General features: G+C 68.8%; 55 protein-coding genes and 1 pseudogene (2 of these 56 running past the window's edge). 16 read left to right on the plus strand and 40 right to left on the minus strand.

The genetic code is table 11. The features are described 5' to 3' along the window. The 3 genes in view from ACFYRU_RS35630 to ACFYRU_RS35640 are tightly spaced (at most 54 nt apart) and all read right to left on the minus strand, a layout consistent with a single transcriptional unit that may run on beyond the window. On the minus strand, positions 1-118 hold the beginning of the coding sequence (locus ACFYRU_RS35630) for an MFS transporter (protein WP_387667286.1). The gene continues 1,082 nt to the left of window position 1, outside the view; 118 of the gene's 1,200 nt are visible here — the first part of the coding sequence; it begins with the start codon at positions 116-118; its stop codon lies off the left edge, out of view. A 54-nt stretch (positions 119-172) separates the two neighbouring features. Continuing rightward, positions 173-1,228 (minus strand): DUF5937 family protein, encoded by a 1,056-nt coding sequence (locus ACFYRU_RS35635; protein ID WP_387667289.1) that lies wholly within the window; start codon positions 1,226-1,228, stop codon positions 173-175. A 6-nt stretch (positions 1,229-1,234) separates the two neighbouring features. Continuing rightward, positions 1,235-1,708 carry a GyrI-like domain-containing protein gene (locus ACFYRU_RS35640; protein ID WP_387667292.1) on the minus strand — a complete coding sequence of 158 codons (474 nt, stop codon included), beginning with the start codon at positions 1,706-1,708 and terminating at the stop codon, positions 1,235-1,237. 81 nt (positions 1,709-1,789) lie between these two features. Between ACFYRU_RS35640 and ACFYRU_RS35645 the strand changes: the two genes are divergently transcribed. Then, positions 1,790-3,064 (plus strand): glycoside hydrolase domain-containing protein, encoded by a 1,275-nt coding sequence (locus tag ACFYRU_RS35645; RefSeq protein WP_387667295.1) that lies wholly within the window; start codon positions 1,790-1,792, stop codon positions 3,062-3,064. Here the strand turns inward: ACFYRU_RS35645 and ACFYRU_RS35650 are convergent. Then, positions 3,061-3,426, minus strand: a complete 366-nt coding sequence (locus ACFYRU_RS35650) for a cupin domain-containing protein (protein ID WP_387667298.1) — start codon at positions 3,424-3,426, stop codon at positions 3,061-3,063. The genes ACFYRU_RS35645 and ACFYRU_RS35650 overlap by 4 nt on opposite strands. A gap of 61 nt (positions 3,427-3,487) precedes the next feature. Here ACFYRU_RS35650 and ACFYRU_RS35655 point away from each other — a divergent pair, with 61 nt between their 5' ends. Next, on the plus strand, positions 3,488-3,952 hold the full coding sequence (locus ACFYRU_RS35655) for a MarR family winged helix-turn-helix transcriptional regulator (protein WP_387667301.1): 465 nt from the start codon (positions 3,488-3,490) through the stop codon (positions 3,950-3,952). Here ACFYRU_RS35655 and ACFYRU_RS35660 read toward each other — a convergent pair. Next, a complete protein-coding gene (locus ACFYRU_RS35660; protein ID WP_387667304.1) occupies positions 3,918-4,520 on the minus strand; it encodes a TetR/AcrR family transcriptional regulator in 603 nt (200 codons plus the stop codon). The two genes, ACFYRU_RS35655 and ACFYRU_RS35660, sit on opposite strands and share 35 nt — an antisense overlap. 89 nt (positions 4,521-4,609) lie before the next feature. Here ACFYRU_RS35660 and ACFYRU_RS35665 point away from each other — a divergent pair, with 89 nt between their 5' ends. Beyond that, positions 4,610-5,452: an NAD(P)H-binding protein gene (locus ACFYRU_RS35665; protein WP_387667307.1), complete on the plus strand. Its 843-nt coding sequence runs from the start codon at positions 4,610-4,612 to the stop codon at positions 5,450-5,452. Here ACFYRU_RS35665 and ACFYRU_RS35670 read toward each other — a convergent pair. The 4 genes from ACFYRU_RS35670 to ACFYRU_RS35685 all read right to left on the minus strand — a co-directional run bounded on the left by ACFYRU_RS35670 (position 5,445) and on the right by ACFYRU_RS35685 (position 11,698). Then, a complete protein-coding gene (locus tag ACFYRU_RS35670) occupies positions 5,445-6,731 on the minus strand; it encodes a serine hydrolase domain-containing protein (protein WP_387667310.1) in 1,287 nt (428 codons plus the stop codon). The two genes, ACFYRU_RS35665 and ACFYRU_RS35670, sit on opposite strands and share 8 nt — an antisense overlap. Before the next feature lie 47 nt (positions 6,732-6,778). Continuing rightward, positions 6,779-7,681, minus strand: coding sequence for an aminoglycoside phosphotransferase family protein (locus ACFYRU_RS35675; protein WP_387667313.1), 903 nt, complete (start codon positions 7,679-7,681; stop codon positions 6,779-6,781). 227 nt (positions 7,682-7,908) lie between these two features. Then, positions 7,909-10,716 (minus strand): DEAD/DEAH box helicase, encoded by a 2,808-nt coding sequence (locus ACFYRU_RS35680; protein ID WP_387667315.1) that lies wholly within the window; start codon positions 10,714-10,716, stop codon positions 7,909-7,911. A gap of 91 nt (positions 10,717-10,807) precedes the next feature. Beyond that, positions 10,808-11,698, minus strand: coding sequence for an alpha/beta hydrolase (locus ACFYRU_RS35685; RefSeq protein WP_387667318.1), 891 nt, complete (start codon positions 11,696-11,698; stop codon positions 10,808-10,810). Positions 11,699-11,768: 70 nt separating this feature from the next. Between ACFYRU_RS35685 and ACFYRU_RS35690 the strand changes: the two genes are divergently transcribed. Next, complete coding sequence (locus ACFYRU_RS35690) at positions 11,769-12,239, plus strand: MarR family winged helix-turn-helix transcriptional regulator (protein ID WP_387667320.1); 471 nt, start codon at positions 11,769-11,771, stop codon at positions 12,237-12,239. Between the two features lie 141 nt (positions 12,240-12,380). On the opposite strand, the gene ACFYRU_RS35695 is transcribed toward ACFYRU_RS35690, so the two are convergent. The 5 genes from ACFYRU_RS35695 to ACFYRU_RS35715 form a co-directional block, all read right to left on the minus strand. After that, a complete protein-coding gene (locus ACFYRU_RS35695) occupies positions 12,381-13,214 on the minus strand; it encodes a chitosanase (RefSeq protein ID WP_387667323.1) in 834 nt (277 codons plus the stop codon). A gap of 110 nt (positions 13,215-13,324) precedes the next feature. After that, entirely contained in the window at positions 13,325-14,197 is an 873-nt protein-coding gene (locus tag ACFYRU_RS35700) for a diacylglycerol/lipid kinase family protein (protein ID WP_387667326.1), read from the minus strand. Positions 14,198-14,246: 49 nt separating this feature from the next. Beyond that, positions 14,247-15,002 carry a twin-arginine translocase subunit TatC gene (gene tatC, locus ACFYRU_RS35705; RefSeq protein WP_387667328.1) on the minus strand — a complete coding sequence of 252 codons (756 nt, stop codon included), beginning with the start codon at positions 15,000-15,002 and terminating at the stop codon, positions 14,247-14,249. 85 nt (positions 15,003-15,087) lie between these two features. After that, positions 15,088-15,378: a twin-arginine translocase TatA/TatE family subunit gene (locus ACFYRU_RS35710; RefSeq protein WP_387667331.1), complete on the minus strand. Its 291-nt coding sequence runs from the start codon at positions 15,376-15,378 to the stop codon at positions 15,088-15,090. 56 nt (positions 15,379-15,434) lie between these two features. After that, positions 15,435-15,626: a hypothetical protein gene (locus ACFYRU_RS35715; protein ID WP_387667333.1), complete on the minus strand. Its 192-nt coding sequence runs from the start codon at positions 15,624-15,626 to the stop codon at positions 15,435-15,437. A 130-nt stretch (positions 15,627-15,756) separates the two neighbouring features. Between ACFYRU_RS35715 and ACFYRU_RS35720 the strand changes: the two genes are divergently transcribed. Beyond that, the gene (locus tag ACFYRU_RS35720; protein ID WP_387667335.1) at positions 15,757-16,947 is read left to right on the plus strand and encodes a winged helix DNA-binding domain-containing protein; all 1,191 of its coding nucleotides are present in this window, start codon (positions 15,757-15,759) and stop codon (positions 16,945-16,947) included. On the opposite strand, the gene ACFYRU_RS35725 is transcribed toward ACFYRU_RS35720, so the two are convergent. Then, complete coding sequence (locus ACFYRU_RS35725) at positions 16,944-17,915, minus strand: helix-turn-helix transcriptional regulator (RefSeq protein WP_387667338.1); 972 nt, start codon at positions 17,913-17,915, stop codon at positions 16,944-16,946. The two genes, ACFYRU_RS35720 and ACFYRU_RS35725, sit on opposite strands and share 4 nt — an antisense overlap. Then, positions 17,912-18,865: a helix-turn-helix transcriptional regulator gene (locus tag ACFYRU_RS35730; RefSeq protein ID WP_387667341.1), complete on the minus strand. Its 954-nt coding sequence runs from the start codon at positions 18,863-18,865 to the stop codon at positions 17,912-17,914. The genes ACFYRU_RS35725 and ACFYRU_RS35730 overlap by 4 nt, the downstream gene beginning before the upstream one ends. A gap of 87 nt (positions 18,866-18,952) precedes the next feature. Between ACFYRU_RS35730 and ACFYRU_RS35735 the strand changes: the two genes are divergently transcribed. Further along, complete coding sequence (locus tag ACFYRU_RS35735) at positions 18,953-20,035, plus strand: DUF3866 family protein (RefSeq protein ID WP_387667344.1); 1,083 nt, start codon at positions 18,953-18,955, stop codon at positions 20,033-20,035. A 76-nt stretch (positions 20,036-20,111) separates the two neighbouring features. After that, a complete protein-coding gene (locus tag ACFYRU_RS35740) occupies positions 20,112-20,591 on the plus strand; it encodes a hypothetical protein (RefSeq protein ID WP_387667347.1) in 480 nt (159 codons plus the stop codon). Between the two features lie 51 nt (positions 20,592-20,642). Here the strand turns inward: ACFYRU_RS35740 and ACFYRU_RS35745 are convergent, their stop codons facing one another. Together ACFYRU_RS35745 and pafA are read right to left on the minus strand one after the other, a co-directional pair. Further along, positions 20,643-21,614 carry an FKBP-type peptidyl-prolyl cis-trans isomerase gene (locus tag ACFYRU_RS35745; protein WP_387667349.1) on the minus strand — a complete coding sequence of 324 codons (972 nt, stop codon included), beginning with the start codon at positions 21,612-21,614 and terminating at the stop codon, positions 20,643-20,645. Between the two features lie 152 nt (positions 21,615-21,766). After that, complete coding sequence (gene pafA / locus ACFYRU_RS35750) at positions 21,767-23,128, minus strand: Pup--protein ligase (protein ID WP_141852932.1); 1,362 nt, start codon at positions 23,126-23,128, stop codon at positions 21,767-21,769. A gap of 132 nt (positions 23,129-23,260) precedes the next feature. Between pafA and ACFYRU_RS35755 the strand changes: the two genes are divergently transcribed. The 3 genes from ACFYRU_RS35755 (at position 23,261) to ACFYRU_RS35765 (ending at position 26,272) form a co-directional block, all read left to right on the plus strand. Next, positions 23,261-24,175 carry a hypothetical protein gene (locus tag ACFYRU_RS35755; RefSeq protein ID WP_387667352.1) on the plus strand — a complete coding sequence of 305 codons (915 nt, stop codon included), beginning with the start codon at positions 23,261-23,263 and terminating at the stop codon, positions 24,173-24,175. Between the two features lie 84 nt (positions 24,176-24,259). Further along, positions 24,260-25,354 (plus strand): alpha/beta hydrolase family protein, encoded by a 1,095-nt coding sequence (locus ACFYRU_RS35760; protein WP_387667354.1) that lies wholly within the window; start codon positions 24,260-24,262, stop codon positions 25,352-25,354. A 42-nt stretch (positions 25,355-25,396) separates the two neighbouring features. Further along, the gene (locus ACFYRU_RS35765) at positions 25,397-26,272 is read left to right on the plus strand and encodes a hypothetical protein (protein WP_387667356.1); all 876 of its coding nucleotides are present in this window, start codon (positions 25,397-25,399) and stop codon (positions 26,270-26,272) included. A gap of 3 nt (positions 26,273-26,275) precedes the next feature. Here ACFYRU_RS35765 and ACFYRU_RS35770 read toward each other — a convergent pair whose 3' ends face one another. Next, the gene (locus ACFYRU_RS35770) at positions 26,276-27,328 is read right to left on the minus strand and encodes a Gfo/Idh/MocA family protein (RefSeq protein ID WP_387667358.1); all 1,053 of its coding nucleotides are present in this window, start codon (positions 27,326-27,328) and stop codon (positions 26,276-26,278) included. Positions 27,329-27,433: 105 nt separating this feature from the next. Here ACFYRU_RS35770 and ACFYRU_RS35775 point away from each other — a divergent pair, with 105 nt between their 5' ends. Further along, positions 27,434-27,697, plus strand: coding sequence for a hypothetical protein (locus ACFYRU_RS35775; RefSeq protein ID WP_387667361.1), 264 nt, complete (start codon positions 27,434-27,436; stop codon positions 27,695-27,697). 18 nt (positions 27,698-27,715) lie between these two features. Here ACFYRU_RS35775 and ACFYRU_RS35780 read toward each other — a convergent pair whose 3' ends face one another. The 10 genes from ACFYRU_RS35780 to ald all read right to left on the minus strand — a co-directional run bounded on the left by ACFYRU_RS35780 (position 27,716) and on the right by ald (position 37,535). After that, complete coding sequence (locus ACFYRU_RS35780) at positions 27,716-28,450, minus strand: pseudouridine synthase (RefSeq protein ID WP_387667363.1); 735 nt, start codon at positions 28,448-28,450, stop codon at positions 27,716-27,718. After that, a complete protein-coding gene (gene scpB, locus ACFYRU_RS35785; RefSeq protein ID WP_387667365.1) occupies positions 28,440-30,215 on the minus strand; it encodes an SMC-Scp complex subunit ScpB in 1,776 nt (591 codons plus the stop codon). Before scpB ends, ACFYRU_RS35780 begins: the two co-directional genes overlap by 11 nt. Positions 30,216-30,403: 188 nt before the next feature. After that, a complete protein-coding gene (locus tag ACFYRU_RS35790) occupies positions 30,404-31,375 on the minus strand; it encodes a segregation and condensation protein A (protein WP_387667368.1) in 972 nt (323 codons plus the stop codon). Between the two features lie 2 nt (positions 31,376-31,377). Next, positions 31,378-31,770, minus strand: a complete 393-nt coding sequence (locus tag ACFYRU_RS35795; RefSeq protein ID WP_387667370.1) for a hypothetical protein — start codon at positions 31,768-31,770, stop codon at positions 31,378-31,380. After that, complete coding sequence (locus ACFYRU_RS35800; RefSeq protein WP_387667373.1) at positions 31,755-32,834, minus strand: ParA family protein; 1,080 nt, start codon at positions 32,832-32,834, stop codon at positions 31,755-31,757. Before ACFYRU_RS35800 ends, ACFYRU_RS35795 begins: the two co-directional genes overlap by 16 nt. Before the next feature lie 174 nt (positions 32,835-33,008). Beyond that, a complete protein-coding gene (locus ACFYRU_RS35805; protein ID WP_387667375.1) occupies positions 33,009-33,800 on the minus strand; it encodes a low temperature requirement protein A in 792 nt (263 codons plus the stop codon). Continuing rightward, complete coding sequence (locus tag ACFYRU_RS35810) at positions 33,797-34,276, minus strand: low temperature requirement protein A (RefSeq protein WP_387667378.1); 480 nt, start codon at positions 34,274-34,276, stop codon at positions 33,797-33,799. The genes ACFYRU_RS35805 and ACFYRU_RS35810 overlap by 4 nt, the downstream gene beginning before the upstream one ends. A 10-nt stretch (positions 34,277-34,286) precedes the next feature. Further along, positions 34,287-35,471 (minus strand): hypothetical protein, encoded by a 1,185-nt coding sequence (locus ACFYRU_RS35815; protein WP_387667381.1) that lies wholly within the window; start codon positions 35,469-35,471, stop codon positions 34,287-34,289. A gap of 25 nt (positions 35,472-35,496) precedes the next feature. Continuing rightward, positions 35,497-36,423 carry a site-specific tyrosine recombinase XerD gene (gene xerD, locus ACFYRU_RS35820; protein WP_387667459.1) on the minus strand — a complete coding sequence of 309 codons (927 nt, stop codon included), beginning with the start codon at positions 36,421-36,423 and terminating at the stop codon, positions 35,497-35,499. Next, entirely contained in the window at positions 36,420-37,535 is a 1,116-nt protein-coding gene (gene ald, locus ACFYRU_RS35825; RefSeq protein WP_387667384.1) for an alanine dehydrogenase, read from the minus strand. The genes xerD and ald overlap by 4 nt, the downstream gene beginning before the upstream one ends. Before the next feature lie 249 nt (positions 37,536-37,784). Here ald and ACFYRU_RS35830 point away from each other — a divergent pair, with 249 nt between their 5' ends. The 4 genes from ACFYRU_RS35830 (at position 37,785) to ACFYRU_RS35845 (ending at position 41,231) form a co-directional block, all read left to right on the plus strand. Further along, the gene (locus ACFYRU_RS35830; protein WP_387667462.1) at positions 37,785-38,609 is read left to right on the plus strand and encodes an LLM class F420-dependent oxidoreductase; all 825 of its coding nucleotides are present in this window, start codon (positions 37,785-37,787) and stop codon (positions 38,607-38,609) included. 79 nt (positions 38,610-38,688) lie between these two features. Next, positions 38,689-39,384 carry a hypothetical protein gene (locus ACFYRU_RS35835; protein ID WP_387667387.1) on the plus strand — a complete coding sequence of 232 codons (696 nt, stop codon included), beginning with the start codon at positions 38,689-38,691 and terminating at the stop codon, positions 39,382-39,384. A gap of 663 nt (positions 39,385-40,047) precedes the next feature. Next, positions 40,048-40,581: a hypothetical protein gene (locus ACFYRU_RS35840; protein ID WP_387667389.1), complete on the plus strand. Its 534-nt coding sequence runs from the start codon at positions 40,048-40,050 to the stop codon at positions 40,579-40,581. 191 nt (positions 40,582-40,772) lie between these two features. Beyond that, on the plus strand, positions 40,773-41,231 hold the full coding sequence (locus ACFYRU_RS35845) for a hypothetical protein (RefSeq protein WP_387667391.1): 459 nt from the start codon (positions 40,773-40,775) through the stop codon (positions 41,229-41,231). Here ACFYRU_RS35845 and ACFYRU_RS35850 read toward each other — a convergent pair. The 9 genes and pseudogenes from ACFYRU_RS35850 to steA all read right to left on the minus strand — a co-directional run bounded on the left by ACFYRU_RS35850 (position 41,197) and on the right by steA (position 53,430). Further along, positions 41,197-41,706: pseudogene (locus ACFYRU_RS35850) on the minus strand (cupin domain-containing protein). The gene ACFYRU_RS35845 and the pseudogene ACFYRU_RS35850 sit on opposite strands and share 35 nt — an antisense overlap. Positions 41,707-41,739: 33 nt before the next feature. Then, the gene (locus tag ACFYRU_RS35855; RefSeq protein WP_387667393.1) at positions 41,740-45,090 is read right to left on the minus strand and encodes a GH92 family glycosyl hydrolase; all 3,351 of its coding nucleotides are present in this window, start codon (positions 45,088-45,090) and stop codon (positions 41,740-41,742) included. Between the two features lie 96 nt (positions 45,091-45,186). Next, positions 45,187-45,837: an NUDIX domain-containing protein gene (locus ACFYRU_RS35860; RefSeq protein WP_387667395.1), complete on the minus strand. Its 651-nt coding sequence runs from the start codon at positions 45,835-45,837 to the stop codon at positions 45,187-45,189. Continuing rightward, positions 45,834-47,546: a CTP synthase gene (locus ACFYRU_RS35865; RefSeq protein WP_387667397.1), complete on the minus strand. Its 1,713-nt coding sequence runs from the start codon at positions 47,544-47,546 to the stop codon at positions 45,834-45,836. Before ACFYRU_RS35865 ends, ACFYRU_RS35860 begins: the two co-directional genes overlap by 4 nt. Positions 47,547-47,567: 21 nt before the next feature. After that, the gene (locus ACFYRU_RS35870; protein ID WP_387667400.1) at positions 47,568-48,593 is read right to left on the minus strand and encodes a glycosyltransferase family 4 protein; all 1,026 of its coding nucleotides are present in this window, start codon (positions 48,591-48,593) and stop codon (positions 47,568-47,570) included. Continuing rightward, positions 48,590-50,497, minus strand: a complete 1,908-nt coding sequence (gene murJ / locus ACFYRU_RS35875; RefSeq protein WP_387667403.1) for a murein biosynthesis integral membrane protein MurJ — start codon at positions 50,495-50,497, stop codon at positions 48,590-48,592. The genes ACFYRU_RS35870 and murJ overlap by 4 nt, the downstream gene beginning before the upstream one ends. Then, on the minus strand, positions 50,494-51,303 hold the full coding sequence (locus ACFYRU_RS35880) for a hypothetical protein (RefSeq protein ID WP_387667405.1): 810 nt from the start codon (positions 51,301-51,303) through the stop codon (positions 50,494-50,496). Before ACFYRU_RS35880 ends, murJ begins: the two co-directional genes overlap by 4 nt. Position 51,304: 1 nt before the next feature. Next, entirely contained in the window at positions 51,305-52,252 is a 948-nt protein-coding gene (locus tag ACFYRU_RS35885; protein ID WP_387667407.1) for a copper transporter, read from the minus strand. Further along, entirely contained in the window at positions 52,249-53,430 is a 1,182-nt protein-coding gene (steA, locus tag ACFYRU_RS35890; RefSeq protein ID WP_387667410.1) for a putative cytokinetic ring protein SteA, read from the minus strand. Before steA ends, ACFYRU_RS35885 begins: the two co-directional genes overlap by 4 nt. A 257-nt stretch (positions 53,431-53,687) precedes the next feature. On the opposite strand from steA, the gene ACFYRU_RS35895 reads away from it, so the two are divergent. Beyond that, positions 53,688-53,972, plus strand: coding sequence for a hypothetical protein (locus ACFYRU_RS35895; protein WP_387667413.1), 285 nt, complete (start codon positions 53,688-53,690; stop codon positions 53,970-53,972). Here ACFYRU_RS35895 and recN read toward each other — a convergent pair whose 3' ends face one another. Both recN and ACFYRU_RS35905 read right to left on the minus strand, forming a co-directional pair. After that, on the minus strand, positions 53,973-55,697 hold the full coding sequence (gene recN, locus ACFYRU_RS35900; protein ID WP_387667415.1) for a DNA repair protein RecN: 1,725 nt from the start codon (positions 55,695-55,697) through the stop codon (positions 53,973-53,975). It lies immediately after the preceding gene. A gap of 166 nt (positions 55,698-55,863) precedes the next feature. Beyond that, positions 55,864-56,250, minus strand: the end of a protein-coding gene (locus ACFYRU_RS35905) for an NAD kinase (protein WP_387667417.1). It continues 549 nt past the right edge of the window; only the last 387 of its 936 coding nucleotides appear in the window; its start codon lies beyond the right edge, outside the window; its stop codon occupies positions 55,864-55,866.

Raw genomic sequence — 56,250 nt, forward strand, 5'->3', positions numbered from 1 at the left:
CGGACAGCCCGGCCACTCTGGTCAGGTACAGCGCCCCCACCGCCGCGTACACCCCGTTGCCCAGGGTGTTCACGAGCGTGGCGCCGATCAGTCTCCGTACACCTGTCGAGAAGCTCACGATTCTCACCCAACAGCGCGGACCGGACCGGCCACGTTGGATTGCCGGGATCCGTCAGCGCATCACGAGGTTGAGGAGGTCTGGGCCGAGGTTCTGGAAGGCTGTCTCGTTCAGGCGGTAGGCGACGAAACGGCCTTCGCGTTCGGCGGTGACGAGGCCGGCTCGGGTGAGGGCGCGGAGGTGTCGGGTGACCTGGGTCGGGTGTAGGTGCCACAGGCCGGCGATCTCGCCGGCAGTCCGGGGTTCGCTGGCCACGGCGCGGCAGATGAACAGGCGGTCGGGTACGGCGAGCGCCTCCAGCCGGCCGCGGATCTGCTGGGCCGTGGGAACGGCTGGTCCACGGTCTGCTGCCGGGTAGATGATCGTCAGCGGCTCACCCGGCACCTCCCCGAGGAACAGGTGTGGTGCGATGTAGTTGCTGGGGACAAGCAACAGCGAGCGTTCGGCCAGGTCGATGCGCTTGTTCTGCACCTTCTGTACGACGAGGTTGTCCTTGTCGCGGGCGCTGATCGCAGCGTCGAGCGAGCACAGCATCGCCGCTACGCCGTCCCGTACGGCCAGGTCACGGTCCTGTCGGCCGCGGGCGGCGAGCGCGTCCTTCGACTTCTCCCACTCCCCCTCGAACCACTCCGACCAGCAGTCCTCCAGGAGGTCCAGGAAGCGGGCGACCGGAGCGGCAGGCTCGGTGAGTAGGGCCTCGACCAGGTCCGCGACGTCGCGGCCGCGGCTGCGCGCCCAGCGCCGTACGGCATCCCGGTCGATCGCCGTGCTGTTCGACGGGTGGCCACGCAGCGGGCGGACCAGGTCGGCCGCCAGGTCCTCCGGCGTACGCGAGCGCAGGGCGTCCAGCTCGTCCCGCCAGCTCGGGAGGCCGGTGGCGGCGCTGGTCGCGAAGCAGCGGGACCGGATCGCGCGGACGGTCCACGACCACCGGGCCAGCTCAGTACGGAGCGCGGCGGGCAGTCGTACGGCGGCCGCCCAGTCGGCGCGGTCGTGGTGCCGCGGCTCGGCCAGGACATGCAGTGCGCAGCCGAGCTCGATCAGCGGTGAGGCGACGTGCCGGATCCGTTCGGGGTCGAGCCGACCGACCCCGGCCAGAACGTTGGGCAAGCCTCTCTAGTCCTTCAGCTTGAACTGGAGGTCGGTGACCCAGTCGTTCATGTCGGGGACCTCGCGCGGGTCGGAACGGTAGACCTCGAGGCGGGCGGTCCAGTGGTCGCCGCTGGCGTCCCATTCGACGCCTTGCTCCTCGCCCCAGGCCAGCAGGTCCCGGGTCGCCCCGATCAGGCCGTCAGGGTGGCCGTGGTGGGTGGCGGTCGCGTACCGGCCGGCCGGCAGTACGCCGGTCACGATCTCGCCCTCACCGGAGTGCAGGTCGTCGACCGGGAACCCGATCTCGAGCGTCAGCCCCGCGTCCATGTCGACCACGTCGTACTTGAAGAACGGCGCGTCGTTCGGCGCGATCTCCTTGGCCGCGAGCCAGTCGATCACCTCCCGCAACCGGTCCGCGAACGCAGCGATCCCGTCCAGCGCCACTGTGCCCCGCAGCGCGACGTACGGGCGCTCCCCCAACTCCACGATCTCCGGCATGACGATCCTCCGAAACTCGATGTTGTCCACAACCTACCGGAGCAGCCGGGACGCGCGGTGTACTGAGTGCAGGGGGTCACCATGTTCAAGGTTCTCGCCGCGGTTCTCGCACTCTCATTGATCGGCCTGCCGGCATCCGCCGAGCCGACGACGCCGATCACCTACAACGCCGGCACGACAGCGACGCGGTACACCGGGCTGGCCTTCGACACCTGTACGGCGCCGACGCTGGCCCAGATGACCGCGTGGAAGGCCTCGCCGTACAAGGCGATCGGGATCTACTTCGGTGGCGTCAACCGCACCTGTGCGCAACCACAGCTGACGCCTGCGTGGGTCACGTCGGTCACCGCGATGGGCTGGCGGCTGGTTCCCATCTATCTGGGTCTGCAAGCGCCCTGCGGCACCCGCAAGTACAAGATGTCCACGGCCTCCTCCAACCGCGACGCGGTCCGGGACGCCGACGACGCGGTCGCGAAGGCCAAGGCACTGGGGCTCCTGCCTGGCAGTGCGCTCTACAACGACATGGAGAACTACGACCGTACGAACACCGTCTGCCGTTCCGCGGTACTCCACTACTTGTCCGCGTGGACGAAGGAGCTACACCTGCAGCGCTACGTCTCCGGTGTGTACGCCAACCAGGGCTCGGGCGCTCCCGACCTCGCAGCGGCCTACAACTCGAGCTCGTACGCCCGCCCGGACGCTCTGTGGATCGCCCGCTGGGACGGCAACAGCTCTCTCACCGGTTGGCCGCCGGTGCCGGACACCTTCTGGGCCGTCGGGCAGCGCGGCAAGCAGTACGTCGGTGATCACACCGAGACGTACGGCGGGGTCACGCTCAACATCGACAACGACCGCTTCGACGCGCCCGTCGCGAGCGTTGCTTACCGGTACACGGTCCGTACGACGATCCACTCGTACAGCGGGCCGTCCACGGCGTACCCGGTCCGCTCCACGATCAGTGCGGGTGCAGCGATCCGCCTGGTGTGCCAGACGTTCGGGCCGAAGATCGGTACGACGACGGTGTGGGACAAGCTGATCGACGGTACGTACGTCACCGACTACTATGTCCGTACGCCGAACAAGCCCGGCTACAGCCCACCGCTGCCCGGCTGCAGCTTCCCGTTCCAGACCACGATCAACGGGCTCACCCGGCGGCACGGCCCGGGTACGGCGTACGCGACGTACCCGAGCACACTGCCGATCGGTTCACTGGCATGGGTGACCTGCCAGTCTCCCGGCTCCAAGGTAGGTACTACTGCGGTCTGGGACCGGCTGAGTGACGGGAGCTGGGTTACTGACTACTACGTCGCCACAGCGAGTAACACGACGTACACGGCACCTATCAGACGCTGCTAGCTCGCCCACGGCGGCTGGACCGCCGTACCGTCGGCCATGTAGCCGGTGAAGCCCGCGGTGATCGCCACGATCAGCTCTGCCTTCTCCTCACCCAGGTTGGTCAATGAGATGGGCTCACCGGCCGGTACGACGACTGCGTCGCCCGGGCTGAGCTTCTCCTCGCCGAGCTGCACGCTGCCGCTGAGCATCATGAACACCTCGTCGCGGTCCAGCGTGTGCGGGGCGTCGCCGCCGTGGCCGACGTCGACGGTCAGGCGCCACGTGCACAACCCGGCCGACCCGCGGGCCGGTGCGGCGTACCCGGTGAACTCGACCCCCGGAAGCTGGAACCGCGGTGCCTCGTCCGCTCTGATGACCTGCATCGTTCCCCCAATCAGTTAGACAAGCTGACTTGACCAAGTCAGCTTGACTATCATGACCGGTATGACGCTCTCGGGCAAGACCGATATCGGCATCCTCCTGGTCCTCGCGGACCAGGAGTTCGTCCGCGAACTCCGCGAGTACGTGACCGGCCAGGGCTTCGACGACCAGGGCCGGTCGGACGGCTTCGTCCTCCGTACGCTGCACGACGGCCCGACCACGATCACCCGCCTCGCCGAGCGGCTCGAGATCACCAAACAGGGCGCCGGCCAGATCGCCGACGACATGGAACGGCGCGGGTACGTCGAACGGCTCCCCGACCCGTCCGACGCCCGCGCACGCCTCCTGCACCTGACCGATCGCGGCCGCGCCGCGCTCTCGGCGGCGCGCCGCTTCCACCACAGCTACGAACGCCGCCTCCGCAAGCGTCTGGGCGACGATGCGGTCGACGCCCTCCGCAACGTACTGACCGAAATGGCCGGCGAGGCCCAGGTCAGTACGCCACACTTCCGGGCGCTGATGTTCTGAGGCCCGCAACCAAAATCGAGATGCCGCGGCCACGCGATCGCTCCGGCAGCGCCTGCTCCATCACCAGGACGCCGGACACGATCGCGTGCAACTCGTCGGCGTCGACATCGGAACGCACCTCTCCGGCCTCCTGAGCCCGGCTCAGCAAGGCCGCAAACGCCGCGTACACCCGCTCAGCCGGCTCCTCGACCGCCGCAGTGAGAGCACCACGTGCTCGCCCAGGATCAGCCTGCTCCCCATCACCGAGCGCAGCCGCCAGCGCGAGATTCCCGGCAGAGTCCTCGACCACCCGTTCCAGGAACCCGAAGAACGCCTCCGCGGGATCGGCCGCGGTGGCCGAATCCTCCGCGAGCTCGGCGAGCCCGGTCAGCCGATCGCCGATGACCGCCGCGATCAGTGCGGCCTTGGTCGGGAAGTGGCGGTGCAGCGTGCCCGGACCGACGCCCGCACGTCGAGCCAGGTCGTCGAGACTCACCCCCGGACCGTCGGCAGCGAAGACCTCCCGCGCCACCTCGAGGATCCGGTCCCGGTTGCGCCGCGCATCCGCCCGCAGCGGCCGATCTGCCACTGAACACCCACCTCCCTTGAAAAACGGGGCGCCCGCCCCGTATATTCACAAACCGGGGCGTGCGCCCCACTTTAACCGATGGGAGCACCATGATCCTGATCACCGGGGCGAACGGCGCCTTCGGCCGCCGCGTCGTCGAGTACCTGTTGGACCGGCCCGCGAAGCTGGCTGTGAGCGTTCGCGAGCCGGCCCGAGCGGCGGAGTTGGCCGCCAAAGGCGTCGACGTGCGGCACGGCGACTTCGACGCCCCCGAGACGCTGGCCAAGGCGTACGAAGGCGCCGAAACCATCCTGATCAACGCGACGAACTACGGGTCGGCCGTCAGCGGCCGGATCGTGGACCAGCTGAAGCCCGCCGTCCAGGCAGCCAGAGCGGCAGGTGCCGAACGGCTCGTCATCACAACCTGGCAGGACCTCGACAACTGCCCATTGCCGTATGCCCAGGACTTCCGCACCGTTGAGGAATTGGCCCGCCACGCCTTCCCCACTGCGACCGTGCTGCGAATGACGTACGGCGTGGCGGCCTCGGTCGCTCGCGACGTCCAGTGGGCCGAAGCCACCGGACTGCTGTCCGCTCCGGCCGGCACCGCGCGCGTTGCACCAGCCGCGACAGACGACCTCGCGGCAGCCGCTGCGAATGCCGTACTCACGACAGAGATCGCGGCACGGACGTACGAACTGACCGGCCCCGACGCGATCGACTGGAACGACCTGGCCGGGCTGGCCGGCGTCGAGTACAGGGCGATCGACGACGACCAGTTCCGCGCCCAGGCCGAGGCGGCCGGCTTCCCACCGGAGGCGGTCGGAATGCTGCTCGACTACTACGCGGCATTCCGCTCCGGCTCGGCCGGCACACCGACCACCGACCTGGCCGACCTTCTCGGCCGGCCACCGGTCTCGTCGCTGGAGGCTGTCCGACGAGCCACTAACTGAAGTACTGCGGGAACAGGTCGTGGGTCGGCCAGGTCTTCACGCCGTTCGCCGCGGTCCACAGGGCGGCGTCGATGTCGCCGTACGACTTGCCGCTGGCGTCGTCGCGCCGGTTGAACAAGGCGGCCCAGCTCATGCCGTTGTACGTACGGACCATCAGCGTGTAGGTACCGGGCATGCTGCCGGTGTGCCACGTGTTGCGGCCGGTGCCGCCGGTGACCGGGCGGATCTGCCAGCCGAGGCCGTAGTACCAGCCGTCGGAGTTCACGCCGATCGACGGCTTGGCCCAGACGCGGCTCAGCGACGTACTGTTCAGCACGCTCGACGGCGCGTCGAACATCTTCGCCCAGCGGACCAGGTCCGGAGCGCTGGCGATCCAGCCGCCGTTCGCGTCCTGGATCCGCATGCTGAACGTGCCGTACGGCGCCGGCACCGTCTTCCCGCTCATGTCGAGGACGGTCGGACCGGAGTACTGCGACTCGTACGACGTCTCGCCGGTGTGCTTCGCGATCGAGTACCCGAGCGCCATCCGCTTGATCTTCAACGGCGCAAGCAGCTTCTGCTGCACGTAGTTCTCGTAGCTGAGCCCGCTGACCTTCTCGATCACCCGGCCGGCCAGCGTGTACCCGAAGTTCGAGTACGCGTACTTCGTGCCCGGGTCGAAGTCGAGCTTCTGCCCGGCGACGTACTTGATCACGTCCGACGTGCGCAGCTCCATCGGCACGCCGAGCGTCCGGGAGATCGTGGCGTCCTTCCACTCCGGGTCGCCCGACATGTCCCGGTCCCAGCCGCCGAGGTGCTGCAGCACCTTCCACAGCGTGATCTTCGACCAGCGCGCGTCCCGGGTCAGCCCGGTCGCCGGCAAGATGTCGATGATGTTCGCGATCGGCGTCGACAGGCTCACCTTGCCGTCCTGCACCAGCTTCACGATCGCCGCCGCGGTGATCGACTTCGACAGGCTCGCGATCCGGAACAACGACGTCGGCTGTACGGTCAGCGCGGTCGACGTACTGTAGCCGCGGGCAAGCACCAGCCGCCCCTTGTACGTCACCGCGACCTGCCCGCCGCTGATCCCGCGGGCCTGCATGAACGCCTTCATCTGATTGTCGAACCCGGCCAACGCCGGCACCGCGGTACCGGTCGTCTTCCAGGTAGCGGCAGCATCAGCAGGCCGCCCGATCAGATAACCGGCCCCGGTACCCACCGCGGCGGTGGCTCCAGTGGCAACAGCCAACTTCCCGAGATTCCGGCGCGACAACTCCACGAACGTCTTCTCCTTCACAGCAGGGGGGCACAACGCCGAAAGTCTTTCACCCGAGAGGTCTACTTCTACGGCAGCGGCAAACCAGCGACAGCCTCCGCTGCGCGGAGCGTGTCCCTGCCGAGGGGCTCAAGACCAATCTGCGTGCAGAGCAGACCGGTCGACATCCGCTCGACCACGCCCCACTCCCAGGTAGCCACCGGGTCGAGCCCCGTCCGCGCGGCCAACAGGCGGGCGCGCTCGAGGGGATCGCCGGCGAGCAACTCGACCGGGTCGCCCCGCATGAGCACACCCAGGTCGTACTCCGCCTCCGCAAGCAGCCCGTCCGGATCGACCAGCTTGAAGCTGCCGTCGCTCTCGAGCGCATTCAGTTGGTGTACGTCCCCGTGGACCAGGACGGCCTTCTCGTCGCGGTGCGCCCGCTCCCGGCGCTGCGCCGCGGTCAGGGCGTACTCGACTGCCTCCTCGGAGCAGGGATGATCGAGCTCCTCCCACAACCTGGCAATGAAGTCGGCCAGCCACCGAGCCTTCTCGGCCCCAGTGGGCAAGCCAGAATCCGGCGCCGGCCGCCAGATGCGCGCAGCGGTATCGGTGAGCATCTCAAGACGCCGCGAGACCGGCAGCCCGAGCTCGAACATCGGCCGCCCCAACCGCTCCATCAACAAGGCGCCCCGCTCACCGTCATACCGATAGAGCGCCGGACACCCCTCTCCCCCAACAATCCGCAGCACCGCAGCCTCGTTAGCCGCGGCGTCCCCCATCCCCGGCATCAACACCTTGAGAACCGCCGCCGTCCCGTCCGCCCGCGTCACATCGGCAACAAAGGCCTCCGACCCACCCGCGTACGCACGCCCCACCGTGACCGACCACTCAGCCTCAAGCCCCGCAACAACCGCCGGCAACCGCTCAAGCCAGTCCCCCACACCAGCAGCCCGAGCCTTACTCCGCACAGCCTCCGGCACCTCGATCACCCCCGCAGTCTCACACCAAACCCCAACCCCAGCATGTGATTTAGGTGGCCAACGTCGTCGACGAGACCGCCGAGAACCGGCGACGACGATCCCGCCCGCTGTTCCGTTAGAGAGGCCCGGCAACGCGGAACCCGTATCCCCGACGGATCCACCCGGCGAGTGGCGGTAGCACGCCGCCGGAGGCGGCCGAAAGAACAGCCAGCGCGGAGCGCTGTCCTTTGCTGGGGTTAGTCGACGACGGTGGCGTAGGAGATTACGCCTCGGCGGATTTGGTCTACTACTGAGCGGGCTGTCGCGCGGAGAGGGGTGGGGCCGGCGGCGTCGGCGATCTGTTCGGTGAGGTCGATCAGTTGCTTGACCCAGCGGACGAAGTCGCCCGCAGCCAGGTCGGATTCGTACAGGACCTCGGCCAGCGAAGCACCCGACGCCCAGCGGAACGCCGGCCAGCAGAAGTTCAGGTCCATCGAGCGCAGGAAGTCGACGCGCATGTCGCGTTCGAGGGCGGACAGGTCGCGCCAGATCGACCCCATCCGCTCCAGCGCGACCCGTACGTCGCCTCGCGGCAACCGCGGCGACGTCGGCTCGTCCTTCGACCGCGACTCGTACACCAGCGCCGCCAGACAAGCAGCAAGCTCCGGCACCGTGAGATCGTCGAAAACTCCTTGCCTAAGGCATTCAGCCGCGACGAGGTCGAGTTCGGTGTAGATCCGCGCGAGCCGATCCCCCGCCTCGGTCGTCTTGTCACCGTCCAGGTAGTGCAACGCGTCGAGCACCTGACACACCCGGTCGAACTGCCGCGCGATCGTGTTGGTCCGCTGCTCGATCTTGCGCTGCACGTCGCGGTTCTCGCGGTCGAGCCGGAAGTACCGTTCCGCCCAGCGGGCGTGGTCCTCGCGGTCTGAGCAGCCGTGGCACGGGTGGGCGCGCAGGGCAGCGCGCATCTCCTGCAGCTCCGGGTCGTCGGCGTGCGCGATCACGTCACGGTGCCGTGACGGCGGGCCGTCCTCGCCGAGCAGGTCGGTGCGGGTCCGCAGTACCTGCGCGAGTTCGCGGCGCTGCTGCGGGTTGCGCGGGTTGAACTTGCGCGGGATCCGCAGGACGCCGATCGCTTCGACCGGCGACGGGAAGTCGACCATCGACAGCTTCCGCACCTGCCGGTCCAGGGTCAGTACGGTCGGCCGCGGCCCTTCGCGTTCGGACCGCATGCCCGGGTCGAGGACCAGCGCCCAGCCCGCGCTCCGCCCGGCCGGGATCCGGATGATGTCGCCGGTCTTCAGCTTCTCGATCGACTCCTGCGCCTCGACCCGCCGGTCGAGCTTGCGCCGCTTCGACCCGGACGCCTCGCGGTCCCCGATCCGCCGGCGCAGGGCGGCGTACTCGAGGAAGTCGCCGAGGTGGCACTCGATCGACTCCTTGTACCCCTCGAGCGCCTCGGTGTTGCGCTGCACCTGCCGCGCCAGCCCGACCACGGCCTGGTCGGACTGGAACTGCGCGAACGACAGCTCGAGCATGTCCCGCGCCCGCGTCCGCCCGACCTGGCGGACCAGGTTGACGGCCATGTTGTACGACGGGGAGAACGACGACCGCAGCGGATACGTACGCGTCGACGCGAGGCCGGCCACCGCCCGCGGGTCGAACCCGGGCTGCCAGAGCACGACCGCGTGCCCCTCGACGTCGATGCCGCGCCGCCCGGCCCGCCCGGTGAGCTGCGTGTACTCGCCCGGCGTGATGTCGACGTGCGCCTCGCCGTTCCACTTCGACAGCTTCTCGAGTACGACGGTACGCGCCGGCATGTTGATGCCCAGGGCAAGCGTCTCGGTGGCGAACACGACCTTGATCAGCCCGCGCGCGAACAGCTCCTCGACGACCTCCTTGAACGCGGCGAGCATGCCCGCGTGGTGCGCCGCGATCCCGCGGGACAGCGCCTCGGCGAAGTCGTGGTACCCGAGCACGCCGAGGTCCTCGTCCGGGAGGTCCGCCGTCCGCTCGGCGACGACACGCTTGATCTCGTCGCGCTCGGACGGCTTGGTCAGCCGCAGCCCGGACCGCAGGCACTGCACGACCGCGTCCTCGCAGCCCTTGCGGGAGAAGATGAAGAAGATCGCCGGCAGCAACGCCCCGGCGTCCAGCTCCTCCACCACGTCCGAGCGGTACGGCGTGAAATGCGTCCTGGTCGGCCGGCCCTTCGGCAGGTCCCGCCGGCGCCGGGGCTTCCTCGAGTCGTCCCGGAAGATCCGGTTGTCGTCGCGCGCGATCCGGACGAGCTGGGGGTTGACCAGATCGCGGACGTCGGCCTTCGCCGCGGCGGCCTTCGCGGGATTGCCCGACTTCGCGGGAGCGCCGACCCGAGCGGTGGGCGCCTCACCCGCGAACAGGTCGTGCAGCCGCTTCCCGACCATCACGTGCTGGAACAGCGGCACCGGCCGCTTCTCCTCCAGAACGACGACCGTGTTGCCGCGGACGGTCTCCAGCCAGTCGCCGAACTCCTCCGCGTTGCTGACGGTCGCCGACAGCGAAACCACCGACACCGAGTCCGGCAGGTGGATCAGCACCTCTTCCCAGACCGCGCCACGGGACCGGTCGGCCAGGTAGTGCACCTCGTCCATCACCACGTACGACAGGCCGAGCAGGGTGTTCGAACCGGCGTACAGCATGTTCCGCAGCACCTCGGTGGTCATCACCACGATCGGGGCCTCGGAGTTGATCGAGTTGTCGCCGGTGAGCAGTCCGACCTTGTCGGCGCCGTACCGGCTGACGAGGTCGCCGTACTTCTGGTTGCTCAGCGCCTTGATCGGCGTCGTGTAGAAGCACTTCTGCCCGCGCTCCAGCGCGAGGTGGACGGCGAACTCGCCGACCAGCGTCTTGCCCGAGCCGGTGGGCGCCGCGACCAGCACCTGGTGCCCGTCCTCGAGCGCGGCACAGGCTCGCAACTGGAACTCGTCCAGCTCGAAGTCGTAGAGCGCCCGGAACTCCTTCACGGCGGGATGCTCCTGGTCCGAGCGGAACACGGCGTATTTCTCGGACGGGGTGCTCATGGACACCAATCTATGCGACACGTCCGACAAACCCACCTCCAACCAGCAGATGGTGACGTGCTGGACGAACTTCGCCCGCTGCCGAGCGACCTCAGTTCGCGGCACCACCGCCGATTCTGGTCGCGATGAACGTTGCCGCGTGGTCGAGCGCTTCGTCGGCCTCGGGCAGGAGGCCGGCGAAGTACTGGAACACGTGCGGCGCACCGGCGACCACGTCGAGGCTGACGTCGACCTCCTGCTCGGCGGCCCGCGCGACCAGGCGGAGCGAGTCGTCGAGCAGTACCTCGGCCGAACCGACCTGGACGAGCAGCGGCGGCAGGCCCTTCAGATCCGCGAGGACCGGGCTCGCCAGCTCGTTCCGCGGGTCGGCGCCGCCGAGGTAGAGCGCAGCTGTCTCCTCCATGTTGGGGCGGCTGAACAGCGGGTCGTAGTCGCCGCGCGCGTCGATGCTCGGCCCGGTCAGAGCGACGTCCGTCCACGGCGAGAACAGCACCGCGCCCGCCGGCTGGGGCAAACCTTCCGCACGTGCCGCGAGCAGCATCCCCAGCGCCAGACCGCCACCGGCCGAATCCCCGGCGACGACGACCGCCTGCCCGTCCTCGACCAGTTCGCGGTACGCGGCCAGCGCGTCGTGGATCCCGGCCGGGAACGGGTGCTCCGGCGCCAGGCGGTACTCGAGCGACACCGCCGGGACCCCGCTGCGGCGCGAGAGCGGCGCGGCCAGGTTCGCCCCCGTGCGCGCGGAGCCGATCACATACCCACCGCCGTGCAGGTAGAGGATCACGCCGGCCCGGTCCGCACCGTCGACGCGGACGTCCAGGGCCGGTACGCCGCCCAGCGTCCGCTCGGTCAGCGTCACGTCGTCGCCCAGCGGGAGGCTCGCGAACAGCTCGTCGAAGTCGGCCCGTTGCTGCTCCGGCGACCGCCCGACCACACCCTTCTGCATCATCCCGCGTGCTGCTTCACGTTCTTCGACACTCATCGTCCGTCTCCCAGTGATAGATTCCGAGGAATATAGTTCTCTCCAACTACATTCCGAGGAATCTAATTCCGTGACTGATCTCACAGCATTGTTCACGGACCTGGTCCGGCTGGAAACTCGTTTGTACAACGCCCTCGACAGCCGCCTGAAGGCCGAGCACGACCTGCCGCTCGGCCAGTTCGAGTTCCTCCGCTTCGTCGACGCACACGGGACGGCGCGGGTCTTCGACCTGGCCCGCGAGATGGCGATCACCGTCGGCGCGACCAGCAAGGCCGTCGACCGCCTCGAGGCGGCCGGGCGCATCCGGCGGACGGCGAACCCCTCCGACCGCCGCTCCTCCCTCGTCGAACTCACCCAAGCCGGCACCGAGATCCTGCACGCCGCGACTCCGACGGTGCAGGCGGAGCTGCAGGTGTGGATCGGCTCGGTGCTCCGGCCCGCCGACGTCGACCAGTTGGCCATCAGCCTGTCGATGCTCCGGCAGCGCGCCGAGCTCGATCCGCGCACGGACCGCCACCACTCATCAACCGCAGACCGCTGACCGGATCCACGCTCAGCCACGGCCGCCGGACCGCCCGTGGCGCGGTTTGGTGAGTGGCCCAGGTCCGCCCCCGGACATGACGCAGCCGGGCCCTCTTCCCTGGTGGTCCGATGAGAGCCCGGCTGCGGTCCTGGGTGCGGACTAGTCGATGTGGTACGGGTCGCCGTACACCTTCCAGTCCAGCGGGGTGTTCAGGTCGAGGTTGCCCTTCTTCAGCCAGACCCGCTGCGCGGTGTCGACCCGGCTGGTGTCGCTGTGCGCCTCCTCCTGCTTCATCGCCCAGACGCGGGCGTCCAGGAACGCGTTCAGGTACGTCGTCTCGTTGCCGCCCTGCGACGGCGGCTTCGCGTGACTGAGCGCACGCTTGCGGATCCCGCCGAAGCTGGTCGAGTCGGTACCGGGTCCGTGCATGACGATCGCGTCGTAGTAGCAGAACTGCCCGAGGGTACGGATCCCGTCGGCCTTGCCCTGCTTGACGGCCGGGTTGAAGTACACCCGGTCGCGCTCGTCGTTCTGGCACTGCTGGAACACCGAGTCCTTCGCCGCGGTCCGCCAGTCCTTGGTGAAGTTCGGGTCGAGACCCTGGTGCGAGTCGCTGCCGTTCACCTTGCGCAGCGCCGGCAGGTACTTCGCCAGGACGTTGCCGGACTTGCGGTCGGTGTACAGCTCGACCAGGTCGAGCATGTCGCCGGTACCGGAGCAGAACCCGATGATGCCCGCGGTGTACCCGCGGCCGTCGTCGATGTCCTCGATGTACTTGTACTGCGCCTTCCAGTCCAGCGACGAGTTCTCGGCGCTGCAGACGATCTCCATCGCGATCTCCTTCTTCGCGGGATCGTCCAGGCCGGTCGCCTTGACCTGCACCGCTGCGTCGGCGTGCGGCGCATAGCGGGAGGCGGCGAGCCCGGCGGCCGGGACTGCTGCGAGGGACAGGCCGAGCAGCAGCGTGGTCCGGCGGGTGGGGCGGTTCTCCATGGGGTCCTCCGAGGGGCGTCCGAGGAATGATCTGTTAGGAAGCTTTCCTATCAGACCAGGCCCAGGGATGAAAACACCTCAGCACCTCATGATTTCGTCTCAGTGCAAGCTCAGTGGAACACGGTCAGCGCGCCCGGCGCGACGCCGATGTCCACCGGCAGCGGCCCGAGAGGCTCTCCGTCGGCGTACGCCGTGATCCCCGGCGACTCGATCCGGACCGACTTGCCGCGCAGCGCCCGCACCGCCGGATGACCGACGTGGGTGCCCTTCGACAGCTTCGGGAACAGTTGCAACAGGGTCATCCGGGACACCGGCTCGATGATCGTGACGTCGAGCAGCCCGTCGTCGATCTCGGCGCCGGCACAGATCTGCAGACCCCCGCCGTACGTCGGGCCGGTTCCGACCGCGACCAGCATCGCCTTGGTCTCGATCGCCTCGCCGTCGACGGTCACGACGTACTCGAGCGGGGTGAACGTACGGAGTTCGGCCAGCGTCGCGACCGTGTAGCGGGAACTGCCCTTCGGCCAGGACATCGCGTTCGCGCGCTTGTTCACGAGCGAGTCGAAACCGCCCGCGACGACCGTGGTGATGAACCTGTCCTTCGCCACCGCGAGGTCGATCGCGCGGGTCCGCCCGCCGATCACCAGGTCGGCCGCTGCGCCTGGGTCCTTCAGCGGTACGCCGATACCGCGGGCGAAGTCGTTGCCGGTGCCGGCCGGGATGACGCCGAACGGCATGCCCGAGTTCGCCAGTACCTGCGCGCCGAGGTGGATCGTGCCGTCGCCACCGATCAGCGCGACCGCGTCCGCACCGGAGGCCACCACCTCGGCGGCGATCCGCCCGACGTCCTCCGCGCACGTGGTGGTGTGGACGTCGACGGTCAGCCCCGCCGCCGCCAGCCGCTCCCGTACCGAAGGTGCGATCCGCGCACCACGACCCCTACCGCTGGTGGGATTCACCACCAGCGCGATCCGACGACTCACCGGACGCCCCTCCACCCCCCGCGCCGAAGGCGCGGCAGCAGTGCGGGCATCAGTCGGCCAGCAGTTCTTCGTTGCGGACCTTGCGGCGTCTGTCGTTGATCCGCGCGATCGCCTCGGAGGCGAAGAACAGCACGCACATCGGGATCGCCAGCAGGCACATCGTGAACGGGTCACCGGACGGCGTCGCGACCGCGGCGAACACGAAGATCACCAGGATGATGTACGGCCGGAACTTGGCCAGCGCGGCACCCGGCAGCACCCCGACCATGTTCAGCAGCACGACGACCAGCGGGATCAGGAACGCGATGCCGAACACCAGCAAGGTCCGGATCACGAAGTCCAGGTACTTGCCGAGCTCGATCAGGTTCTGCACCTGGTCCGGGGTGAAGCCCAGCAGGATGTTGATGCCCTTGGGCAGCGTCCAGTAGCCGAGCGCGATACCGGTCGCGAACAACGGCGCGGCGATCGCGGCGAACAGGTACGCCCACTTCTTCTCGCTGCGGTGCAGCCCCGGGGCGATGAACGCCCAGAGCTGGAACAGCCAGATCGGGCCGGCCACGATCAGGCCGAGCATCGCGGACACCTTGATCCGGAACGTCAGCGGGTCACCGACGCCCTGGAAGGTGAGCTGCGGCTTCAGGCCACGGTTCTCCGCGAACGGCTTGACCGCGACCTCGAACGGGTGCTTCAGGATCTCCAGCGCCTGGTAGTAGACGAACCAGGCCGCGATCGTGCACACCACGATCGCGAGCACACTGATGAGCAACCGGTTCCGGAGCTCGACGATGTGCTCGCGCAGGGTCATCCGACCCTCTGGGTCCTTCGGGCGGCGGTCTTCTTTCGCCTTCCGTCGCCCGAACTTCACCATCGACACAGGTGGGGCGTTCTGTTCAGTTCGCCGTGTGCGTCGGCGGCAGGCCGTCGCCCGGCGCCTGGCCGTTCGCCTGGTTCGGCTGTGCCTGCTGGACCGGCTGCTGGACCTGGGCCGGGGCCTGCGAGGCCTGGTCGGTCAGCTCCGCGTCCTTCTTCTTCGGGCCGACTTCGTCTTCCCAGATCTTCTTCGACTTGCCGAGCTGCTTCACCAGCTGCGGCAGCTTCGCCGATCCGAACAGCAGCACGACGATCGCGAGGATGACGAGCCACTCTGCGCCTTGGGGCATACCGAGGAGCGGTGCTGCCATGTCGATCTCCCTTTCAACATCAACTCGGGACTCGAGCCTGAGTTCGTGGCCGAATACTACGCCGGGGCTGCTGAGTGCTCACGGGTCTGTCCAGACCCGGTCTCGGACTGCGCAGCGTCCAGCTTGGACTGGGCGGCGACCAACTCACGCGTCAGTGCCTTGCCCTGGCGCCACAGCTTCCGCGCGAGCAGGGCGAGGACAAGTGTCCACACCACCACCACTGCGAGGAAGAGCAGGAACCAGTACATACCCAGGAGCCTAGCCGGTATCCGTCCGCGGCCCACGACCCGCGGTGCGTCTCCGCGGACAACGGTGCCGGAACGTGATGGTAAAACCGAGTGTCGCGCAGGGTGCGCTCGAACGGGTTGAGGGGTGCGGATGAGGCGGATCGGGACCGCGGAGCGGCAGGCACGGCTCGGGCGGCGGCACCGCCTGGGCGTGGGTTGCCAGGCGGCGGATCCGGTCGAGGCGGCCGCGGCCATGGTCGCGCTGCACGCGACCGATCCGGCCACGGTGCACCTGAGCGTCGCGGCACGAGTACCAGGGAGTGAGGTTGCGAGTACGGAGCGTGCGCTGTACGACGACCGTACGCTGATCCGGATGCTGGGCATGCGCCGTACGGTGTTCGTCGTACCAACGCCGTTCGCCCCTGTCGTACAGGCTGCGTGTACCGATGACATCGCAGTGAAGCAGCGGAAGTTGCTGGTGAAGCACTTGGCCGAAGCCGGGGTTGCTGAGGACGCGGAGACGTGTGGCCAGTGGCTGGCTGCGGTGGAGGAGTCCACTGCGACCGCCCTGGCGTTGCGGGGCTCAGCTACTGCGCAGGAGCTGTCGGCGGACGAGCCCCGGTTGCGCACTCGGTTGAGCATGGCCGCTGGAAAGTCGTACGCGGCTCAGCCGTACGTGACGAGCAGGGTCTTGTTCCAGCTGTCTGCTGAGGGCCGGATCGTGCGTGGCCGCCCGCTGGGCACGTGGCTGAGCGGCCAGCACCAGTGGTCGCCGTCAGCGGACTGGTTGCCTGGTGGGCTCGGCAACAAGCCACCGGCGGAGGAGGCGCGGACGGCACTCGCACGGGCGTGGCTGTGGTCGTTTGGTCCCGGTACGGCGGCCGACCTGCAGTGGTACGCCGGTTGGACGCTCGGGCAGACCCGTAAGGCACTGGCGGCCGTACGTGCGGCCGAGGTCGAGCTGGACGGTCAGCTCGGTTACGTGCTGCCCGAGGACGAAGCCACAGAGGACCCTGTTGATTCTTGGGTGGCCTTCCTGCCGGGGCTCGATCCGACGCCGATGGGATGGAAGGAACGCGACTGGTTCCTCGGGCCGCACAAGTCGAAGCTGTTCGACAACACAGGAAACATCGGGCCGACCATCTGGGCCGACGGGCGGATCATCGGCGGCTGGGGACAGCCCGAGTCCGGCGAGGTCCGGTACGAGTTGCTGGAAGACGTCGGCGCCGACGTGACCGCGCTCGTCGAGACCGAGGCGGACCGCTGGACCACCTGGCTGGCCGGCGTCCGCGTGACGCCCCGCTTCCGCTCCCCGCTCGAGAAGCAGCTCAGCCAGGGCTAGAGGTCGTACGCCGACAACGCGTCGCGGGCCGTGGCCGCGATCTGGGTGCTGAGGTCGGGCGGGTCGAGGACCGTGGCGGCGCCGCCGAGGCGGAGGACCAGGCGCTGGAGCCAGTTGGTGTCGGCGACCCGGAGCTTCACGATCAGCGAGTTCTCGGGGCCTTCCTCGACGGACTCGTTCGGGTAGTACTCCGCGACCCAGCGGGCGGGCGGGGCCAGCCGGAGCGTGGCGAGCAAGTCCTGCTCGGACGGCTGGAACATACCGTTCGACAGGTCGCGCGGGGTCGCCTCCGGCGGCGGCTCGCTCGGCAGGTCGAGCAGCTTCACGTCCGCGATCCGGTCCAGGCGGAACAGCCGTACGTCCTCGGCCAGCCGGCACCAGGCCTCGAGGTACGTACGCCCCTCGGACACCACCAGCCGCATCGGGTCCACGTCCCGCTCGGTCGTCTCGTCGCGGGACGGGACGTCGTACGTCAGGTGCAACCGGCGCTTGGTCGCCAGTCCGCGGTTCACGATCTCGGCGATCTCCGGCGCGGCCGGCTCCACGTGGACGTGCGCGGCGGCCCCTTCGCTGGCCGCGGCCGCCTCGCCGGCGGCGCGTTCCAGCTTCGCGATCGCACGGTCGACGGCATCGCGGTCCGGGCCGGCGGTCACCTCGCGGAGCGTCCGGAGCGCGGTCAGCAGCGCGAGCGCCTCGTCCGCGGCCAGCCGCAACGGGCGGGCCAGGTAGTCCGCGTTGTTGATGTGGATGACACCTTCGCCCTCGGCGGACTCGATGTCGATCTCGATCAGGTCGCCCATCTGCGCGCCGGGCAGCCCGCAGAACCAGAGCACCTTCAGGTCCGCGATGATCTGCTTCGGCCGGACCCCGAACTCCTTCGCGACGTCGTCCACGCGGGCGCCGTCGTTCTCCCGCAGGTACGGCACGAGCGCGAGCAGCCGCTGCACCTGGTCACGCGCAGAACTCATCCCGCCACCGTCCGCAGGCGCCACAGGACACCGTCGAGTACGTCGCCAGGTCCTTCGACGACCGCGTCCGTGCCGTACGACGCGATCTCCTCGGCGAGCACGGACGAGTCGGCGTACGGGACGTGCAACAGGTCCCAGCCGTCCTCGTACGGCTCGATGGCGTTCGCGCGGCGGCGCAGGCTCACGCAGGACCCGGACCGCGCGCGGACCTTCGCCTCGGACGTCGGCCGTGGCGGCGCCAGTTCGGTCACCAGCGAACGCAGGTCGGTCCCCTCCGGCACGGTGAACGCACCGGGCTCCCCCACTGTCTTCACCGCGCCGGGGATCCGCGACAGCCGGAACATCCGGGTCGCCTGCCGGTCGCGGTCGCGGCCGACGACGTACCACCGGCCGTGCCACGACACGATCCCCCACGGCTCCAGCGTGCGGGTGGTCGGCTCGGAGGCCCCGCTGCGCAAGTGCTGGAACCGGACCGCCTGCCGCGCCACGACGGCCGCCCACAGCGGGTCGAACGCCGGCTCGGACACGCCGACGTGCGGCTCGATCGCGCTCAGCGCCGACTGGTCGGTCTGGATGCCGGCCGCCTTCAGCTTCAGGACCGCGGACGTGGTCGCCTCGGACAGGCCGGCGTGCTGCCACACCCGCGCGGCGACGCCGAGGACCGCGGCCTCGTCCGGCTCGAGATGGACCTCGGGGAGCTCGAAGACGTCGCGGCGGATCCGGTAGCCGACGTCGTCGGAGAAGAACTTGTCGATCGTGCCCATCTCGATCGGGATGCCGAGGTCGCGCAGCTCGTCCTTGTCGCGCTCGAACATCTTCTCGAACGCGTCGTCGGTCTGGCCCGCGTACCCTTCGACGACCTCGCGGATCCGCTCCTTGGTCACGTAGGTGCGCGCGACCAGGAGGCAGATGACCACGTTGAGCAGTCGCTCACTCTTGCGCGCCGACACCCGACCACCTTACGGCCTCCGGGCGTCCAAAACCCGCCTTTCCACACCGAAACTTCGAACACCGGTTCGACCGAGTAGTGTCGCCCCGTGATTCGTTGGCGGGACGGTGTGGTCGCGGCGATCGGCCGGAGCTGGGCCGGGGCGCTTGAGCTGACTGTGACGGTCGGAGCACAGTCTGTGCGTGCTCTGGCGTACCCGGAGCTTGTCGGTACGCCGGTTGCCGGGGACCGCGTGCTCTTGAACGTAGGCGCGCTGGACCGCGGTCTCGGGACCGGTGGGTACGCCTTGGTAGTGGCCGTACCGGACCGGCTGCCGGAGGACCCGCCGGAGCACGGGCATCTGGTGAAAGCCCGCTACACACCGCTGCAGGCCATGGTGATGGGAGCCGACGAGCAGGACTCCCCCGATCACGACGTATTGCGGGACGCCGACGACCTGTTCGGTACGCCGGTGGTCGTCGCAGACCTGCACTCCGCGCTCCCGGCCGTACTAGCGGGTGTCTACGAGGCCCGGCCGACCACACGGGTCGTCTACGTGATGACAGACGGCGGTGCGCTGCCGTTGGCGTTCTCCCGGAGCGTCGCGACGCTACGGGACGCCGGCTGGCTCAGCGGCACAGTCACGGTCGGTCAGGCGTACGGCGGGGATCGCGAGGCGGTCACGGTCCACACCGGGCTGCTGACTGCCGTACAAGTCCTCGCTGCAGAGCTGGTCGTCATCACGCAGGGACCGGGCAACCTGGGTACGGGTACGCGCTGGGGCTTCTCCGGGGTGCAGTCAGGTGAGGCGGTCAACGCCATCGGCACACTGGGCGGACGGGCAGTCGCTTCGCTGCGCATCTCCGAGGCAGACCCACGGCCACGCCACCGCGGTATCTCCCACCACAGTCTGACCGCGTACGGCCGCGTAGCGCTCCAACCGGCCGATGTCGTCGTACCAGACCTGCCTGGGGACTTCGGCGACGCAGTACGCGACGCAGCCGAGCCCCTGAAGGCACGGCACCGCGTGGTACGCGTCGGTGTCGACGGCTTGTACGACGCGATGCTGGCCGCTCCCGTGAAGCTGTCGACGATGGGCCGCGGCCTGGACGAAGACCGCGCCTACTTCGAAGCGGCAGCCGCCGCCGGCCGCCACGCCGCCGGCCTGGTGGACGTGCCGGCACGTAGCTGAGCGGTGGATCCAGGCCTACCTGGGGTGGGGTCGCAGCACTCCTGATCGGGACAGGCTTCGCGGCGACAGTGGTGGTATGAACAGCACCAAGCACCGCAACCTCACGATTCACGACGTGGCCCGGCCCGCGCCGCCGCTCGCCGTCCGGGGCGCGACCACGTTGTGGCTCGCCGCGGTCGGTGCCGGTGTGGCCGAGTCCGTCCTCGGCGTCCTCGGCGCGATCGCCGACGGCGTCCCGGTCCTCGGCCTGATGGTCCAGATCGCCTTCCGCGCGATCGTGTACGGGGGCCTGTTCGTCGTCATCGACCGGTACTTCCGGCCGGGCGTGCGCTGGTCCCGGTGGCTGCTCACCGGGCTGCTCGGCACGGTCGGCATCGGCTCGCTGCTGGTCGGCCCGATCGGCTGGCTGCTGCACAACGGCGACTTCGGCACGCTGCACTGGTCCGCCTCGTTCGTCGCGTTCGCCGCGATCCGGTGCGTCCACATCAGTGCGGTGATCGGGGCGATCGTGCTGAGCTTCCAGCCGGATGCGAACCGCTGGTTCCGCCGCCGGTGAACGCAGAGGACCGGCACCCGCCTTGCGGGAGCCGGTCCTTCGAGAGTGGTCCTACTGGCCCGTCTGCTTCGGGGCCGGGAAGGCGTTCAGGATGTCGATCACCGCGAACGCGTTGACGGTCTTGCCGGCCTGGTCCTTCGAGGCCGGGAGCTCGACCAGGACGCGGCTGCCGATCGGGATGCCGGCCAGGCCGTCCAGCGCGCCGGTCTGACCGTTCGGACCCGGGCCGACCTGGAGCTGGTCGGTCGGCGCGGCCGGCTGGGCGGCGCTCTGCGCGGTGGCCGGCTGGGCCTCCCAGGTGCTGGCCTGCTTCTTGCCGGTGTAGTCGTAGACCACGTAGCGGCCGATCAGCTGGCTGGACTTCTCGATCGGCTTGCCGTTGCCGAGCGCGAACACGATCGGCTTACCGGGCTTGGCCGGCGGCTTCGTGCCGGCCGGGACGGTCACCTTCGGCTCGGCGTTCAGGGCGCCCGTCACGCTGATCTTGGTCGGCGCCGACGGGGTCACCGGCTTGGCGTCCAGCGGCGTGTCGTTGGCGGCCGCGCCGACCAGGTCGACGACGAAGATCAGCGTGTCGTCACCCTTGATGCCGGCCTGCGAGTTGCCGTCGGACTTGTAGCCCTTGTCGGACGGGATCGAGAGCAGCACCCGGCTACCGATCTTCTTGCCCACCAGGCCCTCGTCCCAGCCGGCGATGACGCCACCGACCCCGATCGGGAACGACGACGGCGCGCCGCGGTCGTAGGAGTTGTCGAAGACCTTGCCGTCGCGCCAGATCTGGCCGAGGTAGTTCGCGGTGAGCAGCTCGCCCTTCTTCACCACCGGGCCGTCGCCCTCCTTGAGGACCTCCGTGACCAGGCTCTTCTCCGGGTCGCCCTCGCGGTGCGTGATGGTCGGCTTCTGCCCGAAGTCCGACGTCACCTTGACTCCGGCGGCGTCGAACTCGCTCTTCTTGTCCGATCCGCACGCCACCAGGGACGACCCCAGCGCCGCAACCACGACCAGACTCAACAACTTGCGCACGAAACCAGCACCTCGAACCATCCCGGCGCCGATGTGCGCCGTAGCCTCCGGTCAACAACGCGGCCCACCCTAGCTGCCCGGTTCAAAATGACATGCAGCCGCCCGAGTCACCTTTACGTCACACCACGCACAGTCACTGCCGTGGGCAGCACCTACATGCTGGCGATGAGCTTTTCGACCCGCTCGTCGTGGGATTTGAACGGGTCCTTGCAGAGGACCGTGCGCTGGGCCTGGTCGTTGAGCTTCAGGTGCACCCAGTCGACGGTGAAGTCGCGGCGGCGTTCCTGGGCCCGCTTGATGAACTCGCCGCGCAGCCGTGCTCGAGTGGTCTGCGGCGGCACCGACTTGGCCTCGAACACCCGCAGGTCGTCGACGACCCGGGTGACCGCGCCCTTGCGCTCGAGCAGGTAGTAGAGCCCGCGCGGCCGGTGGATGTCGTGGTACGCCAGGTCGAGCTGCGCGACCCGCGGGCTGGCCAGGCCGAGGTTGTTCTGCGAGCGGTAGCGCTCGATCAGCCGGTACTTGATCACCCAGTCGATCTCGCGCTCGATCCCGGACAGGTCGCCGGACTCGATCGCCTTCAGCGTCCGCTCCCACAGCGACAGCGCCCGCTCGACCGCCGGCGTCCCGAGCTCGCGGCGGTCGACGAAGTCGCGCGCCTTGGTCAGGTACTCCATCTGGATGTCGAGCGCCGACGCCTCGCGGCCGTTCGCCAGCCGGACCTCGCGGCGGCCGGTCATGTCGTGGCTGATCTCGCGGATCGCCCGGATCGGGTTGTCCAGGGTCAGGTCGCGCATCACGATGCCGGCCTCGATCATCCGCAGCACCAGGTCGGTGCTGGCCACCTTCAGCAGCATCGTGGTCTCGGACATGTTCGAGTCGCCGACGATCACGTGCAGCCGGCGGAACCGCTCCGCGTCCGCGTGCGGCTCGTCCCGGGTGTTGATGATCGGCCGGGACCGGGTGGTCGCGCTGGAGACCCCTTCCCAGATGTGCTCGGCGCGCTGCGACACCGAGTACACCGCGCCGCGCGGTGTCTGCAGCACCTTGCCGGCGCCGCAGATCAGCTGCCGGGTGACCAGGAACGGGATCAGCACGTCGGCGAGCTTGGCGAAGTCGCCGTGCCGGCTGACCAGGTAGTTCTCGTGGCAGCCGTAGCTGTTGCCGGCCGAGTCGGTGTTGTTCTTGAACAGGTAGACGTCGCCGAAGATGCCCTCGTCGTGCAGCCGCTTCTGCGCGTCCACCAGCAGACCCTCGAGGATCCGCTCACCGGCCTTGTCGTGCGCGATCAGGTCGGTGACCGAGTCGCACTCACCGGTGGCGTACTCCGGGTGCGAGCCCACGTCGAGGTACAGCCGGGCACCATTGCGGAGGAAGACGTTGCTGCTCCGTCCCCAGGACACGACACGCCGGAAGAGGTACCGCGCGACCTCGTCCGGGGTCAGTCGCCGCTGACCGCGGAACGTACAGGTGACGCCGTACTCGTTCTCGAGACCGAAGATTCGCCGGTTCACATCACCCACACTACGGCGCCGTTCCGACAACCGGGGGCTGTCCCAGGCGCGCCGTGGTCCGGCGTTATCCCTTTGATGCCCGCAACAATGGGCCGTCCGCCCGCATCGTGACCACTGACGAAAGGTGTTCAGATGATCAAGTACGGGCGAACTCTCGCCGCCGGGGCCCTGCTGACCGGGGCCCTGGTCACCACATCGGCCGGTGCCGCACCGGCCGCCACGACTGCCGCCTGCTCCCTGCGGCTCGGCTCGGTCACCCCAGGTGGTGACCACACCCTCCAGACCATCACCGCGGCGCCCTCCGCGAGCACCCGGCTGCTCGGCCCGGCGAACCTCTATCCGGACGGCCAGGCGCACCTGCCGACCGCGGTCCGCACCGAACTGGTCGTCCCGGCCGGCCAGGAACGCACCGGACTGGTCGCCATCGGTCCGCGGATGTACGCCACCAGCTACCTGACCGACGGCACCGGGACCTCCGTCGTACCCGGCACCGTCAAGCAGACGCTGATCGGCGGCGGCTGGGACGACCTGCACAAGTACGTCGAGCTCAGCCGGTCCGGCGCGGGCGGCATCGTCCGGTCGAACGTCTACGCGCTGATCAACCAGTTCACCGACGGACTCATCGCGCGCTGGACGGTCACCCCGAGCGGGTGGAAGTACTACACGACGTTCGGCGGCTTCAAGTCGGTCAAGACGATGGTGCTGATCGGTCAGGGCAGCACGTACGACCTGTTCCTGGCCACGACCAACGGCGGGGCGCTCTACACCGTCAAGGTGCCCACAGGTGCCGGGAAGCCGCTGGTGACGAAGATCCGGACGTCGACCTGGCAGGGCTTCGAGACCCTGATCGCGGAGAAGTGCGGGAGCTACGGCACCCTGCTGCTCGGTATCGACAAGGACACCGGCACCGGCTACCTGTACGCGGTCGGCCACGCGAACGGTACGGCCACCGTGATCAAGGGCCTCGGCAAGGTCCCGACGACGTTCCCGGCGAGCGACTCGTACTTCCGGTTCTACGACGGCGGTACGGTCCTCAACGGCGGCTGATTCTCCACCCGGGGCTGGAAGTCCAGGTGGAGAAGTCTCGGATCAGCTGACGCATGCGGCTCGGGGCTGACAGCGTCTGGGGGCATGAGACGACGAACCTTTCTCGCCGCCACGACTGCCACGGCCGCCGCGTCGCTGACGGGAATCCGGACAGCGTCCGCCGCCACCGACCGTACGCTGCGGCTTCCAGCCCCGACCGGTCCGTGGTCTGTTGGTACGACGACGCGCGCACTGACAGACACGGGCCGGACAGATCCTTGGAACGGTGCACCGAACCGGGAGCTCGCGCTGACGGTCTACTACCCAGCGGCCGTCACCACGGGGTACCAGCGTGCGCCGCAGCTCGCACCGGCCGCGGCTGAGGTCTTCAAGGGCCTGGACGCCGGCCTGCTCCACCCTGAGCTCCCGAAGAGCGGGGTGGACTGGGCCGCCACCCTGACTCACTCGTACGTCGACGCGCCGGCCCTGCCCGGCCGCCGTCCGACCCTGGTCTACAGCCCTGGCGGTGCGGATCCAAGAACCATCGGGACCTCGCTGGCGGAGGACCTGGCGAGTCACGGGTATGTCGTGATCACCGTGGACCATCCTGGTGAAGCCAGCGAGGTCGTGTTCCCGGACGGACGGCTGCGGGTCATCGAGATCAGCCCTGACGTACAGACCGATCCGGTGCAGTCGCAGCTGATGATGGACACGCGCTTCGCCGACCTACGGTTCGTACTGGATCAGCTGCCGTCGCTACACAGCGCTGTCGACACACGGCGTGTGGGTGTCTACGGGCACTCTGCTGGTGGTGCCACAGCGGCGGTCTCCTTGCAGCACCGGCTTGTGCGGGCAAGCGTCAACCTGGAGGGCTACCTCGACACGCTCACCGGAGAGCTCTACGACATCCCGAAGAAGCCCCTGCTGCTCGCAGGGACCGACGGCTTCCGTGACGCGCGCTTCGACCGCGCCTGGTCGGCCGTCATCTCACAAGGCGGTCCGGTGCGGCGTGTGGAACTGTCCGACGCCAACCACTGGATCTGGACGGACTACGCCGCGTTCGCGTCGCAGCTGCAATCTGCCGGCCTCATGACGGAGACAGACCGGGACAAGCTGGTGGGCGCCTCGACCTGTGCCGTTCCTGTTGTGCGCCGGCTGGTCCGCAAGTTCTTCGACCAGAACCTAACCTTTCGCGGGTAGTGCGCATCGTCATCGGTGACACGACTCTGCGAAGGAGGCCGGATGGCCAAATTGGCGATCGCTGTGGGGGCGGCGATGACGGCGGCGGCGCTGGTACCAGTACCCGCGCATGCGAGGCAGGCGACAGGAGCCTGTTCGATGACGCTGGGCACAGTGACCGTGCAGGGCGACCACAAGTTCCGAACCATCAGAGCGACATCGCCGGTGCAGGCCGGTACGCCGTCGGTCGGGCCGAAGGCGCTCTTCCCGGTGGATCAGGTCCGGCTCGCCTCGTCGGTCGGGTGGGAGCCGGATCCACCGTCGGGGATGGCGAAGAGCGGGTACGTGCGGATCGTCAACGACCTGTACCGGTTCAGGTATGTCACCGACCTGAGTACGGGTCAGCTCGACCCGGAGTCGTACGTGAAGACGAGGATCGGCGGCGGCTGGATCCACCAGACGTACTTCGAGCAATCCCAGGGCCGTACCTATGCCCTGGAGGGAAACGTCATCACGCGCTGGACGGACTGGCGCAACAAGGCGACGTACAGCGGGTTCTCGGCGGTCAAGACGATGACCCTGATCAGTCAGACGCGCACGTACGACACCTTCCTCGCCAACACCCGCGGAGGGGCGCTCTACACGATCCGGATCCCGTCCAGTGGCGCACCTGTCGTCAAGAAGGTACGTACGTCGACCTGGCAGACGTTCGAGACACTGATCGCCGAGAGGTGCGGCACACAGAGCACGCTGCTGCTGGCCATCGACAAGGACACACGGAACGCCTACCTGTATGCCGTGAGCCATGCCAACGGCACGGCCACGGTCATCAAGGGTTTGGGCAAGGTAGGCGATCAGCTGGTCGCACCTGAGGACAAGGTGTACTTCCGCTACTTCCCCGGTAGCCCGGAGTCCGACGTGCTGCTGTACGGCGAGTAGACGCTAACGGGCCGCGCCGCGGACGGTCGCTTGTTGCTGGGCTGTCAGGGCGAGCCGCATGGTTTCGAAGGTGTGTTCCTGCGGCGCGGCTGTCGTGGTGCGGTCGCGTACGTCGCGCAGTACGTCGGCGTAGTACGTGGTCTCGACGCCCGAGCAGTCGATGTACTGCGTGCCCTCCTGGTTCACCAGGAACAGGTGGTCGCCGCCGTCGCGGCCGGCGATGTCGACGTACTTGCGGAGTTCGACGTAGCCGTCGGTGCCGAGGATCATCAGCCGGCCGTCGCCCCATGTGCCCAGCCCGGCCGGGGTGTACCAGTCGACGCGGATGTAGCCCTGGGCGTTCTCGCTGCGCAGCAGGATCTCGCCGAAGTCCTGCAGACCCGGCTCGTCAGGGTTGCCGAAGTTCCCGACCGTACTGGTCACCACCTCGGCCGTTCGCGCCCCGGTGAACCACAGGAACTGGTCGATCTGGTGCGAGGCGATGTCGGTCAGGATGCCGCCGTACCGCGCCTTGTCGTAGAACCAGTCGGGGCGGCCCGCTCCGCCGGACAGGTGCGCGCGGTCGCCGATCCGGTGCGGGCCGAGTCCGAGCGTCTGGACCACCGTCCCGATCCGGCCTTCGCGGACCAGTTCACCGGCCCTGATCACACTCGGCACCTCGAACCGCTCCGAGAACGTCACCGACCAGAACCGGCCCGAGCTGTCGACGGCCTTCTTGATCTCCTCGAGCTGCTCGAGGCTCACGCAACCGGGCTTGTCCGTGACCACGTCCTTGCCGGCCAGCAGCGCCGCGATCGCGAGCGGTCCGCGCCGGTCCGGTACGCCGGCGGTCACGATCAGGTCGATCCCGTCCCGCGCGATCAGCTCCTCGGGACTGTCCGCGACCGGCACGTCCGGGTACCGCTCGCGCATCGAGGCGGCGAGCGCCGTGGCCGGGTCGTCGGTGGCCATCGCGACGAACTCCGCACCGGCGCCGATCAACCCGGCGACCTGCCCGAAGATGTGCGCGTGGTCGAGCCCGACAGCGGCGAACCTGACAGCTTTCGTGGAAGACAAGGCGTTCCTCCGAGGTGTCGTGACGTCTGCCGACTCACCCTATGCCAAACCGGCAAGCGCTTGCCAACCCCCCGCAACTTTCCGCATGTCGAACGCATCGACTGAATGAGCCCACCTCGGCGAGGAGTGAGCGGGGCGTCGTACCTGTACGAGTTTGGCCACGCGAACGGGATCGCGACCGTGATCCGCGCGCTCGGCAAGGTGCCGCGGACGTTCGCCGAGGTCGCGTACGCGCGGTACTTCGAGGACAACCCAGGACTACGACCTGCTGTTCGGCCAGTGACACCGGGCAGCGGACCTGCAGGCCATCTCAATCGCCCGCGGACGGCGCGGTTGAGCGTGCGCCGCGTCGGTAGGCGGCGATTGTGATGGGCTGGAGATCCGCCCCTACAGCTCGACCAGGTCGAGGAGCTGGCCGAGTTCGCCCGGGTTGAGTTCGCGGAGTTCGCCGGTGTGCAGGTTGCCGCGGCGGACCGGGCCGATCGCGGTCCGGGTCAGCCGCTTCACCGGGTGGCCGACGGCGTCGAACATCCGCCGGACGATCCGGTTCCGGCCCTCGTGCAGGCTCATCTCGATCAAGGTGCGGCCCGGTACGGTCGACACGATCTTCACGGTGTCGGCGCGCGCCGGGCCGTCGTCGAGCTCGACCCCGTCCAGGAGCCGGCGCAGTACCACCGGCTTGACGTTGCCGTCGACCTCGGCGACGTACGTCTTCGACACCTCGTACGACGGATGCGCGAGCCGGTGCGCGAACTCGCCGTGGTTGGTGAGCAGCAGCAAACCTTCGGTATCGGTGTCGAGCCGGCCGATGTGGAACAGGCGCTCCGGGCGGTCCTGTACGAAGTCGGTGATACAGGGTCTTCCCTGGGGGTCGGACATCGTCGTGACCACGCCGCGCGGCTTGTTCAGCACGAGATAGACATGCGCACTGACCGGCGGAATCCGCGCCCCGTCGACCCGGATGACAGCCGTCTCGGGATCCACCCGAACCCCGAACTCCGTCACCACCCGCCCGTCGACCTCGACCCGCCCCTCCTCGATCATCAACTCCGCACTACGCCGCGAAGCCACCCCCGCCCGAGCCAAAACCTTCTGCAACCGAACCCCGACTTCATCCCCCATACCGCACCCCACCCTCCCCCACCGGATCCCCAGACTCCCCCGCGTCGTCGGCGCCAGCGTCCCCCGCACCCTCCACGTTGTCGGCGTCGCCTGCATGACCCGCGGCGTCGGCACCAGCGTCCCCGACACGATGCGCATGACCAGCGTGCTCCACGTCGTCAGCGTCGTCGACGACGTCCCCCGCGCTCTCTGCGTCCCCAACGGCGTCGGCGCCAACGGCGTCACCCGCGGCGCCAGCGCCAGCCTCCCCCACGCGATCCACGCCCCCAGCGCCCTCCACGTCCTCCGCGTGACCCGCGGCGTCGGCACCGGCTTCGCCCACGCGATCCGCATCGTCAGCGTGCTCCACGGCGTCGGCCTGCTCCACGTCGTCGGCGTCGTCGACGGCATCCCCTGCACCCTTCGCGTCCCCAGCGGCGTCGGCGCCAACGACATCACCCGCAGCGTCGGCGCCAGCGTCCCTCACGTGATCCGCGTCCTCCGCGTGCTCCACGTCGCCTGCGTGACCCGCGGCGTCAGCGTCAGCGTCGGCGTCGGCGTCGCCCACGCGATCTGCGTCGCCAGCGCGATCCACGTCGTCAGCGTCGTCGACGGCACCCCCCGCGCTCTCCGCGTCCCCAGCGACGTCGGCGCCAACGGCCTCACCCGCGGCGTCAGCGCCCGCCACGCGATCCGCGTGCTCCACGCGATCCGCGTGCTCCACGTCCTCCGCGTGCTCCACGTCCTCCGCGTCGGCCGTGTGGCTTGCGGCGTCGGCGTCGTCCGGGCTTTCCGTGCTTTCCGCGTTGGCGGTTGCTGCGGGCTGGTGGGAGACGTCAGCTGGCCAGGCGCCCTCGGTAAGTGGCTCGGCGGACTCGGTCATGTCGTTCGCGGACTCGTCGGGCTCTTCGCCGGCCTCGGTCGCGAGTTCACGGGCGTCCGGCTCCGTACCGCCATCGACGGCCTGCGCGCCCGGCTCGTCCGCGTCCGCAGGGGACTCGTCCGCCTCCGCAGGGGACTCGTCGGCCTCAGGCGCGTCCTCCGCGTTCAGCTCGGGTGCGGGTGAGGTTGCGGGCTCGTCTGCTGTGGGTGGGAGGGTTTGGGCGGCCAACTCCTCCTCGATGTCGTCCATTTCGGGGAGGTACGGGGCCAGTTCGGGGAGGTCGTCCAGGGACTGCATGCCCATGCGTTCGAGGAAGTACGTCGTGGTGCGGTACAGCGTCGCCTGGGACTCGGTGTCGGCACCGGCTTCCTCGACGAGCCCGCGGGCGACGAGCGTACGCATGACACCGTCGACGTTCACGCCGCGGATCGCGGAGACCCGCGCGCGGCTGACGGGCTGCTTGTACGCGACCACGGCGAGCGTCTCAAGCGCCGCCTGCGTCAACCGCGCCTGCTGACCGTCGAGTACGAAGCGTTCGACGTACTGCGCGGCTTCCGGGCGGGTGTAGTACCGCCAACCGCCGCCCACCTCACGCAGGTCGAACCCGCGCCCCTGCTCGGTGTACTCGGCCGCCAGTCCCGCCAGCGCCTCCGCGATGTCCCCGGTGTTACGCCCGACCGCCCGCGCCAGCGTCAGCACCGGCAACGGCTCGTCCGTCACCATCAGAATCGCCTCGAGCGCCCGCCGCATGGTCTCGTCATCAACAACAACCTCGTCCCCCACCGCCAACGCAGTCTGCCCCGCAGGCAGATGATCCTCGTCATCCCCCGCCACACGGTCCTCGGCATCCTCCGTGGCTACGTCCTCCGCGCGGGCAGGTTCGCCTACATCCTCCCCGGCCATGTCCTCAGCGTCTGCGTCAGCCGCACGGGCGTCCGCGGGCGGGGCGTCGGCAGCTTGGGGAGGATTACCTGCCGATTCGGGTACAAGATCCTCCCCAACCTCGATCGATACCACCTCGGATGGGGTGGCGTCGGATGGGGTGGCGTCGGAGGCGGGGGGCTGGGCGGGGTCGGGGGTGGTGTGGTCGGTCACTGGTTTGCCGTCTCGTCTGGGGTGGGGGGTGGGCCCGGTTCGATGTCGGATTCGTCGGTGGCGGGGGTGCCGGGTTCGAGGAAGTCGGGGTCGTCCTCGACGCGGGGGGCCTCGCCGGACTCGTCGGCGGGTTGGTGTTCCTCGTCGAACTCGTCGCTCACCGCGATGTCGCCGTCGTCCGTACCCGTCCACCGAATCGTCAGCTCACCCAACGGTGTCACCTGGTCGAACGACACCGCCGCCTCCCGGAACAACTCCAGCAACGCCAGGAACCGGCACACCGTCGTCACCGTGTCCGGCGAGTCCGCCACCAGCGACCGGAAGGTCGCACTCCGCTGCCGCCGCAGCCGGTCCACGATCACGATCGCCTGCTCGCGTACCGTGACCGCCGGCGCGTGCAGGTGCGCCAGCGAAACCCCAGGCGGTACGTCGTTCTTCGGCGCGAGCGCACGGGCCGCGAGCGCGGCCAGCCCGGCCGGATCGAGTCCGAGCAGCACCTCCGGCAGCAGCTCCGCGAACCGCGGCTCCACTCCGACCGCCCGCGGGAACCGCCGCGACTCGGCCGCCATCCGGTCCTGTACGAGCGCCGCGATCTGCTTGAAGGCCCGGTACTGCAGCAGCCGCGCGAACAGCAGGTCCCGCGCCTCGAGCAGCGCCAGGTCCTCGTCGTCCTCCACCTCGCCCTTCGGCAGCAGCCGCGCCGCCTTCAGGTCCAGCAACGTCGCCGCGATCAGCAGGAACTCCGAGGTCTGGTCCAGGTCCCACTCCGACCCCAGCGCCTTGATGTGCGCGATGAAGTCGTCGGTGATCACCGACAGCGCGATCTCGGTGATGTCCAGCTTGTGCTTCGAGATCAGCTGCAGCAGCAGGTCGAACGGGCCCTCGAAGTTCTCCAGGTGAACGCTGAACCCTTTGCCCTCGGCAACAGTCGCGTCGGGTCCGAGGTCCAGCGGGTCCGCGGCGGACACGGTCACTCCGCGCCCTTGAGCTCCGCGGCCAGGCCCTCGGCCGCGCGCAGCCGCCGGACCAGCACCGAGTCCGGCCCGTGGTCGACGAAGTCGGCGAGCAGCACGTCGATCGCCTCGCGGACGATCCGGCCACGGTCGGCCGTCAGGCCGTGTTCCGCGCGCAGCGCGAGTCTGGTCTGTTCCAGGCCGAGCAGCTCCTCCTCCGTCACGTACACGGTGATCTTCGTGTCGTGACGGATCCGACCACTCGACTTCCGGTCGTCGACGACCGTGGTCCGGGCCCGGACGGTGCCGGGCCCTTCGGTAGTGGTGGTGCGCTTCTCGGGTCTGGTCTGCTTCGGTGCCGCACCCCCGAAGAGTTCACTGGCACCTGGCAGGCTCACCCGGCGGGACAACGCGCCAGCACCTCCTTGGCGAGATCGCGGTACTGGGTCGCCGCGCTCGATGACGGGGCGTACGTGGTGATCGGTTCGCCGACGACCGTGGTCTCGGGGAACTTGACGGTACGCCGGATGACGGTGTGGAAGACGCGTTCGTCGAAGGCCTGGACCACCCGGTCCAGTACCTCCCGGGCGTGCGTCGTCCGCCCGTCGAACATGGTGCCGAGGATCCCGACGATCTCCAGCTTGGGGTTCAGCCGGTCCTGTACCTTGGCGATCGTGTCGGTCAGCATGGCCAGGCCGCGGAGCGCGAAGAACTCGCACTCCAGCGGTACGACGATGCCGTTCGACGCGGTCAGCGCGTTCACGGTGAGCAGGCCCAGCGACGGCGCGCAGTCGATCAGGATCACGTCGTACAGCGGGATGATCGGGTCCAGCACGCGCTGCAGGGTGTACTCGCGGGCGACCTCCTGGACCAGCTGCACCTCGGCCGCGGACAGGTCGATGTTGGCAGGCAGCAGGTCGAGGTTCGGCACGTTGGTGGCCTGGATGACCTCGTCGGCGGTGATGTCGCGCTGCATCAGCAGGTTGTAGACCGACAGCTCGAGGTCGTGCGGCTGCACACCGAGGCCGATCGACGCGGACCCCTGCGGGTCGAAGTCGATCAGCAGCACCTTGCGACCGGTCTCGGCGATCGCCGCGCCGAGGTTGATCGTGGTGGTGGTCTTGCCGACGCCGCCCTTCTGGTTGCACATCGCGATCACCTGCGCCGGGCCGGTCTTGGTCGGTGGCTGCGGCTCCGGCAGGTCCGGCAGCGGCCTGCCGGTCGGCCCGATCTTGTGACGCGGGCCGTTCGGGTCGTTCACGGGTGCAAGGTCCTCCGCGGTGAGCTTGGCCGTCGGCTTCGGCATCTCCGCATAGTTGTCGGGCAGGGCTCGCGCCGGCACGGGTGCCGGGCGGGGCGGGGTGTGCTCGGGGCTGGGGGGCGTGCTGATCGGTTGGGCCGGCTCCGGCGCGGGATACTGCCCCGGCAGGTGGGCCGTCACGTGTTCGGTGCCCGGGAATGTCGACTCGTTCATGACTCGTCAAACCTTTCAACCGATACGGGCGATCCCAGCGACTGTAAGCGTGCATTCAAGCACTCTCAACCAGCCACTCCGCACCGGGGTGGGGCTGTTTGTCGACAAAGCTCCGAACCCGGCCGGTCACCCTCCCCGAGTGACCAACCGTCACCAGATGATCGCACACCGTTCCTAGGGCTCGGCCACCGGGGTCCGGTCGTGGATCAGCCGGTTGTACAGCGCGAACCAGCCCAGCACGACCACCGACAGCGCACCGAGCAGCCAGGCCTCCAGCCCGTGCCCGAGGACTCCGAGCAGTACGGCGGCCAGCAGGCTCGGCAGCGCCCAGCCGAGGTACCAGCGCACCGGGGCCCGCCCTGCGACGCCCGCGATCACGCTCGTGACGAGGTACAACGCCAGGCCGCCGAAGATCAGCCACCTGTCCCTGGTGTCGAGATGGCCCTCCGCCTCCGGGATGAGCGCACCGAGCCCGGCCGCAACGGCCACGATGCCGGCTGTGACGCCAAGGTGCGCCGGGAGCGCCTGCCAGGGCTCCAGAGCCTTGGTACTGCGGGGCGCCGGGGTGAATCCGTACAGCGTGGTCAGCTGCCACAAGATCACGACCAGGAAGAACGCTGCGACCGACGAGATGACCACGGCGCCGTTCCAGGGCTTACCGGTGTCTGCACTGACTACCTGTGCGACAGCCTCGCCCAGCACGATGATCACGAACAGACCGAGCCGCTCGTCGAGGTGACCGCGTTCCGCCTGTGCCACCGTGACAAGCGCGGGCGTCGCAGGTTCCGCGGACGCACCACGCCCACCACGAAGAAGCCGACCGATCCACTGACTCCGGTGCTGCCCCTCCTCCAACTCGTGCTTGATGCGCTGTGCGCGCACCTCCATCGACCGGGGGTTCCGAGCGCCGAGCATGGACATCACCAGATCGAGTACGACGCCCACACCCCACAGCCAGTACGTCACGGGCTCAGACGTGAACAGCGACACGATGAAGGAGCAGCCACCGCAGTCTGGGTCGCCGGCCAGAAGGCGATCACCTGCCCGTCTCTCGACGCGGCCCGGGACGCAATGCCCCTGCAAAGGATGAACGCCACGGTGAACGCGGCAGTCCGCCCTTGCAGGTCGGCCTCGCCGTGGTGCGGCAGCAGCCCCGGGAAGACTCCCGGTACGGCAGCAGCCATCACGCCGATCCCGAGCATGGTTCGCAGCACCGTACGGCGCCGCGTACGGGCCCCGGCGACGTTCGCGTACACGCTGGTGGTCGTCCACACGCTCCACACCGCGTAGAACATCGCAGCGCACGCGGCGACCTGACCGACGGTCTCGGCGCCGTGCAACCGGTGCGCGATCTGGGCGGCAGCCGCAACCACAGTCAGATCGAAGAACAGCTCCAGCCAACTGGCGTGCCGCTCTTCGGCCTCATGCGTCTGCTCGCTCACAGCGAGGAGGCTAGCCGCGTTCGCTGCCTTGCGGGCCTCGTGACTGAACGGCACGCGCGGTCGAGCGATGCCCGTGACCAGCCGTCGCTGACGGGCGGCCTGTTGTCGGCACAGTGGCCGCGTTCATCGCTGCGTCGAGCCCTGGGTCCCGCGGGCCTGTCACCTGTACGCCCCAGCCTGCCGCCGTCGTCGCACCGGCTTCGGCAATGGCGGCACCAACCTCTTCCAGGGTGAGCTCCGACGGTCGGTCGAGGTTGCCGTAGTGCCGCTTGAACTCGTCCTGCATCGCCCAAGTGATCTCCCAGCCCGCACGGTGCCGCAGGTCCTCGTCGACCGCCGTCAGAGCCTCAGCCGATACCAGCAGCGTCCGTGCTGTCACCCACTGATCGTCACCAGGCAGCATGACCGGATCTGCTGCCTGGCACAGCCGGTCCAGTAGTTCGTCCGGCGACCTGCCGGTGCGCTCGCTGATCGACCGCACCAGACCATCGGCGATGCCGCCTTGGAAGTCGTACCGCAGCTGCTCGACATCCCCGGGCTCCATCGGCCGCCCTAGGGCGGCAGCGAAATCGGGCAACCGCTGCCGGACCCAGGCACGGGCAACACCGTCCCGCAGCGTCTGGACGTCGCTCCGCGTACTCGTCCGCGGCTCATAGCCGAAATCGCCGGCCGCCCGGAGGAGCGCCGGCCCCACGCGCTCGACGAGCACCGCAGGGTCGCGCTCGACCGCATCCAGCCACTCACCTACCTGCTCCGCGCTTGGCATCCGGTCCTCCCGGAGCCCCTGCAACTGCCCTCGGGCCACGGTGATCCGGGCCGCGCGCTGCGCCGTCACTGCACGTGGCGCTCCGGCGGCCAGCGCGACCGGATCAGCCACGTCCACGGCCAGCGCGAACACCCGCTCAGCGTCCGCCCGCGCATGCTGGAGTTGCTGTACGCCAGTACCCGTACCAGACACCACCGTCTGCAGCTCCGGTCCTACGGCCTGGACGAGCCGCCTTCTGGCGCTCAGGTACTCCGGATCGGCGTCCCCGACGTGACGGCGGACGTCGTCGAGCATCAGGTCGGCCACGCGGTCTGCCAGGGCGCCACCCGCAGAGCGAACCCCGGGCCGGATGGCCAGCACGTCCTGACCGCTGTACTCGGCGAGACGGTCAGAAAGGACGTCAACGAAGTGCGGCGGCAGCGTCGTCACGCCCCGAGTATGTCGACGCGGCAGGTCAGAGAGCCCGTGGGTGTGACGTTGCGTAGACCTCGCGGAGTTTGTCCACTGTGATCAGTGTGTAGACCTGGGTGGTGGTGACGGATGCGTGGCCCAGCAGTTCCTGTACGACGCGTACGTCGGCGCCGCCGTCGAGGAGGTGCGTTGCGTACGAGTGACGCAGCGTGTGCGGTGAGATCTCCTTGGCGATACCGGCACGTTGCGCAGCGCGTCGCAGTACGGTCCAGGCGCTCTGGCGGGACAACCGGCCACCGCGGGCGTTCAAGAACAGCGCAGGGGTACCGCGGCCTCGCGACACGAGCTCCGGGCGGCCACGGACCTGGTACGCCGACAGGGCGTCGCGGGCGTACGTACCAACAGGTACTACGCGTTCCTTGCTGCCCTTGCCGCGCAGCAGGACCCCACCGGCGTCCAGGTCGATGTCGTCGACGTCCAGCCCGACCGCTTCCGATATGCGGGCACCGGTGCCGTACAAGAACTCCAGGAGCGCCGCGTCGCGGGTGGCCAGTACGGCAGGTTCCGCCTCGGCGCCAGCGGCCGCTGTGAGGATCCGGGTGACCTCGTCGACAGACAGTGCCTTCGGCAGCCGTTGCGGTGGCACAGGGGGCTTCACGGCCGCCGCAGGGTCCACCGCGGTCAGCCCCTCCCGTACACAGAACTTGTGGAACCCCCGGACCGCCACCACGGTCCTCCCGGCGCTGGAGGCAGTCAGCGGCGGGTGGTCGGCGTCCCCCTCGCGCAGCCGCATCAGGAAGTCGGCGACGACGGCCTCGGTGATCCGGCCGAGGTCGTCGATGCCCGCGGCTGCCAGGTAACCGCCGTACCGGCGCAGGTCACGCCGGTACGACGCCAGAGTGTTGGCGGCCAGGCCGCGTTCCACCGTGAGGTGGTCCAGGTAAGCGCCAACCGCTCTGGTGATACTCAGACCAGCACCTCGTCCAGCTTCAGCTGCGCCAGGTCGTGCGCGTCGGCGACCGGACCGTACGTGACGTGCCCGTCGAAGGTGTTCAGGCCGAGCGCCAGGCTGTGGTCCGACTTCAGCGCCTCCCGCCAGCCGAGGTTCGCCAGCTCGATCGCGTACGGCAGCGTGACGTTCGTGAGCGCGTACGTCGACGTGTTCGGCACCGCGCCGGGCATGTTCGCGACGCAGTAGAACAGCGAGTTGTGCACCTTGTACACCGGGTCGGCGTGCGTGGTCGGCCGCGAGTCCTCGAAGCAGCCGCCCTGGTCGATCGCGATGTCGACGAGCACGCTGCCCGGCTTCATCCGGCTGACCATGTCGTTGGTGACCAGCTTCGGCGCCTTCGCACCGACCACCAGCACCGCTCCGATCACCAGGTCCGCCTCGAGCACCGCGCGCTCGATCTCGTACGCGTTCGACGCGATCGTCAGCAGGTGCCCCTGGTAGATCTGGTCGGCCTGCCGCAGCCGCGCGATGTTCCGGTCGAACAGCTGCACCTGCGCCTGCATACCGAGCGCGATCGCGGCCGCGTTCATCCCGGACACACCCGCGCCGAGGATGACCACGCGGGCCGGGTGCACGCCGGACACACCGCCGAGCAACACGCCACGGCCGCCGCCCTGCGCCATCAGGTGGTACGCACCCGACTGCGGGGCGAGCCGGCCGGCCACCTCGCTCATCGGGGCCAGCAACGGGAGCGTGCCGTCGGGCAGCTGCACCGTCTCGTACGCGATACCGGTGATGCCGGACTTGAGCAGTGCCTCGGTGCAGTCCTGGCTGGCGGCGAGGTGCAGGTACGTGAACAGCACCTGGTCCCTGCGCATCCGGTGGTACTCCTCCGCCACCGGCTCCTTGACCTTCAGCACCAGCTCCGCGTCCGCCCACACGTCGTCGGCCTCCGCCACGATCCGCGCCCCGGCGGCGACGTACTCGTCGTCCGGGATCAGTGAACCGTCGCCTGCCCCCTGCTCGATCAGAACCTCGTGACCGCTGCGCACGAACTCGTGCACGCCGGACGGGGTGATCGCCACCCGGTACTCGTGGTTCTTGACTTCCTTGGGTACTCCGACCTTCACAACTCGCCCTTCTTTCACGTCCAGGTGTGCGGCCCACATCCTTGTGTCCGCGGCCCGGCGGTTGAGGGGACGCTGCCAGGTCGCTGCCGAGTGTATGCCCGCGGGGTTCATACCACCCGCCCGGATGGTCTGATCGTGACGTGACCTTTCGGAGAAGATGACGCGGCTGACACAGCAACGATCATTGACGGCTACTCATAGTGGTCAGGGATGCTTGGCGGAGGTACTACGAAAGGAACTCGGGTGGCGATGGAACTGGGACGGTACGGGGTCTGGCACGGGGCGCAGCACTACGGGCCGGAGCTTGCGGCGGGGCTGGAGCAGGCCGGGTACGGGACGCTCTGGCTGGGAGGTTCGCCGGCCGCCGGGTTGCGCGACGCCGAGGTGTTGCTGGCCGCAACCAGATCGGTTGCCGTCGGCACCAGCATCGTCAACATGTGGGGCGCCGCGGCGGCCGACGTGGCGGCGTCGTACCACCGGCTCGAGGACGAGCACCCCGGGCGGTTCCTGCTCGGCGTCGGGATCGGGCACCGGGAGCGCACCGGCGAGTACCGGTCGCCGTACCGGACGATCGTCGGGTACCTGGACGAGCTCGACGACGCGAAGGTACCGGCCGACCGGCGGGCGCTGGCCGCGCTCGGTCCGAAGGTGTTGCAGCTGTCCGGCGCCCGGGCGGCGGGCGCCCTGCCGTACCTGACCACGCCGGAGCACACCCGCGAAGCGCGCCGTACGCTCGGTGGCGGCGTACTGCTCGCGCCGGAGCAGGCGATCGTGCTGGAGACCGACCCGGAGATCGCCCGGGCGACGGCCCGCGAACGGCTGGCGCCGTACCTGCAGCTGAGCAACTACACGGCGAACTGGCTGCGGCTCGGGTTCACCGACGACGACTTCGCGAACGGCGGCAGCGACAAGCTCGTCGACGCGATGGTGCTGCACGGCTCCGCGGTCGACGTCGCGGCCGGCCTGAAGGCGCACCTGGACGCCGGCGCGGACCACGTCGCGATCCAGCTGCTCGGGCACGAAGGCATCGACCTGCTGCCCGGGTACGAGGCGCTCGCAACTGTCCTGCAATAGGTCTTGATTCCGGCCTGAAACGGGGGAACATCGGCAGTAGGTGCACCACATCGGTGTGGTGCATGTTGGAGGTGTTCCCATGACTGAGCGACACGAGTTGCGATGGGGCGGCTTCGCCGGACTGGCCTTCGTCGTCCTGGCAATGCTGGGCAGGTTCCTGCCCGGTAACCCTCCGACGATCGGGGATTCGGACAGCACGATCTCGAGCTGGATCGCCGACCACCGGGGCATGATCCTGTTGAGTTCGTTGCTCTGGGCCGCCGCGGCCGGACTGGTCATCTGGTTCGCGGCCGCGTTCGCCGAGGCGATGCGGGAGCGGGCCGAGCGCAGCGACGTACACCTGGCACTGCTGGCGGGGTCGGTGCTCGTCGGTGGCGCGCTGTTCGTGAACGCCGGCATGCAGGCCGCCACCGCGTCGGGCATCGCCGGACGGGACGCGGCGATCACGTTGTCGATGTACCAGCTCGGCACGCTGACGACAACGTTGATCGGCTTCGCCGCGGCACTGCCGCTGGCCGCGGCCGGAATCGGCGTACTGCGGACGCACGTGATGCCGAACTGGCTCGGCTACCTGGCGCTGCTGGCCGCCGTGGTCTCGTTCCTCGGCGCGTTCGGCGTGTTCGCCACCAGCGGCGCGTTCGTCGCGGGCGGCTGGCTGATGAGCACCGTACCGCTGCTGCTGTCGGCGATCTGGGTACTGGCCGCAAGCGGCTACATGGTCCGCGAGCATCTTCCAGAGCTGAGTACCGGAGAGTCAGCGGTACCGCTGACTTAGGGTACCGATTAGGCACGAAGTGTGACGAACCCGCGATAAGCGTGGATTGTGGTTGAGGTCTCCTGACGTGGTTTGGAGCTGTCTACGATCCAGCCCGACCACCAGGGAGACCTTCATGTCCGACGCCAGTGCTGCCTTGATCCCACACGAACGTCTGCGCTGGCTTGTCCGGACGTCGATAACGGCTGGACGGTTGCTCATGCCGCGGAGCGGTTCGAGGCCGTGGCCGACCGCTGAACGCTGAGTTGATCGCTACCCTGAGTACGGCCCGGACGCGATGAAGAACCGCGCCACAGCGTCGTAAGCAGTTGACAAAGCCCGCCCACGGCGCATGGCCGGATGGTGAGTGTGCGCCGCCGTGGCCGGCCGTCCAACCTGTACGAGTTCGCCGGCAAGGCGGGCGGCCGCCGGTACCGCCCCGGTCCGGGGCGCCGAAGGTCGACGCCAAGAACCTCGGCAGCATTCCTGACTGCTGCGGCCGCATGACCTCGGCCCGCGTCATGACCGCCTTAAAACACCTCACATGACCGACAGAACAATCCACAGTTCGGCGGAAGCACGCTTCAGCGACATTCCAGGACGGACTGCCATCGTCTCGGTGGTGGTTTCCGCTGGCTAAGCAGCCTCGCTGCTCAGCCGATCTCTTCCACGAAAGGAACACAAATGAGTCTACTCAGAAAAGTTGCGGGTCGATTTGGGCAACGATTCGGAATCGCTGTCGGTCTGTTGGCAATGGCACTGACAGGCGCCACGTCCCCGGCCCAGGCAGCGAGCGACGTAGTCACATCGACTTGGGGTGGTCTCGGCGTCACAATCACGAACGATCACCGGACCGACCCGGAAACAACCACTGTTACGCTGAACATGTCAGGATTCGTAACAATTAACAATCCACAATTTTGGATCAACGACGGCAAACACCTCAGCTGGAGCTGTTCAGGTTATGACAAGAACCACTCGATCGTGTCCTTAGGTCACAGCGCGATCATGAGCAACTCCAGCAATCCGCCGCTGGTCGCGTATGAGCCAGGCGGCGGCATCATCGCGAACGCATCATTCACCGAGCCCTTAGGTGGACGGTTCAACGTGAATGTGACCGGGCCGGATGAAATCTGGTGTGTAATCTACGCATACGAATTCCCTGGCGCGTTTCCGGCCAAGTATGCATACACAAACCACGTTGTCGGGAACTTCTGACCTCGGCACACTCGGAGGGGCCCGCTGCCAGTGATTGCATGGGGCCTGGATCTGGGATTTCGTGCGGCACGAGGCGCTGGAATGCCGGGTTGAGGTGGAAGGACCCCATCGCCGGCTTGTCGTAGCAGGCCGGTGAAGCTCCAGGCAGCCTGAGCCGGGAGGCGCCGGGGAGGGTGGGAGCAGCTCTGACAATGACCGGACGGGATGGTACCGCCAGACGGCCTGCGTCCGCCCAGCGAAATGGGAGGCGGCGCGATCTTCGTGAACGCCGGAATGCAGGCGGCGACCCCTCCGGGATCTCCGGGCGGGACGCGGCGATCACGTCGTCGATGTTCGAGCTCGGCACGCTGACGACAACGCTGATCGGCTTCGCCGCGGCACTGCCGCTGGCCGCGGCCGGGATCGGCGTACTGCGGACGCACGTGATGCCGAACTGGCTCGGCTACCTGGCGCTGCTGGCCGCCGTGGTCTCGTTCCTCGGCGCGTTCGGCGTGTTCGCCACCAGCGGCGCGTTCGTCGCGGGCGGCTGGCTGATGAGCACCGTACCGCTGCTCCTGTCGGCGATCTGGGTACTGGCCGCCAGCGGCTACATGGTCCGCGAACACGTACCGGAAATCACCACCGGCGACGCTGCCGTACTGCAGATGTAGCCGAACAGGGGCCCCTGGCAACGTCCTGCCAGGGGCCCCGCCAGCGCCGTCGAACTTCCGGCTCAGGGCACTCGCGCAGCGTGAAGTCGGCGAAGTCGAACCCGGGCGAGACGACGCACGACACCAGCACGGCTTCATCGCCGGCCGGCCGGGCCGACTGCCAAGCTCCTGGCGAGATCACGACCTGCGGCTGTTGACCCGCACGTACGTCGGGATCGAGAACGACCGACTGCCCGTCGAACTCCAGCTCCAACGGACCACCCGAGTGCCACAACTAGATCTCGGCCGATCGCACCCGATGGCTCCCGGACTCCTCGCCCGGCGCCAGCAGGAAGTAGATCGCAGTCGCCGTCGCCCGCGTCCCGCCGTACCCCTCCGGCTCGACGTCGACGCTCGAACGCCAGATCTCGCGATACCACCCACCCTCCGGATGCGGTTCGAGCTCCAGCAAGGTCGCCAACTCCGGCTTCTCCATAAACCGATTGTCCGGCAGAGTGCCGCGGTCGGGTCAGACGGTGGCGAGGGTGAAGAGGCGTAGGTCGCGGTTGGTGGGGAGGGTGATGCTGACGGGGGTTTGGGTCAGTGCGACCGGGGCGGTGGCGAAGATGTGGGTGGTCACGTTGTCTCGTCCGCCGCCTGACTCGTTGCGGTACGGCGTGGTCGCCACGATGACGTTGCCGTAGTGCAGGGTGTCGCCTCCACCGCCCAGGGTCCAGTCGCTGAAGGACAGGTCGAGCTCAGACGTCGTACCGTCGGCGTAGTTGAGCGTTGCGGTCGCCTGCTGGTTGCCGTTGACCGCACTGCCGATGAAGGACAGCTTGGTCGTACCGGCCGGCAGGTTCAGGTTGAGCAGCTGGCCGTCAGCCGGCACGTTGTCGGGGTCTCCAGCCGGTACGTCGGGCCACGTGAAGCTGAGGCCCTGCACAGTACCCGTACCGCCAGCCGTGAGCCCTGCCGCCGCAAGAGCCTGCCGTGAGTAGCTGACGCCACCACCGTCATAGTCGGCCTCAGTGTGGTCCCCGTTGTCGTCGGAGATGCCGACGCCCTCCCGCAGTACGAAGAACGAGTTGGGCTGGCCCACAACGACAGTGAAACCGACCTGTGGCAAGGCCGTTCCGTCCGCAGCCTTCATCTGCACTGTGACCGCGTAACGGCCGTCAGGTGTACCCGCGGGCGCGCCAACGGTGACTGCAGCACTCCCCGTCTCCGCTACATGGAACGTGCCTGTGGCCGGTGTGGCTGTAAGCCCTGCCGGTGCATTGACCGTGTACGTGACGTCCTGCGCGGTCCCGCTCAGCCGATGCGCTTGCAGCCTGACCGAAGCACTCGTACCAGGAGCCACTACAACCCGGCTGGTGTCGGTAGAGGTCTGGAACGGGATCTCCCCGGTACGCCACGACGGCGGTGCGTTCTTGGTACCCCATGTCTTGTCAGGCGTCGTACCCAGAGTGAAGTCCAGTGTCCCGCCGTGCTGCACGAAGGACTCCGGCAGCCACGGCTGGTCCGACGGCTTCCCGTTGACCTTCAAGGACTGCACGTACTGCGCGTCCGCACCAGCCGCGTTGATCCGGATCGTCTTGCCTCCGTCCCGATGGATCACCGCACGTTCGAACAGCGGCGCGGCGACCTGCAGCTCGGCGCGGCTCGGTACGTCCGGGTAGAGCCCGAGCGCGGTCCAGACGTACCAGGACGACATCGCGCCGAGGTCGTCGTTCCCCGGAATCCCACCGGTGCTGGTGTTCCACAGCTGGTTCATTGCCTGGCGCAACGTTTCCTGCGCCTGGTACGGACGGCCGGTGTAGTTGTAGATCCACGGCGCGTTGATCGACGGCTCGTTGTCCAGCTCCGCGTGCAGTTCGCCCGCACCGGTCAGCGCCCAGGTCCCGTCGGGGTTCTTGAAGAACGCGTCCAGCCGCTGGTTCGCCGCGTCCACGCCACCCATCGCGTCGATCAGGCCGGCCCGGTTGTGCGGCACCATCCACGTGTACTGCGCACTGCTGCCCTCGGCGAACCCGTCGTACGTCGAGGGCGTGAACGCGGGCCAGGCGCCGTTCTCGTCCCGGTTCTGGATGTAGCCGCCGTTGTCCGGGTTGAACACGTTCTGCCAGTACTGCGACCGGCTGAGGAAATTCTGGTACGTCGCCTGGTCGCCGGTGAGCTGCGCCAACTGGGCGAGTGCGAAGTCGTCCGTGACGTCCTCGAGCGTCTCGACCGCACCACCCCACGCGTTGGACTTCGTCGGGATGTAGTGCAGCGCCAGGTACTTGTCGAGCGACGGCCGCTCACCGATCGACATCACGGGCTTACCGGCCGAGCTCAGGTCCTTCGCGGTCGGTACCGTCGCGGCCTGTACCAATGACTTCAAGGCCTTGTGGACGTCGAAGTTCGTACCGCCGAACGCGTAGATGCCCGCGACGGCGGGCGCGGCCGGGTCGCCTGTCATGACCGCCGTACTCCCGGACGTGTGCGTCCAGCGATCCCAGATGCCACCGTTCTGCGAGGCCTGGTTGTACAACGACTGCGCGATGTCGCCGGCCCGTCGAGGCTCCAGCAAGGTCAGCAGTTGTAGTTGCGACCGGTACACGTCCCAGCCGGAGAAGGTGGCGTACTGCGCCTGCTGGCCGCTGGACACCGTGTGCGGTTTCTGGTCGAAGCCCCAGTACTGGCCGTTGACGTCGCTGAACACGTTCGGATGCAGCAGTGAGTGGTAGAGCGCTGTGTAGAACGTGGTGCGATGGTCTGTCGTACCACCTGTCACGGCAACGCGGCTCAACTGCTGACGCCAGGCCTGCTTGGCTTTCAGCGCGGTCATGCTGACGGACGTTCCGCGAGGGTTCTCTGCACGGAGGTTCTGCAAGGCGTTCGAGGAGCTGACGTACGAGATGCCGATCCGCATCGTGACCTTGTCGCTGTCGAAGCCGACGTACCCGCCGGACCCCTTGTTCGCCGGCATCCAGCCGTCGGTGCCGTACGTCGTACCGCCGCTCGCAGTGGCGCTGCCTGGAGTCACCGTGGCGTCGGTCCAGGTGCCCTGGTTCTTGAACGGCTGGTCGAACTCGGCGACGAAGTGCAGCGTGTAGTAGCTGCGTTGGCCGACGCTGGCGAGGTACCCGCAGAAGTTGCCGCTCGTCACGGATCCGCTGACCGTCCGGTGCGCCGCATCGATGTCGAGCTGCGCGTCGCTGGACCCGACCTCGGAGTTCGACGTACGGAACATGACCGTCTTGGCCTTGTCGGCGGGGAACGTGAACGCCGCCGATCCGGTCCGGGTCGTGGCCGCCAACTCGGCCGTGACCCCGGAGTCGAGGCCGACCTTGTAGTACCCCGGCTTCGCGACCTCGTTCGCATGGCTGAACGTGGACGCGTACACCGCGTCCTTCGCGTCGCTCTGCGGCGAGGTCGTCACGTCCCCGGCGAGCGGGAAGACCGGGATGTCCCCCGACCCGCCGGCACACCCGGTCCCGCTCATGTGCGTCAGGCTGAACCCGCGGATCTTCCCGGCCGAGTACAGATACCCACCCGGCGCCGCAGTCCGATAAGCATTCCCCCGGCTCGTCTCCGGACTGAACGAAAACATCCCGAACGGCACCACTGCCCCCGGAAACACGTTCCCCGCGTTCGACGTACCGATCAACGGATCCACATGCTCCGTCGGATCGAGCGAACTACTGCCGATCCGGCTCTGTCCCGGAACCTCCGGCGTACGGATACTCGCCACCGTTGGATCAGGCGGCGTCGCCGTCGTCGGACGAGCCCCAGCCGGCACCGGCGAAGGCACCGCATGAGCCGTCGGCGCCAACGCCACGATCACGACCCCGGCAAGCAGAAAACGGGCAGGTTGCAGCACAGAACGACGCATGGGCGGACCAACCTTCACGGATGGGTGACATCGTTGTCAGCAACAAATACCCGCACCCCCCGCAACCAGTCAACCCCTCCGCGTAGTTCCGGTACCTCAGTGGTCCTTGGCCGGCCAGGGGGAGTCGGCGGGGCGGAGGGTTTCGAGGCCGGGGCCGTTGAGGGCGGTCCAGGTGGCTAGGGCGCCCATGATGAGGATGGGGTTCTGGAGTTGGCCGGCCAGGGCTGCGGCTACTACGTCGACGAGGGGGGCCCAGACGGTTTCCATGTCGGCTTCTTCGGCTTCGCGTTCGAAGGCCTCGTCGGCCGGGGAGAGGTCGCGGGCCAGGAAGATACGGACGGCTTCGTCGGTCAGGCCGGGTGAGGTGAAGGCGTCGACCAGGATGCGCCAGTCGGCGGCCTTGGTCGCGGTCTCCTCCCACAGTTCGCGCTCGGCGCCGAGGCGGTACTGCTCGCCCTGGACGTCGAGCAGCCCGGCCGGGGCCTCCAGCAGCTTGTAGCCGACCGGATGCCGGTACTGGCGGACCAGCAGCATCCGGTTGTTCTCGTCCAGCGCGACCACGCCGACAGCTCCCGGATGTACGACGACATCCCGGACGAACGACGTACCGCCGGGCGGTTCGATCGTGTCCCGGCGCACCGAGATCACCCGTCCGGTCTCGTGCACCACATCGGAGGCCGACACCGGCCAGCGCTCCGGCCGGTCGGCCAAGCCGGCACCGAACCGGAGCTCCGGGTAGTCCTTCATCGAGCCTTGACCGCCGTCTTCTTCGACGCGGCGGCCGGCTTCGGGTCCTCGACCGGGAGCCGGGACTCGCGCTGCCGGTCCAGCGCGGCCGAGACCAGGCCGGAGAACAGCGGGTGCGGTTTGGTCGGCCGCGATCGCAGCTCCGGGTGCGCCTGGGTGGCGACGAAGTACGGGTGCACGGCCCGGTCCAGCTCGATGAACTCGACCAGCTCGTGGTCCGGCGACAGGCCGCTGAACACCAGGCCGGCGTTCTCCAGCTTGTCCCGGTACGCGTTGTTCACCTCGTAGCGGTGCCGGTGCCGCTCCTGGATCGACGGGCCCCCGTACAGGCCGCGGACGATCGAGCCGTCGGCCAGGTTCGCCGGGTACAGCCCGAGCCGCATCGTGCCGCCCATGTCGCCGGTACCGGAGACGATGTGCTTCTGCTCCTCCATCGTCGCGATCACCGGCTGCTCGGCATCCGGGTCGAACTCGCTGGAGTTCGCCTGGTCCAGGCCGGCCAGGTTCCGCGCCACCTCGATCACCATGCACTGCAGGCCGAGACACAGCCCCAGGATCGGGATGCCCTGCTCACGGGCGTACCGGATCGCGCCGATCTTGCCCTCGATGCCGCGGACACCGAACCCGCCCGGGATGCAGATCGCGTCCACGTCCCCGAGCAGCCGCGCGGCCGCCTCGGGGGTGGCGCACTCGTCGGAGGCGATCCAGCGCAGGTTCACCCGGGCGTCGTTGTCGAACCCGCCGGCCCGCAGCGCCTCGGCGACCGACAGGTACGCGTCCGGCAGGTCGATGTACTTGCCGACCAGCGCGACCGTGACCTCGTCCTTCGGGTGGTGCACGACCCGGAGCAGCTCGTCCCAGCGGGTCCAGTCGACGTCGCGGAACTGCAGGTTCAGGCGGCGGACGACGTACGCGTCGAGGCCCTCGGCGTGCACGACCTTCGGGATGTCGTAGATCGACGGCGCGTCGACGGCCGCCACCACGGCCTCCACGTCGACGTCGCACATCAGCGAGATCTTCCGCTTCACGTTGTCCGGGATCGGCCGGTCGGCGCGGCAGACGATCGCGTCCGGCTGGATACCGATCGAGCGCAGCGCGGCCACCGAGTGCTGGGTCGGCTTGGTCTTCAGCTCACCGCTCGGCGCCATGTACGGCACCAGCGAGATGTGCAGGAAGAACACGTTGTCGCGACCGACGTCGTGCCGGACCTGCCGGGCCGCCTCGAGGAACGGCAGCGACTCGATGTCACCGACCGTGCCGCCGATCTCGTGCAGCACGACGTCCACGTCCGGGCCCGCCATCGCGAGCATCCGTTCCTTGATCTCGTTGGTGATGTGCGGGATGACCTGGACGGTGTCGCCGAGGTACTCGCCGCGGCGTTCCTTGGCGATCACGCTGGAGTAGATCTGGCCGGTCGTCACGTTGGCGACGGCCGACAGGTCCCGGTCCAGGAAGCGCTCGTAGTGGCCGATGTCGAGGTCGGTCTCGGCGCCGTCGTTGGTGACGAACACCTCGCCGTGCTGGAACGGGTTCATCGTGCCGGGATCCACGTTCAGATACGGATCCAGTTTCTGCATCGTGACGCGGATGCCCCGAGCCGTCAGCAGACTGCCGAGGCTGGACGCTGTCAGTCCCTTGCCGAGACTGGATGCCACGCCACCGGTGACGAATACGTGCTTGGTCTGCTGGGAAGTCGAAGCCCTGTCCACGGGTCTCCAGCCTACCTCTTGTCAAGCACCGGTCGCGACGAGACCCGCGTAGATGTCGAGCAGATTCTTCGCCACCGCGTCCTCGTCCATCCATCTGGCGGCCAACTCCCGGCCCCGTGTCCGCATAGCGTTCGCGGTTTCGGGCTCGGACAGCACCGCCCGGACCCCGTCCGCCAGACCGTCCGCGTCGCCCGGAAACGCCAGTACGGCGCTGTCGTCGACCAGTTCGGGTACGCCGCCGACCGCCGTCGCGACGACCGGTACGCCGACCTGCATGGCCTCCTGGAGTACGAGCGCCCGCGCCTCCCAGTGGGACGTGAGGAGAAACACGTCCGCGGCCCCCAGAAGGTCGGCCACGTCGTTGCGGTGTCCCAGCAGGCGGACCGGCAACTGCTCAGCGTCGATCCGCGCCTGGAGGTTGTCTCGCAACGGTCCGTCACCGACGACGACGAACACCGCGTCCGGCGTGGACTCGTGTACGCGGCTCGCCACGGACAGCAGCGTCGGGTAGTCCTTCTGCGGCGCCAGCCGGCCCACGGTGAGTACCAGCGGCTGGTCGCGAAGCCCTAGCTCGCGACGGACCGCCGCGCGCGACGTACGGATCGTGGGCATCGTGGGAGCGGCTACAGGGGCCAGCTGAGCGTTGCGGGCGCCCAGGCTCTTGGCCAGCTCCACCAGGTCGGTCGAGGCGCCCAGGGTCAGATCGGCGCCTCTGGCAACCAGCCGCTGCCCCATGCGCATCACCAGACCGCGAGGACCCGGTGCGATCACCGCGTTGTGCCAGGTGACGACCAGGGGGCGCAGCCGGGACCTGTCGCGAAGCGCGGTCATTCCTGCGCGGTAGCCGTGCGCGTGGATCACGTCGCAGCCGCGCAGCCCGGCCGCCTGGGTCACCACTGTCGCCGGAGCGAAGTCGAAGTGCTCGGCCGTACCAGGAGGCGCGCAGACCACCACCTCGTGCCCCGCACTGACGAACCGCGGCACCAGCGAGACAACGTGCTGCCCGATCCCGCCCCGCGCTTCCGCGAGCAGCAGCCCGATCCTCATGCTTTCTCCCGTCGTACGAGGGCGCGTGCGTCCGCGCGATCCAATGCAAGCACGACCACGGCGTACACGACGACAACGGCCAGCCCGGACAGGAGCGAGAAGAGGACGGCCTTGCCGACTCCACCATGCCCTGCGGGCAGGGCAACTACCCATCCTGCGGCACCGGCCAGGGCGGCACCTGCGAGTGCTGTGAGGTGCGCGCGGGGGACACCGGTCAGTACGCCAGGGCCTGCCTCGCGACGCAGTACCAGAAGCAGTACGAACGCTCCTACGACCATGCCGATCGACATGGCGGCTGCCAGGGCGGGTACTGCGTCCCACTTGGCTGTTAGCACCACACCGGCCACCGCTACGAGCACCCAGGCGCCTGAGGTCACCACGGCGACCTCACGGCCTGAGTGCCGTGCGTAGAGCACGCGGCCGAGGTGCATCAGTACGGCGAACCCGATCGCGGCCGGGGCGAACGCCAGCAGGCCGTTGGCCAGTGAGGTCGCCTTGGCCGCCTGTACGGCGCCGTCGTCGTACGCGAAGATCCGCGCGACCGGTACCGCCGTACCGATCAGCAGGGCCGCGCCCGCGCCGCCCGCCAGCATGACGGCGCGTGTAGACGTGGCCGCGTACCGGTCGAAGCCCTCGCCAGCTTCGAAGGCGGCTGCCATGCGCGGGAAGACGGCTGTGGTGATCGGTACGGCTAGTACGGCGTACGGAAGGAGGTAGATGGCGTTCGCCCACGTGTAGACCGCGATGCTGCCTGCTACGCCGCGGTGGTTGGCCAGGTACGTCGTGACGACGAAGGTGAGCTGCTGCGCGATCAGTACGGCAAGGCCGGCGAGTGCGAGCCGTCGTAGTACTGGTCCGACTCCAGGGTCCAGGCGAAGGGTCGGTCGTACTGGTAGACGCAACCAGAGCATCGGCACGAGCACGGTCAATGCCAAAGCGGCCACGCCGGCCGTTGTGCCCCAGGCGAGCAGGTCGGTGGCGCCCTGCGAGGCCGTGTCCGCGTTGGGCGCTGCGGCTGCGAAGACGAAGTACGTCGCGACGACTACCAGGCTGGAGATGAGTGGGGCGAGCGCGCCTGCCGCGAAACGCTTGTGGGATTGGAGTACTGCGGTTGCGACGACGGCGATCGCGTAGCCGAAGACCTGCGGTACGAAGATCGCCAGCATCCGGGTCGCGGTCGTGGTAGTACTGCCGCACTCCGCGCCCGGGTCGAGCATCGCGTCGGTGTACTGCCCCGCGAGAAGCCAAGCCAGCAAGGCGACCGGGGCCAGCAGCACGAACGACCAGGTCAGCAACGCCCCGATGATCCGGCCCTGCGCGGCACGATCCCCGCGAGCCACCGGCCCGGCCAGCACCGGGATCACCGCACCGGCCAACGCGCCACCGGCAACCACTTCGAACAGGATGTTCGGCAACTGGTTGGCCGTCGTGTAGGCCTCGGCCAGACAGCCCGCGCCGACGGTCTTCGAGAACACCAACCAACGCGCGAAACCAACCACCCGCGCAAGCACCGTGACACCAGCCACCAGCAACGCGGCCTGCGCAATCCGCGCGCCTCCGCCACCGTCCGCACGACTGCCCTGTGCGGAGGGGGTTGATGGGGTGCCGGCCTCAGGCGCCGGGACGGGCGGGGTGCCGCCGGAGCCGGTGCCCGGGGTGCCGCCGGAGCCGGTGCCCGGGGTGCCGCCGGAGCCGGTGGGCGGGGTGCCGCCGGAGGGGGTGGGCCGGGTGCCGCCGGAGGGGGTTGATGGGGTGCCGGCCTCAGGGGCCGGGACGGGCGGGGGGCCGCCGGAGCCGGTGCGCGGGGTGCCGCCGGACGGGGTGGGCGGGGGGCCGCCGGAGGGGGTGGATTCGCGGCCCGGGGGGTTGGTCGGGCGGTCGGGGACCCGGCCGTTTTTGCTCACCTGGGGCGTCGGCCCCACTGGTCGATCTTGTCGAGGGCCGGGGTTTCGGCGATGACCTTGGTGAAGCTGATCTTCTCGCTGGCCAGGTTGAGGCCGACGACGACCGCGAGCGCCAGCGTCTTCAGCGGACGCGGGAGGGCGGCGGCGAGTGCCGTACCAGTGATGGCGCCGAGACCGTTCGCGCCGCAATCGCCGAGCATTGCGCGCTCACCGAGATCCGACGGCGCAGAGGCTGCGGCGGCACCGACCACAGCACCGGCCGGGCCATTCACCACCGCGAGCGGCGCGTTCAGAGCGGTGACCGCCTTCAGCGCGCGTCCCGGACGAAGGTCGAGCAGATTCGTGAGGTTCGCCGTACCGGCAATCAAGGCGCCGTCGGCAACTACCCCGGCGACCGCTTTCACCCCACGCGACTTCCGCGGCAGCAACGCGGCGGCCGCGAGACCGGCCGCACCGACCCCGAGGATCTTGATCGCGCCACTGGTCACCTCGCCACGCTTCAACGCGGTCAGGTGACCACGGAAACCCTTGGCCTGCGTCGTCCCGCGCAGATCGTCGTACGCGCCGACAGCTCCCGACACTGCACCCGCGACGACCGCGGCAGCCTTCACCTTGCTGTTGCCGCGCGAGGCGATCACCCCGGCCAGCGCACCGAGCACAGCACCCGGTCCCTCGAGCAACGTCACCGGCTCACCACGATGGTTCGTCCGCTCGAACGGCTCCCGGTTCTCCTTCGGCAACTTCTCCGCCGCGCGCTCGAGCCCGGCAGTAGCGGCCGCCGCGACGGCAGCGCTCAGAATTCCCACGTCAGTTGTCCTTCGTCTGTACGGCTGACGGCGCCACGCCGTTCTTCGCGTTGATCGCGCCGTACTGCCCCGCCTTGCCCGTCACCTGCTCGGCGAGTGCGAAGACCACCGTCATCTGACCGGCGGGGAGATCGGCCACGTCCACCGAGGAAACGATCTTGGTGGCGTCGGAGTCACTCCGCAAGGCCTTGAGCAGGCCGCCGTCGCTCGCGGAGTCCGGCGTACCGGCCACGACGACCCCGCCGCTGCCCAGGTCCAGGCCCTTGATGAAGTCCACGGCATCGACGTACGAGGAGTTGTCCGGCAGCGGCGTCGGCGGCTTCGCGGCGATCACCACGATCAGGCTCGACCGGTCCTTCACCGTCGACGGCTTCAGCGACAGCAACTTCGCGCCGGTCAGCCCGCTGAGCACCTTGGTCGAGTCCGCGTCGGCGGTCTTACCCTCTTCCTTGGCCGCGACCCCGCGGGCGAGCAGCAGCCCGGCCCGCTGGTACGTCGTACTGTCCTTCGGGAAGTCCATGTCCGCGGTGACCAGCTGCTGCACGAGCGTGTCGACCAACTGGCGCTGGCCCGTGTCGAACAGCTTCGCGTCCAGCGAGACCTTGGTGGAGATCGTGCCGCCGGCCTTCTCCAGCTCGGCCTGGACGCCGTCGCTCAGGTCGCTGTCGGCGTTCGGCATCGTGACGAGCGTGATCTTCTTGTTCGCCAGCTTGCCGTCGGTCAGCCCGGCGGTCACCTTCGCGACGTAGTCGTCGCGGTACTTGTCCAGCGCCTTCACCTGCACCAGCTCGGCGCGCGCGTCGGCGAGCTGCTGGCGGTCCTTCTCGGCCTGACTGGCGACGATCTCGCTGCCGGTGCCCTTCAGCGGACCGGCGCCGAGCACCACACCCGCGCCCAGGGCGAAGAAGATCGCCACGATCGAGACGATGTGGTAGCGAAAGTCGATCACGTGAACAGCTCCCGGATCCAGTAGACGAAGTCGCTCCAGCGTGCCCGAAGGATCGACCACAAGACATCGTCCGCGCCGATGGCGACCATCGCCATCCCGACCGCGAACAGGCCGGCCACGATCAGCGCGACCACCTGGAACGTCGAGACCCGGCTGCGGTACAGCCGGCCGACGCCCTTCGCGTCCACCAGCTTCGCTCCGACCCGGAGCCGGGTGATGAACGTGCTCGCCATCCCGGAACGGCCCTTGTCGAGGAACTCCACCAGTGAGTTGTGCGTGCCGACCGCGACGATCAGCGAGGCACCCTTGGAATCGGCCAGCAGCATCGCGACGTCCTCGCTGGTGCCGGTGGCCGGGAACTCGATCGACTCCACGCCGAGCCGCTCCAGCCGTTCGGAGCCGGGCGCGCGGCCGTCGCGGTACGCGTGTACGACCACCTCGGCGCCGCTCTTCAGCGTCTCGTCCTTGACCGAATCCATGTCGCCGACGATCAGGTCCGGGACGTACCCGTTCTCGACCAGGGCGTCCGCGCCGCCGTCGACGCCGATCAGCACCGGCCGGTACTCGCGGATGTACGGCTTCAATGCGACCAGGTCGTCGCGGTAGTCGTACCCGCGCACCACGATCAGGACGTGCTTGCCCTCCATCGGGGTGTGGATCTCGGGTACGCCGACGCCGTCGAGCAGCAGGTCCTTCTCGCGGCGCAGGTACTCCAGTGTGTTCGCGGTGAACGCCTCGAGCTGCGTGGACAGGCCGGACCGGGCGTCCTCCATCAGCTCCGCGACCGACTTGCTGTCCTGGGCGAGGCCCTTCGCGACCGCTTCGTGACCGCGGTACAGCGTGCCTTCGTCGAGCCGGACGCGCTCGCCCTCGTGCAGGATCGAGAACACCTCACGGCCGACGCCGTCGACCAGTGGGATGCCGGCCTCGACCAGGATCTCCGGGCCGAGGTTCGGGTACCGGCCGCTGATCGAATCGGCCACGTTCACCACCCCGGCGACCTTGCAGTCGACCAGTGCCTCGGCGCTCACCCGGTCCAGGTCGACGTGGTCGATGACCGCGATCTCACCCGGCCGGAGCCGTTTGGTGAGATTCTTGGTACGCCGATCCAGCCGGACCACACCGGTGACTCCGGGCAGTTCAGTGGTACGTGCTCTCCGCAGGCTGGGCAGTTTCATCGCGCTCTCATCCTGCCATGTCAAGAGCCCCTTCCCGGTTCATTTACCCGGCCGGCCCACGGTTCACGCACCGAATTGACGGTCACCGTCCGTCATTTCATCCTTTCGGACGAGTCTGGCCCAGTGCCGGGCTACGGTCGAGAGGAGCCGAGAGAACGGAGCATCCGATGTCAGACGCCGCCGCACCGCCACCGCCGCCTGGTCCCCCGGGTCCGCCCGGCCCACCCCGCGGACCCGAGGAAGAAAGCAGCCGCTTCGTGCGCGCCGAACTCCACGAGGGTGTCGGCAGGCCGCTCGATGATCTTCACCGGGAAGCACTGGCAGCACCGGACGAGATCGATGCCGCCGCCAGGATCGCTCTGAGCGGTGTCGCGCGAGCTGTTCCCCCGCCGGCGCTCGGCGTCAACGGACCCGAAGTGGATCGATACGATCCCGACGCCGGCAAGGATGCGTACGACTCATGGCGCGAGACCACCGACGGGGCGCGGCAGTCGACCGGCAGCCGGGTTGGTACGACGGACGGCGGCTCCCTCAAGAAGTGATCAGCGCTTCTTGCGTTTGGGCTTGGTGTGGCGCTCGGCCGCGAGGGCCAGCAGTTCCTCGGCGTGAGCCTGGGCGGCGTCGGAGTTCTCCAGGCCGGCCATCATCCGGGACAGTTCCTTGAGCCGGGCGTCGTCGTCCAGGGCGACCAGGCCGCTGGTGGTGACCGAGCCGTCGTCGCTCTTCAGTACGACGGCGTGCCGGTCGGCGAACGCGGCCACCTGCGGGAGGTGCGTCACGACGATCACCTGCGCCTTCTCCGCCAGCCGCGCGAGCCGCTTGCCGACCTCGACCGCGGCGCGGCCACCGATCCCGGCGTCGATCTCGTCGAACACCAACGTGGGCACGGGATGCGTGTCCGACAGGATCACCTCGAGCGCGAGCATCACCCGCGACAGCTCACCACCGGACGCGGCCTTCTGCAGCGGGCGCGCCGGGCTGCCCGGGTTCGCCGCGAAGCAGAACTCGACCTCGTCGATCCCGTACGGTCCGGCGGTCGTCTCGTGCACCTCGACCGACAGCTTCGCGTGCGGCATCGCCAGCCCGGTCAGCTCCTCGGACACCGCGACGCCGAGACGTTCGGCGGCCTCGATCCGGGCCGCACGCATCTGCCGGCCGAGATCCGCGAGTTTCGCGTCCAGCTCGGCCAGCTCCGCCGTCAGCTGCTCCACCCGCTCGTCGCTGCCGTCGAGCTCGTCCAACCTGGTAGCGGACCGCTTCGCCCATTCCAGCACCTCGTCGACCACGCCGTCGTCGGCGCCGTACTTGCGCACCAACGTGTTCAGCAGCGCACGCCGCTCACTCACCACGGACAGCCGGGCGGGATCGGTGTCGACATCGGCGGCGTACGACGACAGCTCCTGGGCCAGATCCGCCGCCAGGTAGCCCAGTTCACCCGCACGATCGGCGAGCTCGGCCAGCTTCGGGTCGTGTTCGCGCTCACCGTCGAGGACCTGTTTCGTCAACGCCAGCAGGCCGAGTACGTCGTTCGGCCGGGTCGAGTCGAGGTCCTCCGACGCCAGCGCGTCCGCGGCGGTGGTGGCTGCCGTCCGCAGACCGTCGGCGTACGCCAGGCGCGCCTCCTCGGCCGCGAGCTCGGCGTCCTCGCCCGGCAACGGCTCCGCCTTCGCGACCTCGTCCAGCCCGAACCGCAGCAGATCCGCCTCGGCGAGCCGGTCCCGTTCGCGGGTGGTCAGCTCGGTCAGCTCGGCCTCGACCTCGCGGTGCCGCTTGTACGCCGCGGAGTACTCCTGCAACGGAACGAGAACCGCCTTGCCGGCAAAGGTGTCCAGCGTCTCGCGCTGCCGCGCCGGCTGCAGCAGCCGCCACTGATCGGCCTGACCGTGGATCGCGACCAGGTCGCCGGACACCTCGCCGAGCACCGACACCGGTACGGACGCGCCACCGAGGAACGCTCGCGAACGGCCCTCCGACGACAGCTCCCGCGCGATCAGCAGCTCGTCGTCGTCCAGCTCGCCGCCGCGGTCCTCGGCCTGCTGCACGATCGCCCGCGGTACGGCGCTCGCGCGGCCCTCGACCCGCGCCCGGCGGGTCCCGTGCCGTACCAGACCGCTGTCGGCGCGGCCGCCGAGCAGCATGTTCACCCCGGTGACGACCATCGTCTTACCGGCCCCGGTCTCGCCCGTGACGGCGGTGAACCCCGGGTCGAGGTCCAACGTGGCGTCCTCGATCACGCCCAGCCCGGTGATCCGAATCTCCGAGAGCATGCCTAGTGTCCCGTCAACGATGTAGGTCGAACGATAGCGGTGTTCAGGTGCGTGCATCGGGGTGCTTGGTCAGTGGCCTCGATGCGGAGCATCGTGGGCGCTGGGCAAGTGCCGCGAGGTGCGTGCCTGGGCGCCGATAGCGTCGAGCTACATCGTTGACGGGACACTATGTCTCCTGTTGTCCGTTGCCGTTGCGTTTGCGCTCGGCGGCACCGCGCCAGCCGAGCACCGGGAGATCGAACTTCGCCACCAGCCGGTCGGTGAACGACACCTCGTGCGCCCGGGCCAGCCGAACCGGCGTCGCGCCGCGCCGGACCGTGATCTCGGCGCCGGGCGGCACCTCGACCATCCGCCGGCCGTCGCACGACAGCACACCGCGCCCGTTCCAGGACGGGACCAGCTCGATCGACAGCCGCGACGTCGGCGCCACCACGATCGGCCGCGAGAACAACGCGTGCGCGCTCAACGGCACCAGCAGGATCGCCTCGACCTCGGGCCAGACGATCGGCCCGCCGGCCGAGAACGCGTACGCCGTACTGCCGGTCGGGGTCGC

This window comes from Kribbella sp. NPDC004536 (assembly GCF_042873835.1).
Classification (GTDB): Bacteria; Actinomycetota; Actinomycetes; order Propionibacteriales; family Kribbellaceae; genus Kribbella.

Excerpts from the sequence above, each read along its gene's own strand:
- ACFYRU_RS35800 (WP_387667373.1), bottom strand. The coding sequence starts at position 32,834 with ATGAACGAGTCGACATTCCCGGGCACCGAACACGTGACGGCCCACCTG.
- ACFYRU_RS35720 (WP_387667335.1), top strand. The coding sequence starts at position 15,757 with ATGAGGCGGATCGGGACCGCGGAGCGGCAGGCACGGCTCGGGCGGCGG.
- ACFYRU_RS35830 (WP_387667462.1), top strand. The coding sequence starts at position 37,785 with ATGGAACTGGGACGGTACGGGGTCTGGCACGGGGCGCAGCACTACGGG.
- ACFYRU_RS35685 (WP_387667318.1), bottom strand. The coding sequence starts at position 11,698 with ATGAGTGTCGAAGAACGTGAAGCAGCACGCGGGATGATGCAGAAGGGT.
- ACFYRU_RS35740 (WP_387667347.1), top strand. The coding sequence starts at position 20,112 with ATGAACAGCACCAAGCACCGCAACCTCACGATTCACGACGTGGCCCGG.
- ACFYRU_RS35725 (WP_387667338.1), bottom strand. The coding sequence starts at position 17,915 with ATGAGTTCTGCGCGTGACCAGGTGCAGCGGCTGCTCGCGCTCGTGCCG.
- ACFYRU_RS35645 (WP_387667295.1), top strand. The coding sequence starts at position 1,790 with ATGTTCAAGGTTCTCGCCGCGGTTCTCGCACTCTCATTGATCGGCCTG.
- ACFYRU_RS35650 (WP_387667298.1), bottom strand. The coding sequence starts at position 3,426 with ATGCAGGTCATCAGAGCGGACGAGGCACCGCGGTTCCAGCTTCCGGGG.
- ACFYRU_RS35835 (WP_387667387.1), top strand. The coding sequence starts at position 38,689 with ATGACTGAGCGACACGAGTTGCGATGGGGCGGCTTCGCCGGACTGGCC.
- recN (WP_387667415.1), bottom strand. The coding sequence starts at position 55,697 with ATGCTCTCGGAGATTCGGATCACCGGGCTGGGCGTGATCGAGGACGCC.
- ACFYRU_RS35715 (WP_387667333.1), bottom strand. The coding sequence starts at position 15,626 with ATGTACTGGTTCCTGCTCTTCCTCGCAGTGGTGGTGGTGTGGACACTT.
- ACFYRU_RS35860 (WP_387667395.1), bottom strand. The coding sequence starts at position 45,837 with ATGAAGGACTACCCGGAGCTCCGGTTCGGTGCCGGCTTGGCCGACCGG.
- ACFYRU_RS35855 (WP_387667393.1), bottom strand. The coding sequence starts at position 45,090 with ATGCGTCGTTCTGTGCTGCAACCTGCCCGTTTTCTGCTTGCCGGGGTC.
- ACFYRU_RS35765 (WP_387667356.1), top strand. The coding sequence starts at position 25,397 with ATGGCCAAATTGGCGATCGCTGTGGGGGCGGCGATGACGGCGGCGGCG.
- scpB (WP_387667365.1), bottom strand. The coding sequence starts at position 30,215 with ATGGCCGGGGAGGATGTAGGCGAACCTGCCCGCGCGGAGGACGTAGCC.
- ACFYRU_RS35780 (WP_387667363.1), bottom strand. The coding sequence starts at position 28,450 with ATGGGGGATGAAGTCGGGGTTCGGTTGCAGAAGGTTTTGGCTCGGGCG.
- ACFYRU_RS35845 (WP_387667391.1), top strand. The coding sequence starts at position 40,773 with ATGACCGGACGGGATGGTACCGCCAGACGGCCTGCGTCCGCCCAGCGA.
- ACFYRU_RS35775 (WP_387667361.1), top strand. The coding sequence starts at position 27,434 with ATGAGCCCACCTCGGCGAGGAGTGAGCGGGGCGTCGTACCTGTACGAG.
- ACFYRU_RS35755 (WP_387667352.1), top strand. The coding sequence starts at position 23,261 with ATGATCAAGTACGGGCGAACTCTCGCCGCCGGGGCCCTGCTGACCGGG.
- ACFYRU_RS35710 (WP_387667331.1), bottom strand. The coding sequence starts at position 15,378 with ATGGCAGCACCGCTCCTCGGTATGCCCCAAGGCGCAGAGTGGCTCGTC.
- ACFYRU_RS35840 (WP_387667389.1), top strand. The coding sequence starts at position 40,048 with ATGAGTCTACTCAGAAAAGTTGCGGGTCGATTTGGGCAACGATTCGGA.
- steA (WP_387667410.1), bottom strand. The coding sequence starts at position 53,430 with ATGAAACTGCCCAGCCTGCGGAGAGCACGTACCACTGAACTGCCCGGA.
- ACFYRU_RS35760 (WP_387667354.1), top strand. The coding sequence starts at position 24,260 with ATGAGACGACGAACCTTTCTCGCCGCCACGACTGCCACGGCCGCCGCG.
- ACFYRU_RS35640 (WP_387667292.1), bottom strand. The coding sequence starts at position 1,708 with ATGCCGGAGATCGTGGAGTTGGGGGAGCGCCCGTACGTCGCGCTGCGG.
- ACFYRU_RS35680 (WP_387667315.1), bottom strand. The coding sequence starts at position 10,716 with ATGAGCACCCCGTCCGAGAAATACGCCGTGTTCCGCTCGGACCAGGAG.
- ACFYRU_RS35655 (WP_387667301.1), top strand. The coding sequence starts at position 3,488 with ATGACGCTCTCGGGCAAGACCGATATCGGCATCCTCCTGGTCCTCGCG.
- tatC (WP_387667328.1), bottom strand. The coding sequence starts at position 15,002 with ATGACCCTGCGCGAGCACATCGTCGAGCTCCGGAACCGGTTGCTCATC.
- ACFYRU_RS35870 (WP_387667400.1), bottom strand. The coding sequence starts at position 48,593 with ATGAGGATCGGGCTGCTGCTCGCGGAAGCGCGGGGCGGGATCGGGCAG.
- ACFYRU_RS35665 (WP_387667307.1), top strand. The coding sequence starts at position 4,610 with ATGATCCTGATCACCGGGGCGAACGGCGCCTTCGGCCGCCGCGTCGTC.
- ACFYRU_RS35695 (WP_387667323.1), bottom strand. The coding sequence starts at position 13,214 with ATGGAGAACCGCCCCACCCGCCGGACCACGCTGCTGCTCGGCCTGTCC.